The following is a 57671-nucleotide window of genomic DNA, read 5'->3' as shown; positions in this document are numbered from 1 at the left end:
TAATCCCCAAAGGGTTTAGACTATATGCTTTGTATGACTATTTTCATCATTTTTATAAGGATGATTCATTTGGATTGGTTTTTGGTAATGCATTATTTATTAATTCTGAGGCAATAAAATCTCCCATTGCTCCAAAATGGTGGTTGAGCTGATACTAGTAGTGGATCAGTGTTTAGCTTTCCGTACTTGCACAATAGAGTAGCAGATTCCTAGTGCAGTATGACAGAAATAACTGACCAGCTAAAACTACTCGCTCCCTTGCTCCCCTGCATTGAGAAAAATAGCCAGAAACTTCTATCCTACCTATCTGCTTGATCTGGCAAACTATGACCAACCCGCCCGATCCTTCTCCGTCTAATCCAGCCATCCAGTCAATCCACCCTAATCCTGAGCCAATCTCATCCCAGGCTTCTGATCAGGTGTCGGTAGTGTCCCCGACTCAATTCTCTGATCGACAGAATACTAACAGTAAAGCATTGGCTGATCCTTCCATTATCACCCTGAGTGCGATCGCGGTTTTGATTGTTGGCTTAGTTCTGGATAACAACTGGGTGATTCTCGCCGGGGTCATTGTCACGTTACTCCTCTCTGTATCGGTGATTTGGTCACCCTTACAACAATGGTTTCAGAAATCTCTCTCTCAAAAGCAGCGATCGCAACTGATTGCGGTTTGTGGTGTGATTGTGGCAATTGTTGGGATTGCGGCGTTAACCGGATTTACCAAAGCGTTTGATTCGGTGGGTTCGTTAGCGGAGTGGATTGGTGCGTTAGGGCAAATTCTAATTGCCATTCTCGCTGTCTATATTGCTTGGCGTCAGTATGTTATTTCTAAGGATCTCACCATTCAGCAAAATACAATTACCCAGCAACAAACCATTGATGCTTACTTTCAGGGAATTTGTGACCTGGCTTTAGACGATGAAGGATTGCTAGAAGATTGGCCCCAAGAACGGGCGTTTTGTGAAGGACGAACTGCTGCTATTCTTAAGAGCGTAGACGCCGCAGGTAAAGCAAAAGTTTTACGGTTTTTGTCGCAATCCCGATTACTCACACCCTTAAAACGCGATCGCCATTTGGGACGTCCTATTTTAGATGGTCATGGCGGGTATCAAGAAGATCGGGTTTATGGTGTACGAGTTATTGCTCTAAATGTTATGTTAGCCGGGGCGGATTTGGCAGGTACGGATCTACGCTGGGCGGAATTAAGTGAAGCCAATATGGTTCAAGCGGATCTGAGCAATTGTGACCTAGCCGGAGCAAATTTGTCTCGCACGATTCTCTATAAAGCGAATTTATTCAACTCTGATCTCAAGGGAGTATGGCTGTTTTATGGATCAGTGGAAACCGCCAGTCCCCGCAGTCGTACTGAACCGCCTGATTATCGCACTGGAATTCACACGGGTGCTGTGGTTGAGGGAGCAAATTTTACTGGGGTACAACGGTTAGGAGAGGAACAACGTCGATACTGCTGTTCCTGGTGCGGGGAACAGTCTCGCCGAACGATTCCAGGAGGGTGTGATGGGATTACTAATAAATTAGGGCGTTGAAACTATATCTATGATATGTAGTGTGCGATTCGTTTTAGGAATTATTCTTATACCTTCTGTTGAGTGTAGGTTAAGGTAAAAAAAACGATTGGCGATCGCGTGTATGAACAGCTTGGTTAGATTACTCTGGACTAGCTTCTGTTTCACCCCTCTCTTGATTCCGGCGGCTATAGCCCAAACGGAGATTCCATCACTTCCCAAAGCCGATGTCCTGAATATCACCCCTCCTTGGGGAAGTCTGCTTCAAGCGCAAACGCCAGATTCTCCCCCGTCTACCTCTCCAGATTTAACCAGTCTAACGATTAAACCTCGCTGGGGAATTGGGTACAGTACGTCCGGTGCGGGATACGACGGTTTTACCCGCTTGGATAGTTTTCTCCCGTTGCTACAAAATCCCGGTAGTACGTTGACATTTTTAGAGGGACGATTGCAGTTAGATAATAGTGCAAATCTCGGTGGAAATCTCTTATTGGGACACCGCTTTTATAATCAGTCCCTGAATCGTATTTTTGGCGGTTATGTGGGTTTTGATCATCGAGATACGGGAAATAGTACATTCAATCAACTCGGTGTGGGGTTAGAAACCTTGGGAGAGGTTTGGGATGTGCGCCTCAATGGTTATTTTCCTCTGGGTGATACTCGCGATTTAGTCGATGAAACAGCATTTGATACCGGATTTCAACTGACCGATCGTTTTTTTTCTGACCATTTTTTAGTGGTTCAGGGACAACGACAACGGGGACAAGTGCGCCACTTTGAAGCCGCCATGACGGGGTTTGATCTGGAAGTCGGTGCAAGATTGGCGCAATGGGGTGAAGAGGGAGGATTACGAGGGTATGGTGGACTTTATTATTATGACGCAACCGGAAGTGATTCTAGTCTGGGTTGGCGGATGCGATTGGAAGTACAACCCACGGATAGCTTAAATTTCGGTGTGGCGGTACAAGAAGATCAAATATTTGGTACAAATGTAATCGTTAGCGTAGGGGCAATTTTCGGGAAAACTCGTTCCTCAGGAGATGCTAGTATTTTATCCCGTTTAGGGGATGGCGTGGGACGTACTTCCAGTATCACGGTTGATAGTCAAACAGAATCGGATTTTTTCAGCGAAGAAATTACTACCGCCGCAACGAATCCCAAAACCGGTGAACCTTATGTATTTCAGCACGTTAATTTAGGTGCGAGTGGCGGAAATGGTACAGTTGAAACACCGTTTGGAACAGTCGATTCAGCGCTAGCCGCGACGCGATCTGATGGGAACGATATTGTTTATGTACAAGGGGGAACGAATCCCGGTATTCCGGCTTTTATAATTCCTGATCAGGTGCAGGTTTTGTCCACAGGACCGATTCAGCAACTGGATACAGTGGAATTTGATCGCGTACAACTTCCGTTATCCGATGCTGGCGTTTTTCCTCAGGTAACGGATACAGTAAGGTTGGGAAATAATACGGTGTTATCCGGATTTACAATAACTGGAGTAACTAATCCAGGAATTGTCGCTAGGGGTATTCAAAATGGGGAAGTGCGAGACAGTATAATTAGCAGTTCCCGTCAAGCTGGGGTGTTACTGGAAAATACTGGAGGTTTTATATCATTTACCAATAGTGCGATCGCGGGAAATGGCGTTCCTAGTTTAAGTGTTACATCGGTTAATGATGTTGCGATTACTTCTAGCACTCTCACTAGCATAAATTCCGCAACTCAAGGGATTTCTTTAGACACAGTTAGCGGGAATTTCGATATTAGTGATAGCACAATCACGATTGAAAATCCAGCCAGTAACGCTATCCTCGCCACGAATATTCAGGGAACCGCTACAATTGCAGCCAATCAAGGAAGTCAAATTACGACTGAAGGGAATCAAGCCGGAATTTCCCTAACTGAAAGTATCGGTGAGATTAATTTATCCGGTGTAACCGTGTCAAGTACAGAGGGTGCAGTTGTGGAAGTGAGTAATATTAATAATGGCGCGATCGCGAATACCACTCTCACCAGTACAAACTCCGCAACCGAAGGGATTTCTCTGGACACAGTTAGCGGTAATTTCAAGATTAGCGATAGTACAATTACAATTGAAAATCCCACCAGTAACGGTATCCTAGCCACAGCTATCGAGGGAACCGCCACAATTTCCGCCAATCCAGAAAGTCAAATTATTACTGAAGGGAATCAAGCCGGAATTTCCCTAACTGACAGTACAGGTGTGATTAATTTATCCGGTGTAACCGTGTCAAGTACAGAGGGTGCAGTTGTGGAAGTGAGTAATATTAATAATGGCGCGATCGCGAATACCACTCTCACCAGTAGCAATTCCGCCACAGACGGGATTTCTCTGAACACAGTTAGCGGAAATTTCCAGATCAGTGATAGTACAATCACGATTGAAAATCCAGCCAGTAACGGTATCCTCGCCACGAATATCCAAGGAACTGCTACAATTGCAGCCAATCCAGGAAGTCAAATTACGACTGAAGGAAATCAAGCCGGAATTTCCCTCACTGAAAGTACAGGTGAAATTAATTTATCCGGCGTAACCGTGTCAAGTACAGAGGGTGCAGTTGTGGAGGTAAGTAATATTAATAATGGCGCGATCGCGAACAGCACTCTCACCAGCACAAATTCGGCTACAGAAGGGATTTCTCTAGACACAGTTAACGGGAATTTCGAGATTAGCGATAGTACAATCACGATTGAAAATCCAGCCAGTAACGGTATCCTCGCCACGAATATCCAAGGAACTGCTACAATTGCAGCCAATCCAGGAAGTCAAATTACAACAACAACAGCTAACGCGGGAATCTTACTCGCTGAAAGTTTGGGAACAATCAATTTAACCGGATTAGAGGTAAATAGTACTAATGGTGCTGCTTTAGTCGGGACTACTATTAATAATGCCACAATTTTAGATAGCAATCTTGCTAGTACCAATTCATCAACAGAAGGTATCTCTCTTAACGGAATTAGTGGTACAGTTGATATTAGCAATAGCACGATCACGATTACTGATCCACTTGATAACGTTGATGGCATATTCGTTAGCAATGTTACAGGAAAAGTAAATATAGCCGCCAATGAGGGAAGCCAAATTACTCAGGCAAATCAAGGCATTGAACTCTCTGATTCTACAGGTGCGATCGCTATTTCTGGATTTGAGATTCGGAATACTGATGATAGCGGCATTTCTGGAACAGATCTCAGTAATGTTACCCTGACAAATAACCGCATTGAAGGGGCAACTAATCAAGGAATTTTCCTTGAAAATGTGAATGAAAAAGTCAATATTACTGACAATATTATTTCAGGGACAATTGATAATAATACTGTTTTACCCTTAACAGGTCAAGGTATTTTACTCAATAATGTTACAGGAAACATTGAAATTAGTACAAATACAATTTCTGGTACAATGGGTTTTAAGCCTGACCCTCAAATCCCTCCAAGTGGACAAGGTATTGTGATCAACAATGATACAGGTTCTGTGAATATAACGCTTTCAAACAATTCATTGTTTGATAATTACGAAGATGCCATCCTGATCGGCTTAGGTGTTCCTTTCGGCGATCCCATGGTCAATTTGACAATTGAGGGAAATACAATAGAAAATAATGGCGGCACTAATCCAACCCGAGGTGATGGTATTGGCATTGGTCTGGAAGGTAATACAATCATCGGAAATCTGACCATTTCCGGGAATACAATTAGGAATAATGGTGATGAAGGAATTGATATTCGCCTTGCATCATTAGATTTTTCATTGAGTCCGATTCCGATTCCAAATTCTACGGCGATAATTCAAGCAGCAATTATTGAAAATAATACAATTGAAGATAATGTTGAACAAGGCATTAATTTTGAATTATCTGACGACACACAAGTTTTGGCAAATATTTTATCAAATATACTCATGAATGTTTCTACTGATATCGTAGTTGAAAGCAATAATGATAGTAAAATTTGCGTGTATTTCAGCGAAAACAGCAATACTGCAACTACTAATTTAAATGGAATAACACCGAATAATTCTCCTTGTTTTTAAGTCAATGCTTAAGCCTTAGATTTGTTGGGTTTCGACTTCGCTCAACCCAACCTACAATTTATTTCATAGTCTATTGAGATAAATCATTGATGATTAATTACAGGTAACGTCAACAAAGCATGAGGAACAACTAAAACATCCAAATCCTTGCCTAAGTCAGCAGCCACTATTGCTAAAGCCTTATCCATTGTCGCCGCAGGCAACATTTTACACGCCTCCACAACCTCTGGATAATCACTGCCGACAATAATCACCGAATTCTGTTCTAACACCTTTGCCATGACAAACGCACGTTGTTGACCCGGCGGATACCCATGTTTACGTCCATCTTCCAGAATCTGTTGTACAGAAGGAATATCTCGCATCGCCGCCAAGAAACGCTGTTCTCCTACTCCTTCACCTACACCTTCTGGACATTGTGCGGGGATAATGAAATAACCCCCTGGACGCACAACGGGAGTTGGTGCAAAAAACAGATAACTCGCTGCACGACTGGCTTGATAGAGGTTAGCATCTTTGGGAAATCCAACCCCACCAATGACCACATCGTATTGCTGAGAAATAGAGACTTGATTAAAGGTTTTCGCTTGTTCGACCAGTTGTTTATGGGTTTCTATGGGTTCTCCTGCTAATACTGAGACAATCTGTTTTTGGTCATCAAGAACCACATTAATAATAAATCTCAATCCCGCCCGCATTGCTGCCTCTGTCACCGCCTGCTGAAACGGATTTCCCTCAAGTTTACCCAGACGACAGTTGGGATGATCAATAAACTCAGGACCATGACTATAGGCAATTAAGGGTTCTCCAGCCGCACCCACAGCAACCGTTTTACACCCACCCGAATAGCCAGCATATTGATGAGGTTCGACAATTCCAGTCGCGATGAGGATATCGGCATGGTATGCTATTTTGTTAACCGATAAAGGGATACCATTAATTACGCCTAAATCGACTAATTGATCTGGGTTTTGCGGTTCATGGTCAATCACCCGATACCGATCAACCACCCCTTGTCCTAACTTCGTCACCTTTTCCGCCATGGTGCTAGGGCGATGCATACCAATCCCGCACAATAGGGTAATATCTTGGTCACGTACTCCAGCTTTTTCTAACTGCTGTAATAGGGGTGGAATCAATACCTGATCAGGACTATCGCGAGTAATATCTGTAAACACAATACAAACGCGATCGCCTGGATGTGCTAATTTGTCTAAGGATGGGGAATTGATCGGGGTTGAGAGAGTTTTCGCGATCGCCCCCTCAACATCTGTTAGGGGTTGGACGGCTTCAGACTTCACTAATGTCCCCCGCATCCCTGGCGGTAAATCAAATTCTAGAAACGTTTTTCCGTAAGGGACTTGGTACATTTGTCATTTGTCATTTGTCATTTGTCATTTGTTATGAAAATTTGGTATCATCACTCAAATCGGTTCACTCAAAATTAAAAATAGAAGTCAAATCAAGAATAAATTCAGGAAGTACTGATTCCCCTGATAAAATAGGAGATATTGGTTGAGTGGAGAAATTCAACGTTTCCACCTCTCGATCAGGACGGTAAATTTCTGCTAAAGGCGTTTGGGGATCAAGTAACCAACCTAGCCGTAAACCATTGGCAAGATACTCCTCCATTTTGCGTTGCAGGGGGGGTAGGTTATCGGTTTCAGAACGCAACTCAATCACAAAGTCTGGACACAGGGGTGGAAATCGGCGTCTATCGTCCGGAGATAACGCTTCCCATCGTTCTCGAATCACCCAAGAAACATCAGGCGTTCGCGAAGCGTCTCCGTAGGAGAATCGTTTCGCACCATTAGGTAATTTAAAAATAGTCGAGGAATCAAACACATCACCGAGTCGAGTCTGGCGGTTCCAGATGACCAAATCAGCATTTAAATCCGAATTTCTAATCCCACTTTCTCCACCCGTTGGCGGCATAATAATCAAGTCTCCTTCAGCCGTTAGTTCCATCCGATGTTCTTCATTTGCTATGCACAACTGATAGAATTGCTCATCGGTTAGAGTTACCGTGGTGGGAACATGCAAGGTTATTGCTTCCATGGCTGATCGGGAAAAAGCGTAGATAGGGATAACCTAAGCAGGGCGGATTTCGTGACGTTATCGGTTGTTGCTAAACCTTATCGGTAAAACCCGCCCCGGCAAATCGGTTTTTCTGATATCTTACACCGAGAGTCGGTAAGCCTTGACGCTAGCCAAGAACTCAAGTTCTTGGCTAAAAGCACAAGTCGTCTAAAGACGACTGCAATTGTTATCCAGTCAACTCGATTCTGACTTTCGCTTGGGTTCCTTGGGTTTTAAGCCAAGGCGGTTGGTGAGACGGGTGCAAGATGTGAGTTTTTCTGGCTTTCAGGTTAAGTTGACATCAAAGCGGGGAATGTTACGATTCCACCTTTTCCTTTTTAAACCGTGGCTAATTCCGGTTCGGGACGCTTGCTATTGCGAATTCCGGTAATCGCCTTGGCGTAATCATCCTGCTTAAACACACCAGAACCAGAAACGATCGCGTTAGCCCCAGCTTCCAAAACTTGCCAGGTGTTGTCGGCTTTGAGTCCACCATCGACTTCAATCCAGGGATCGAGTCCGCGTTCATCGCAGATCTGACGCAACTTGCGAATTTTGGGAAGTACGCCAGTAATAAAGCTTTGACCGCCAAAACCAGGGTTGACACTCATAATCAACACCAAGTCGCAGACATCTAACACATAGTCAATCAACTCTAACGGGGTGGAGGGATTGAGAACCACACCCGCTTGCTTACCCAATTCTTGAATCTGAGTCAGGGTGCGGTGCAAATGGGGGGAAGCGTTATGTTCCGCATGAACCGAAATAATATCCGCCCCAGCTTCGGCAAAATCCTCAACATACTTTTCCGGTTCCACGATCATCAAGTGGACATCCAGAGGCTTTTGGGTAACCGGGCGCAACGCTTTGACAATTAGAGGACCGATTGTAATATTGGGGACAAACCGCCCATCCATCACATCAACGTGAATCCAGTCAGCACCAGCAGCATCCACTGCCTGCACTTGTTCCCCCAGTCGGCTAAAATCGGCTGATAAAATGGAGGGGGCAACGACGATGGGTTTTTGGGATTGCGTTTGGGTCATAACTGGTGATAGTCTCCTAAGTCCTCTGTTAGATTTTATCTTAACAAAGTCTTTAGCAATCCCCTAACAAAACGTGACCTAATTTTTCCTTTACAACTTGAGAGGTCATAAAATTCGCCATTGGTCAGGCGGAAATCGGTAGACCGGGCTTATTTGGCGTTGATAAAGCCGTATCTTGGAATCCCGCGATCGCACTCAAAACTCGGCAAGGAAGGTTGTGTAGAAACGTTATCATTAGTAGCAATACGAAGTGGCTAAACCCACCCCGACAAAACTATATTTCAAGTTAGGAGAACCTGCCTTGGCTATGCGGTCGCTGATCAAAAAACTGGGATGGATGATTGGAGGTGTAGGACTCTCTACCCTGACCACCCCAATCTTAGCGTCACCGATTTCGATTGGAGAAGCTGGAATTGATGCGTTGCGACTCCATGCTCCCCCCTACAACTTGAGAGGTCATAAAGTAGCCATTGGTCAGGTGGAAATCGGTAGACCGGGCTTATTTGGCGTTGATAAAGCTGTATCTTGGAATCCCGCGATCGCACTTGAGCGGGTTTTTTATCGTGATCGACCCGCGAAAGCGGATACGGATGTGGATACTCATGCAGCAATGGTGGCGGGTGTCATGGTGAGTAAGGATAAAACCTTACCCGGAGTCGCACCAGGAGCCAGACTCTACGCTTCGGCTGTCGGTTCCCCAATCCGCAGTGGACAGCCGGAAGAATGCCTGTCCTCCCAGCATGTTGCTCGGCAAAATAGTGGTGATGTGCGGGCAATTAACTTCAGTTTTGGTGAATCCCTGCAACGAGATGCCAGAGGATCACAAGCGGCGCTTGATGGCAATGCCCTGTTAACAAAATGTATTGATTGGTCAGCCCGGACTCATAATGTTCTCTACGTGATTGCAGGCAATCAAGGCAAAGGTGGCATTCCCATTCCCACGGATCACTATAACGGGATTACCACTGCCTATACCACCCAACGCCAAGGGCTATTTACCAAGGTAGACTTTGCCAACTTGAGTGATCTGCCAGAGGGAATTGGTCGGCGTTTAATTCAACGGGAAATTAACCAGGGAACTCGCCGTGCCATTAATTTAGTTGCACCAGGAAGTCGTATTTTAGTCTACGACCTGGATGGAAAAATTGTCGAAGTGAGTGGGACAAGTTTCGCCGCGCCGCATATTACCGCCTCAGTCGCCCTAATTCAAGAATTTGGCGATCGCCAACTCAACGCCAATCAACCCCAATGGACTACCGATTCCAGACGCCATGAAGTGATGAAAGCGGTGTTACTCAATTCGGCTGACAAAATCCAAGACGAGGGGGATGGGTTGCATCTAGGGATGAGTCGCACCCTATTGAGCAAAGATAATTACACCTGGGTAGAATCGGATGCTTATCTCAACACCAAAATTCCCCTGGATATGCAAATGGGAACCGGACATCTCAATGTTTTCCGCGCCTATCAACAATTTAGTCCCGGACAGTGGAGTTCAACGGGGGCTGTACCGCCTGTGGGTTGGGATTATAGTTCAGTTAAGGCTAAATCGTTTCAGGATTATGTCTTAGAAAAACCTTTAAAGGCAGATAGTTATGTGGCGCTGACACTGGCGTGGGATCGGTTAGTTGAGTTAAAGGATGAGAATGGAAATGAGGTGTATGATGTTGGCGAAAGTTTCCGCGATCGCGGTTTAAATAATCTCGACCTTTACCTGATACCTCTTGATGAAAATGATACCCGTAAAAGTGCCTGCGCTTCTGTAAGTGAAGTGGATAGTGTGGAACATATATTCTGTCCCGTTCCGGTTTCAGGTCGCTATAAAATCCGGGTTCAATATCGTCAACAGGAGAATGAAAACTCTCAACCTTACGCCTTAGCCTGGTGGACAGTACCAGACCGATAGAGTTTTGCCTATTGTGTAGGGGCGGGTTTCACTATTATCGTGTATTATCTCACCCAGATGTGAATAAACCCGCCCCGACCAAGGTTTAAATTGAGAAATAAACTGAATAGTCAGTGGAAAAAGTGGGGAGACTAAGCAAATTGAGCGGATTCCTATTGTTAATACCAAATCCGGGTTAGCTACCCCCGTTATAACTCAGTCCGCGCAGGCGGACTTTGTTTGTGTAGCAGCGATTTCAATCGCCTCCTCTTGCTGATTCGTTACCAAAACAGCAACCTGTGGAACACCTTTAACCCAAATCGGTCATCCTTAAACAGAACATGGGTCATTGAGGTATACTAATGAATCAAAAGACACTCCGTCGCACAGGGATTATCACCGCAGGTATCGTTTTAGCCGGATTCCTAGCAGGGTTAATCAGCCAAAAAATCAATGCCCAAAACGCCCCAAACCCTCAAAAGCCAGAGTTAACCGCACAGCAACCCAACCCGTCTGTGAATACCCAACTCGTTGAAGCCAATACCAAATTTGGATTTAAGTTATTTTCTGAGATTCTTCAGGAAGATAGCAATAAGAACGTTTTTATCTCGCCAACCAGCATCGCGATCGCCCTAGCCATGACCTACAATGGGGCGAGCGGTGAAACCCAAGCAGCTATGGCAAACGCGCTAGAACTTCAAGGGATGAGTCTGTCAGAGGTTAACCAGGCAAATGAAGCATTAAAAACTACCTTAGAAAACGCCGACTCTGATATTCAGCTTTCCATCGCTAACTCGCTTTGGGCAAAACAAGGCGTCTCATTTAAACCTGAATTCCTGCAACGCAATCAGCAATTCTACGATGCTCAAGTAACTGACCTAGACTTTGCTAACCCTGAAGCTAAACGTATCATCAATAACTGGGTCAAAGAAAAGACTAACGGCAAAATACCGCAAATTATTAGCGACATCCAACCCGATGATCTTCTATTTTTGATTAATGCCATCTATTTTAAAGGCAACTGGATGGAGCAATTTGACAAAGATAAAACGGAAGATCGTCCCTTTTATTTAGCCGATGGAACTCAGAAACAACACCCGATGATGTCTCAATCGGGAGAGTATCAATATTATGAAGATGACAGCGTACAAGCCATCAGCTTACCTTACGGTAAAGGACGCCTAAGTTTCTATGTCTTTCTTCCCCGTGAAACTGTGAGTCTAGATACCTTTGAGCAGCAACTCACTCCAGAAAACTGGCAACAATGGATGAATCGGTTCGGTAAACGGGATGGCTCAATCGTACTACCGCGCTTCAAATTGGAGTACGAAATTAAACTCAATGAAGCCTTAAAAGCCTTGGGGATGGACGTTGCTTTTGATCGTCGGGCTGATTTTTCTAATATGACAGAGGCAGATATTTTAATTAATCAAGTCAAGCATAAAACCTTTGTCGAAGTCAATGAAGAAGGAACAGAAGCGGCAGCAGCGACTTCTGTTGGCATAGTTCTCACCTCTGCTTCTTTTACCCAAACCCCCTTCGAGATGGTGGTTGACCGTCCCTTTTTCTGTGCGATTCGCGATAATCAAACGGGAACAATTTTATTCATGGGTTCCATTCGAGAACCCAAATAGAAACCAGAAATATCAAGTAATAATGTAGCTTGCTGAGTAAATCGTTGAACCCGTTTTAACGGGTTTAAGCTTTAAGCCAGAACTTTAGTTCTCGGCTCAAGGTTCGTTCCTAGGCTCAAAGCTCGTTCCATCCAGGTTAGAGTTGTTAGTTTTGGATAAATTAGAATAGGGAAATACTCGAAAGCGTAATCAGGACGAGGAAATAACAATGGGAACAGCAACTCTTATCCCAGACAAATTCTCACTGGACGACTTTATGGTCAATCCGCCTGAGAAAATGGAGTGGGTAAATGGTCAACTGGTGGAAAAAAACGGTATGACACTCAGACATGGTGAAATTCAACTGAAGCTAGGTCGTTACTGGGACGATTACAAAAACTCCAGTGGACAAGGTGGAAAAGTTTATACTGATGTGCCTTGTCGCACCAATAAGCAGGGACGTTCTCCTGATGTGGCATATCTGACCCCGGCACTGGTGGCACAGTTTGGCAATGTTGCTACGTTGCCTCAGAGTTTTCCCTTATGTGCTGAGATTGTTTCGCCAACGGATATAGCCGAGACGGTGTTGCTCAAAGCCCAGGAGTATTTAGAGTCGGGGGGTGAAGAAGTGTGGCTGGTGTTTCCGGAGAGTCGCTGGGTAATGGTGATGACAGCAAATCAGGGATTGATGTTTACATCGGGTCAACAGGTGAGGACACAGAACGTCTTACAGGGTTTTACCGTGTCTGTGGATGAGTTGTTGGCGTAAGCTGCATCCTTTCCCATCCCCCCATGTTTCTCTATACACTATAGAAGTAGGCAGTTTGCCAGCGTCACTCGTATCCTAGAAAAGGGTTCTTGCGTACTTAAAGGAGCATCAGTTATTATGGCGGACTTGGGAAATCTGTTTCAAAAAGCATTTTATCTGGGCGTTGGTTTAGCCTCGTATGCGAGTGAGAAAGCTGGAGGAACAATCGGGGAACTGCGAACTCAAGCTCAAAAGCTGGCAGATGAACTGGTTGCTCGTGGTGAAATGACCACTGAAGAAGCTCGCAAGATGGTTGATGATATGGTGCAACAAGCTCAACAGCAGCAGCAATCAGCTCAACCTCCGCAACCTGACAAGACGGGAACTGAACCCCGCCGGATTGAAATTATTTCTGACGACGAGGAGCAAACCGCTAGCGAAGAACAGAATATTGACGCTATGCGCCAACAGGTTCAGGCGATGCAAGAGGAACTACGTCGGCTCAAGCGTGAATAATAGAGCCATGTAGAGACGTAGCCTGCTACGTCTGGAAACAGGGAGAGAATCAGTCCCTACATTTAAATAAGTGAAAACGTGCAAATTTAACGTAATCGCGGAAGTCCTCACCCTCAACAATAGTAGGGTGAGGATGGACATCGGAAAATTGAGGCACGAAATTTCCAAATTACATGATTTAAACTCTATTTTTTAGTGTTATAATAACAGTAACCCTCCTAGGTCTACATGGTAATGCATGGGCTAAAGATGGTTGGGCTAGGTGTGATAGAGATGTAGTCCTTGCGCGTTAATGAACTCGACCACCGTTCGTGAAAGCGTCCAGAAAAGAATAGCGCAAGATGTCTAATGGCATTATCCGGTTAGAACTCTAACCATAAACCGCGAAAACCAAGCGGACTAACAAAATATCACTGTCTGCGGGAGGCGGACGGCTGCCTGTTGATGCTGAGTAAGACCATCACCGGATTTAGTTCCGGACTTTCTCGTTGCTGAAAGTACCCAACGTGGCATCGGCGGATGAAACGGGAAATCCCGAAGACGAATAAAACCGTCCTTGTTTTTAGAAGTTGGAAGCTCCAACTTCTAAAAACAAGTTGGGGTACTTCACTACACGACAGCTTAATCTAACTTGTTTGGATGGTGGTGTCAGCACAAAGGATTCGACTCAATCCCTCACAATTAGCTATGGTTGTACTATCTTAAACAAACACCCCCTTAGCCATGACCTTGACCTCTAGCTAAGGGAGCATTTGCCCAACTCGGAGTTTTTTCTATCCGTTCCCCTATGGATGAGTGGTCTAAAAGTTTTTTGGAATCCCTAGAATCATTGGTAGATGTCGTCGATGAGGTTGTCGTGGAAGTCGCGGACATCATCGAAGACTTTGCTGAAGAATGGCAAAATACCATTGGTGCCGAAATAGATAAATGCTTAGAGGATATCTTTGAACCCATTATTGAGATCTATTTAGAGTATGACGAGATAGATATGACGACGGATTCGGACATGGGCTTTACCTATCCCGGAGATCCGACGCCGGAACGACATCCGGCTTGTATCGGTTGTCGTCATTACCACGGTCAAGTCTATGGCGGAAATTTATTAGTCTGTGGAATGCATCCCTATGGTTGGGATGGTGACAATTGCCCAGACTGGGAATCAAATCCTTCTATCGATGATGACTTTAACCCATTTTAGCGATTCCGGCGATAGGTTCCCTACCTCTGACCCAATAACAAATCATCCTCTTCGCGGCTTATGACTTATCCCCCAACTCAGAACTCTGCTGTCTCAGATGTACCGACGATGAAATATGGTGAACGTGCCATTGCTGAAGGACAGCTAATCACGTTCCCTAACCCTCGGATTGGGCGTCGTTACCACATCGATATCACATTGCCAGAGTTTACCTGTAAATGCCCATTTTCTGGCTATCCCGACTTTGCTACCATCCATATCCGCTACATTCCCAATGAGCGGGTGGTAGAACTCAAAGCGATTAAACTGTATATCAATAGTTTCCGCGATCGCTATATTTCTCACGAAGAATCCGTTAATCAGATTTTGGATGACTTTGTAGACGCTTGTGATCCGTTAAAGGTAACGATAAAAGGCGATTTTTCCCCACGGGGAAATGTACACACCGTCATCGAAGTCCAACACCAGAAAGAAGAGACTCAGGAGAAGCAGAAGAAAAAGCAGAAGAAAAAGGGGAAGAATTAGATCCCTGGCGTCTTGAAGAAGTTGGGGATCTGAGTCTGAACAAAAGCATCAATTTTGATTTTCTGGATTTGTTGGTTCTCCAGATAACGCCGGTGACGCTGAAGGCGGGGGAACCAACTCTGGAGTCAGTGGCGAAGCGGGTGGAGAGGGTGAGGCGGGTGAGACATTGGATGGAGATACCGGAGATTCGGATGGCGTGCGGAATGCCCACCAAATCGCTAGGATAGCCGCGATCGCACTTAAGGCGGCTCCTATCTTGATTAAGGTGTATCGAGTCTGGGGTTGAGTCTGATCATCATTATGAATCATGAGTATATGATTTGAGTCTTATTACCCAAACTAAACCTACCGACTCAACCGATGAAACTATCTAAAGATCTACATTAAGTAGTCGGACCAAACTCAAGTTAAGGGTTGAGATTAGGAAAGAACAGTAAGGAGTTAAGCCTCCTTAACATTTCTTAGGACAGCGTACATAATTTATGTCCGGTACTTATCGAGAAATAGGAATTCCGGCGTCGTTTTTCAATTCCATGGTTTCTGCGGGCAATACTGGCGATTCACGATGCAAGGAATTTACCCGCTTAGGTGTCAAAGTTGACGCTAAAACTTGGGCGGTAACTTGAGAAACATCCTTTTGAACACAAGAGATGAGTCGTTCGCGCAGATCAGGCATAACCGCTAAGGCTCTCGTCCAATCGGGAATTTGAGCGCCTACTGGATCATTAAAATACTGCTCACCTGCGTGCGAAATAACCTGTTCAAAACATTCGATCGCAATCTCTTCTTGGTGGCGATCATAGAATAAATCGTTAAAGCGAGCATCGATAAAATACTTACGGGTGAAGCTTTGAGCTTCCCGGCGAAATTTGACGCGCAGCGCATGGATATGCTCCCACGTAATCACCACTTGTTCCGTTTCGGTTAAGGTTCGCAGGATGGAACGGAAAATATCGCGACACATTTTTTGCAACCCCGAATTCACATCTTCACCCAAGGGTTGATGTTTGTGGTCAAAAATACCTAAATCGACTTGAGCAATGCGTTTAGATGGCATACTGCGATAGACTTCGGCAAGTAAGCCAATTTCTAAACCCCAATTTGCCGGAATGCGGGTGTGTAGGGCTAAATCGCTAGTCAAGGCAAATTCACCAGCTAGAGGGTAACGATAAGCACTCAGGTAGCGTAAGTAGTCCTTTTCGCCGAACACCTCCTTTAAAACATTGAGTAATGGCGCAATAAACAAACGCACCACTCGTCCATGAAAACTCTGGGGATAATTGCCTAAACGGGTATAGTAAGCTTTATTAAAGGCAATGCCGAATTCCTTATCCAGCAGGGGATACAGCAGTTTGAGTGGATAGGAGTAGTCATAGGTAATAATATCAGCATCATGGAGTGCGATCGCATCAGCACTCAGAGACGCGACGCCTAAGCCTAACCAAACCGCTAACCCCTTACCCTTATACTTGAGTAAATCCAGCCCCCTCTCCCGCACATCGGCTAAAAGCTGAGTAACTCGTGGACCATTTTCCCAAATAATTAGGGTTTTTTGCGGTAGGGTTTGAAAAAATTGTAAGGTTTTGGCATAATCAGTCACCGTTGGCGCATTCACACAAACGATAACCGTCTTGACAAACTCGCAAGTAGCGAGATGATCGCGAATTTTAGTTAACGCGGGTCGTTTGAGTTCCTCGTAGAGTGCTGGAATTAAAACCGCCGTGGGAGATTCTTCACTTAAGCGGGTCAATCGGGTTAAAAGAGCATCCAGATTACAGCCAAAGTCATGAATCGTTGTGATTAATTCTTGCTTATAGTCCATCAGACTGATGACACCTCTGCACAACCGTTTGATTATTCAATTAATTTGAAAATTATGCTGTGATAATCTATACAAACTGGAAACAGGGAACAGGGTTCGTAGGTACGTAGTAGGCACTTTAGTGCCATAAAGGTACGTAGTAGGCACTTTAGTGCCTTCCTGGTTTATCTGATATCCTCCTGACAAACTATTTCCCAATGCTCCGTGTTGGAACATTATGTTGCCGTCAAGCCAACTAATCAACTCTTTTGAGTCACGTATCAAGCCCCTGCTGAAAGTCATCTATCCAGAGGCGGATATCGAGCAACTAGCGGAGTGCTTATTGCAGTTGCTGCGCCCCCACTGTTCCGATTCAGCAGAGGAAAATCCCGATAAGTGGGATGAACAGCAGATATTACTGACTACCTATGGCGACAGCATTTATCGTCCGAGGGATCAAAACCCCTTAGTGACACTGAAACAGTTTCTCGAACACCATCTTCAGGACACAATAACTGGCGTTCATATCTTACCCGTTTGTCCCTACAGTTCCGATGATGGATTTGCCATCATTGATTATCTGCAAGTTAATCCAGAATTGGGTTCCTGGGAAGATATTCAAACCATTGCCCAAACCTTTGATTTGATGCTGGATTTAGTCCTCAATCATGTTTCCAGTAAAAATGTCTGGTTTGAACAGTTTAAACAGGGACTTAAACCAGGATGTAATTATTTTCTTGACGTTGACCCAACGACTGATTTATCCCAAGTAGTGCGTCCCCGAAGTAGCCCTTTATTGGTCAAAGTGGATACCATAAACGGCGAAAAGCATGTATGGGCGACGTTTAGCGATGACCAAATTGATGTCAATTTTGCCAATCCGGATCTGTTGGTGGAGTATGTCAAAATTCTGTTATTTTATGTTGTCACTATTGGCGCTAACTATATTCGACTGGATGCCGTGGGATATTTGTGGAAACGCATCGGGTCATCCTGTATCCATTTACCCGAAACTCACGCCTTGATCCGGCTACTGCGAGAACTGTTACAACTCGTTGATCCAGGGGTGGTAATTATTACGGAAACCAATGTACCAAACCGAGAAAACTTGAGTTATTTGGGTAACGGAAATGAAGCGCATATTATTTACAATTTTAGTTTACCGCCACTGTTGCTTAATGCTTTACTTCAGGGAAAATCTGCTCATCTAAAAACCTGGATGATGAGTATGCCACCTGCACCAATGGGCTGTGCCTATTTAAATTTTACCGCATCTCATGATGGCATCGGTTTGCGTCCGGCAGAGGGATTGTTGTCGGATGATGAATATGAGACGTTACTTCAATGTATGACTCAATTTGGCGGAGAAATTAGCTATCGCCGCCAACCCGATGGGACAGAAACTCCTTATGAAATTAATATTGCTTTATTTGATGCCCTTAAAGGAACCGTAAAGGGGGAAGATCAATGGCAAATTCAGCGTTTTATCTGCTCACAAACGATTATGATGTCCTTAGAAGGAATTCCTGCCTTTTACATTCACAGTCTGCTAGGGACGGGTAGCGATCGCGCCCTGATGCAGCAGACGGGAAGAAAGCGCTCAATCAACCGCCACCGTTGGCATATCGAGGAACTAGAGCGGGAGTTAGAACAGGCAAACTCACCCCACGCGATCGTGTTTCGGGAACTGTCTCGATTGATTCAAATTCGTCGCCGTCAGCAGGCATTTCATCCCAATGCGACGCAGTATACACTACATCCCTCAAGTCAGGCACTATTAGTGTTTTGGCGACAGAGTATGAAGCGAAATCAAAGTATTTTCTCGATCCATAATTTGAGCGATAAGCCCCAAAGCTTACCGTTATTGGAATTAAATTTAATTGCCACGGATGAGTGGTATGACTTGATTAGTGGGCAAATTATTCCCGATATCCATGATACGTTTACGCTACAACCTTACCAATCAGCCTGGATTACAAATAAGTTTGGCAGAGATAGTTAATTGAGAATCAAAGGCATCAGTGAGGTACTCCAGATCCTCGACTTTTTTAACAAGTCAGGGATCGAGTTGGGAATACTTACCACACACCCTCATCATTTTGGTAGATAGAACCGAGGGTTAAATTTCATCCCGGCGATAGATATGATTTTGTCTGTAAATCGATAATCTTTGTACATTCCCAAAGAGAAGAGTTGAGGGCAAAGTATTGTTATGTCTCAAGTACATAGTGAAAGTACATGGATCGACAAACTGGCTAGAGTTGGATATACCGCCAAAGGAATTGTGTATGCAACTATTGGCTTATTAGCGGTACAAGCTGCATTAGGCAACGGTGGGAAAACCACAGATAGCAAAGGCGCTTTAGGCACAATTGCAGCCCAGCCCTTTGGTCAGTTCATGTTAGCGGTAGTCGCCTTGGGTCTGATTGGATACGTAGTTTGGCGTTTTGTCCAAGCGATTCAAGACCCCGACCATACAGGCAAAAGTAATGATGCTGATGATATTGTCAGACGTATTGGTTACGGAATTAGTGGTTTGATTTATGCAAGTTTAGCCTTCAGTGCGATTCAAATCATTGTGAGTGCGACTCAGAGTGCTAGCGATGGGAGTAAAAAGCAAACGTGGACAGCCCGCCTGCTTGCCCAACCCTTTGGTCAGTGGTTAGTGGGTATAATTGGGGCAATTATTATTGGTTATGGCTTTTACCAATTTTATAAAGCTTACAAAGCTAAATTCCGCAAAAAGCTGAAGTTGTACGAGATGAGTAATACTGAGGAAACATGGGCAACTCGTGCGGGCAGACTGGGTTTAGCGGCGCGGGGTGTAGTCTTTGTGATGATTGGTTTCTTTGCAATTCAGGCAGGTCGTCAGTATGATTCGAGTGAAGTCAGAGGACTGGATGGGGCGTTAGACACACTGTCTCGACAACCTTATGGACCTTGGTTACTGGGAATTGTGGCGATTGGTTTAATTGCCTACGGAATTCACATGTTTGTTCAGGCAGAATATCGGCGAATTCGGGCGTAAACTCTATCTTAATTTTGGATTTTGGAACTGATCGCTCAAAACATTTTCGGGTAAAAAATTTGCTATCTGCTATTGCTTGCTTGTTTAGATAACAATTGTCATGTACTTGATTGTCTTAGGCGCAGGACCGGAGGGGGCTAGCTTAATTGACTTAGCCCTTAAAGATGGTCATGAGGTCGCCCTGATTGAAGAGGATGCAGAACGAGCCAGAAAGGTTCTCAAAAGCCATGATATTAATGTATTTCAAGGGGATATTGCCAAGGGTAATCTCCTGGAAGAAGCCAGCGCGGATCGGGCTGATGCCCTGATCGCCGCAACGAGTGATGATTCAGCTAATCTGATGGCGATGTTTCTGGGAAAAGAGTACGAAATTAAGACGCTAATTAGCATGGTCAATCAATCCAATCATCAGTCTCTTTTTGAACGTTTGGGAGTACAGATTCTCATCAAGCCAGAAATGATTGTTGCTAAATCTCTCTATCGGATGATGGAAGATTCTGACAATGAATAAAAGTTAAAGCCTGGGGAAGTTTCCTACTGATTGGTCAGACCGAATAGGTTAAACCATTACAATTAAATCCCACTCGGCAAGTCAAAACTCGGTCTGGGCGGGTTGAGTTGCATTTAGGTACAGCCCTAAACGATAATAGTGAAACCAGCCCCTACAGACGCTTCAAAAGCATGTCTCTACATCCAAAAACTGGTTCCCTCATACGAAGCCATGTGTCAAAACTCAGACCTCATTTTTTTTAGTTATCGTGAATCGACATATTAAAACAATCCTACGTGACCTAGGTTTATTTCTTTATGTCCCAGGAGTCATGGCATTAGTGTCTATACCTATCGCCATTTTGTTGGGTGAATATTATGCGATATTGCCCTTCTTTTGGACAGCATTAGCGTCATTAGCGGCAGGACAAGGACTTTATCGTCTGTTTCGCCATGCACAAGCCTCACGCCTACCTCATGCGTTGGTGGCTGTTGCCCTCAGTTGGGGGCTAATTCCCTTTTTTGGTGCGGTTCCATTGGTCTTAATTGCGTCTCATTTAGCCAATGTTACTCTTCCTTCCATGACTATGCTGAATTTTCAGGAACCCTGGAATGCTTTATTTGAAGCGTTTTCGGGGTTTACGAGTACAGGACTAAGCATGGCGCTGCGATCGAGTGATTTGCCACGTAGCATCCAGTGGTGGCGTTCCTTTATGGAATGGATTGGTGGTGTGGGTGTGATTGTGTTGATGGTTTCAGTTTTAGAACCCAGTACCGATGCTTATCAACTTTACTATGCTGAAGGACGCCAGAAGCGAATTGGTTTAACGATTACAGAAACAGTACGTCAAATTTGGTGGATTTATCTCCTCTACACGGTGGTGAGTGTCGTCTGGTTGCGCTTAGTCGGAATGCCATGGTGGGATGCGCTAAATCATGGCATGACTGGGATTTCTACGGGGGGGTTTGCCATAACTGATAATAGTATTGGTTCCTATAGTCCCCAAATCCAGTTAGCTGTTATCCCGATTATGATCGCGGGGGCGATTAGTTTTCCCATTCACTATCAATTGCTTCGCCAGCGAAAGCTATCAGCATTATGGCAGGATACTCAACATCGGGCGCTGTGGATACTGCTAGCTGGGGGTATCGTGAGCCTGGTTCTCGAAGACTATTGGTTTAGAGGTCAAATTCGGTGGATTGATAGTATATTCCAGTGGGCTTCAGCCTTCGGAACTTGTGGTTTTAGTACGACAAACTTGCGATTGTGGAGTCCCACAACTAAACTCTTATTAACCTTTGGCATGATTTGCGGTGGGGCTTCCGGTTCTACAGTCGGTGGGTTAAAACTGACTCGGATCGTATCGTTGTTCAAAGGGATTCTGTGGCGCTTTCAACGCATTACCCTCAAACCTCATCAGATGATGCGCTATAAATTAGATGGCAAAGTCATTAAGGAAAATGAAGCGAATCGTCGGATTGAGTCGGCGGCTGTTCTGGCAATACTTTGGATAAGTTCAATCGCGATCGGTGTTGTAGTTTTACTCCATATCGTCACACCTCAATATAATTTAAGTGACATTATCTTTGAAGCCGCCTCTGCCCTAGGAAGTGTCGGTTTGTCTACAGGTATTACCCATCCTAATTTGCCGTGGCTAGGTAAGTTGACGTTGATTCTTTTTATGTGGATGGGACGCTTGGAGATTATTCCCGTACTGCTGTTGCTGTCTTGGCCCCTAGGTGGCGTAGGCAAAATGATTGGCAGGAAAATTCGTCGGATGTAATTAGAGGTTGTTGAAGAAGTCTTGTGGTGAGGGGAGGGAACAGGGAACGGGAAATGAGAGACAGTAGTGCCAACGTCTCTCTAGCTATTTTATTTGTTTTTTATCTATCGAGGCTTGAGTAATCGTAGAGGCAATTCACTAAGTGAATTGCCTCTACTTGGTATAAAAAATTACACAGATTAGTCAATTTTTTTCTTGACTTTTTCTTTTACATTCTCCACCGAATGTCGTACTTGAGCTTCGGTTTGTTTCGCTTGACCTTCTGCCTTATCTTCAGGATCGCCCGTAATTTCTCCTATGGCTTCTTGGGCTTTCCCTTCAATGTTTTTGGCTGTGGCTTTCATTCGATCTTCAGTACTCATAGTGATATATTTATTAACTTCTACACCATAAATTATATCGACTCCGGTATACTTATACTTCTAGCTGAAGACGTACACCTTTAGAAATAGGTATTATTATAGATAGCAATAGTTTAGGCTAGCTATTACAATAGTATAAACTTAACCTTAACTAACGGCATTATTTTTCCACCTCGCCCTAGCCCACTCAAAACTATTGAGGCAGTATATTAATAGTCATGACTCGTTCAGCGTGCCTAATTTTCAATCCTGTTGCTGGTCAAAGCGACCCCGATGAAGATTTAAATAAAATTGTTAATATTTTGGAGCCAGAAATTGAACTCGATGTTCAATGCACCACGCCAGAAAAGGATGCGGCTCAACTGACAAAAACTGCCGTTGAGCGAGGTGTGAAGACTATCATTGCCTCTGGAGGAGACGGGACGCTCTCGGCGGCGGCTGGCGCACTGGTGGAAACAGGTATTCCTTTGGGTATTATTCCCCGGGGAACGGCTAACGCTATTGCCTCAGCTTTGGGAATTCATGACACGATTAAAGCAGCGTGTCAAACTATATTAGACGGAAAAATAAAGAAAATTGATGTGGGTCGATGTAATGATAAGCCTATGGTACTGCTAGCCGGAATTGGCTTTGAAGCGAAAACTGTTGAAGAGGCAGATCGAGAATTAAAAAATAATTTTGGTATGCTCGCTTATGTCGTATCAGGACTACAAAAGCTCGGTGAGTTGGAACCTTTTGAGGCAACGATTGAAACCGACGAGAATACCGTTACCATTACAGCAACGGCAGTAACGATAGCTAATGCCGCACCGCCGACCTCAATTTTAGCTCAAGGACCAGCCGGTATTGTTTATGATGATGGACTTCTTGATTTAACCGTCGTCACTCCCAAAAATCAAACCAATGCAATTGCCGCCTCTTATGAACTTCTACAATCGGCGATTTTTGGGGAAAGTGCAGACCATGAGGATGTTAAGTATATCAGAACTCGCTACGTTAAAGTGACCGCGAAACCTGCCCAGAAAATTGTCTTGGATGGAGAAATTATTGGTGAAACTCCCATTAAGGTGGACTGTATTCCTGGAGGTTTAACGGTTTTCGTGCCAATGCAGCAAGACTAAAAAAGAAAAAAAAGAGACGTGCCATGGCACGTCTCTACAAGACAAGGCGGCGGTATTAAGCGTATCTTTCTTCATGTTTGACAATGACCCAAACCGCATGAATGGAACCCGGAAGCCAACCCAGTAAAGTTAACAAAATGTTAATTAAAAAGGCTGAACTAATTCCTGTGGTCATAAAAACACCCGCAGGTGGGAGCAGGATTCCCAAAACTATTCGGAGTAATTTCATAAGGATTAATAAATTAAGTTTGTCGGTTACTCTATAAAGATTAACGGCTAAACTCAGTTCTTAACCTCCATCTGGAGAATGATTTTTTCATAATTGTCGGGTGGCAAGGTGAATCAACTCCTGTGTCTTACCGGGGTGGGTTAGGTTGAACGACGTGAAACCCAACAGACTAAAGCCAGCTTGTGTGGAGTCTCATCCCTCGACCCAACCGACCTCAGTTTATCCAGCTAATCTAACAGGTGGCAAAATCTATCTCTGTAGAGATGACAATCAGACCCATAGCGATAGATACTAACAGTAGTATCGTTTTTTCAGATATTTGAACATTACAAGTGAGGAAAAATTTATGAAGGCATTCTTTTTTACCTTGTTAGCCACAGCCTTGAGTTTATTGGTTGTTGATCTAATTGTTCCAGGTGTTGACCTAGCCACGTTTATAGCGGCTTTATTAGGGGCTGCATCCATTGGCGTGGTGAACTCATTTATTAAGCCAATTCTGTCTGTGCTATCTCTCCCATTGAATATCGTGACACTCGGATTATTTTCTTTGGTGGTCAATGGATTGTGTTTTTGGTTAGCTGCTGTAGCTGTACCTGGATTTGCCGTTCAGGGCTTACCCGCGTTTATTTTTGGTCCGATTGTCCTATCTCTGGTTAATACCTTCTTGAGTAACTACTTTGCTCAACGAGAACCTGAACTTGAGATGGAGTAAGGACAATGCTGTATTGCTGGAAATCGCTAGGATTGTCAGAGTACCTCTTTGAGAGGATGATAGGTTAGCGCTATATTTAAGGGCAATACGGTTATGATAGGATAACTCATCCCCGCTTGATCTTAAGTTATCACTTGCTTTGAGTATAAATACCCAGAGGTTGACTCACGTCAACAAGCGTGAAAACTAGGATTCGGTTAAGCGAACTAGACACAACGTCTTCTTTTATCCTAAATTGGGGATGGGTGTTCACCCTTATTTATCAATAACGTATTTTAAATCGGTTTTGACGATAACCTGTGGAGGAAAGCTATGACAGTTGTAGAACGAGTACAGGAGATGTTTGATTACCTCTGGGGAGGCGTCAAGCGAATTTTCGGCGCTAACGATGATGAATATCCAGATACAGGTGTTCAACCCTTTGAAGGCGATCGCCCCAAGGAAGGGCGATAAATTACCAAGTACAGGTTTAATATAGCCATCCTGTTTGAGTTGTGAAATGCTAGATGCTCAGATCCCTGACTTCTTCAAGAAGTCGGGGATCTTGTCCTCATTCGGTTATCGGTGAGAGAGGGCGGGTTTTGTTGTTCCGTTAGTGGTGAGGAGGGCGGGTTTTGTTGTTCCGTTATCGGTAAATAGCGGAATTTAGTCCCTAAACCCGCCCCTACAATTGTGCAAAACCCAGCCCCTACCGTGTCTAAAGGGAAACCAGACAATGGATTTAATCCCTAACTTTAGTTACTGAACTGACGCTCTAGATAGTCTCCCCAAAATTTCACTTTTCAAGACATCCTGCTGTTGATTGCTTTGAACAATCACGGCGACTTGATTATTAAATATCTCCATATATCGGCGATCGCGTTCATTAAAACTCGTCTTAAAATAATCAGGAACATCAAGACAATCAGCAGGGTGATCCTCCGGGAAATTCCCCCGTTTGCGCTTGTTGAGTAACTGCGTCACCCCCAATAATTCCCCATCGCGACTTAAAACAGGCATACAGAGTAAACTATAGGTGCGATATCCGGTTGCTAAATCCATTTGTTTGGCGTGTAATGCGCCATCATGGTCATACAAGTCATAGGGAATCATCATTAGCTTACCAGATGCTGCCACTTGACCCGCAAACCCCATACCAATTTCACAGCGAATTTCGCCAACACCAGCAAGTTCAGTCCATAAGTCACCGTGTTGACGGTTAACTAACCACAGGATACTGCGATCAGCATTGGTCAACCTTTGCGCCGCATCCATGACTTTTTGCAGAATTTCCTGAGATGTCCAATTCCCTTGACTAATCGAACTAATCGCTAACCATAACGCATCGATCGCTTGTCGCCCCTGAATGATCCGCATTTCTCGATAAAAGGATTGTACGCCTTCCAGAATCGGTAGAATTGAGGGGACAGATTGAGCCAGTTGCTTTTCATCGGCTTTGCTAAACCCTTTAGGGTCAATACGTTCAGATAATGGTGCGCCGCGATCGCTAGTAGGTTTGAGTTTATTAATTAATTCAATCAGTGCTACCACAGTCTGCTGCGAATTGACGATAGGATAGACTAAATAACTGTGAATCAGATAATCCTTAAACTGAGGAGTAGCGGTTTGAATTAACGTCGAGAGGCGGGGATGCTCCTGACTAATTCGATGTCGTATTGGTTTAGAGATAGAGGCTAACTCGCTTCCATCAGTAGCAAGCTGAACTTCTCTTAATTTTCCCGTTTCATGATCAACAATTAATGACCAAAACGCTTGGTTTTCGCTATTCAAGACAAAAATCGTAGTCTGTTCAGTATCCAGGGTCTTGGTCACGGATTTTGCAATAAAACTTAGCATGTTATGTATCACTTCATCGCTATGGTTGCCCACGGCTTGATTAAGCATCACCAGGGTATTGTGAACCCCTTCTTTAGGTTGAATTTGGGTAAATTGCTTTAAAGTTTCATGAGTCTTTGCATATTGCAAAATTACACCCACTCGCTCATTAAACACTTGCATGGACTGACAGTCATGCTCATCAAAACTGGCTTGAAATTGTTCGGGTGGTTGGGGCCAATCTTCATGTTTATAGAACGGAAAATTTCCGGGTTTACGTTTATTAACCAATTGGGTCACGCCAATTAATTCACCATCGGCGTTAAATACAGGCATACAGAGCAAACTACAGGTGCGATAACCTGTGGTGTGGTCAAATTTTCGAGAATTGGTTGCATCAGGATGATCGTAGAGGTCAAAGGGAATATTCAGGGGTTGACCTGTTTTAGCCACCTTACCCACAAATCCCACACCGACAGGAACTCGCATTTGGGTTAAGGAACCATCAGCTTGGAGAATTTTTGTCCATAAATCCTGGCGATCGCGATCCAAAAGCCATAAGGTACTGCGGTCAGCATTCATCAGTTTCTTCGCCGCATCCATGACTCGTGGGAGGATTTCTTGAATATCTAAACTACTCTTATCTAGGGAACGAGTGGCTTCTGCTAAAGCAGCGGTTGCTCGCAGTTTCTTTGTGGCACGATAACAGGATTGACAGCTTTCCAGAATTCGGCGAATTGCCGGAACAAATTCTGCTAGTTGCTTTTGATCCCGTTGACTAAAGCCGTGGCGATTGATTAACCAATTTCCTTGATTATTTGAGTTTTTGGGTCGCTTTAATTTATTGAGTAATTGAATGACAGCAATAACTTGCTGATTTTCTTTAATAATTGGCAATGCCAAGACATTATAAGTATAATAGTTATATTTTTCGTCATAAGCCTTCACCAATTCGGAGCGAGAATCTTGATAAACATTCGAGCGAATATTAATAGATTTTCGCGTTTTTGCCACTTGACCTGCAATTCCTTCCCCTAATCGTACCTGAATATCCAGAAATTCACTCCCTTCATTTTCAGCCACGACTGACCAAAGTTCAGTTTTGTCTTCATTGAGCAAAAAGATAGTCGCGCGATCGGCGCTGAGTAAATCACCAATGCGTAAGGTTACGTCTCGCAACACCTCATACAACGCCTGCACCGAATCTCTACCATCAGCAACACAAGCGAGTTGAGAGACTAACAGTTTCCGCTCCAGTTCAGCCAGAGTTTTCTGAAATTGCGAATATTGAGGTTCAGGTTCTAATGCCGCTAGATGTTTTTTTACCCAACTGGGGTTAAAAACTGACCGATAAATGCGATTGTGAACCTTTAAAATACTTCCTTGTTTGACCACTAATCCCGACAAGCGCAGTTCCATTTCTTCAGGACTATCATTATCAATAATTTCTCCGTATCGATTCGGGGAATTGCCGAAGTTTGATATCCCATGAATGGCAGAGGAATGAGACGAAGATAGAATTTTTTGGTAAAGTTTTAACAGGGAACGACTGCGTTGTTCATTTCGGAGTAAGCGATCGCGAATGGTGCGTAAATGTTCGGGTTCATCGTGGCTTTCCCAGTTTTCCAAAATGCGCGATCGCACCAGTTGCTCAACCCAGTTGGATTCTTGTCCTAGCGGTGGTGCATCCTCCGCTTCGACGATTAGCTTACAGAGTTTTTGGGTTAAAAAGGGCTGTCCCTGTGTCCAACTGAGTACCGCTTTTGTCAGTTCCTGGGAATTGGCAGATTTGACGGTTAACCCTTTAGTAATGGGTTCGGCTTCGTCTAAGCGAAACCCCGTAAGTTCAATGGCTTTTCCACAGTTGAAGGGAAGACTATAGGCTTGGGAACGAATTAAATCTGTTGGCGACGCCACACCTAAAATCGCAAACGTGAGGCGGTTATATTCCGGTTGATCGGCGCGATTATTGTGACAAGCGCGAATTAAACCAAAAAAGTCATTCACGGAAAAAGGCAAACGTAGAACACTGTCTACTTCATCGACAAAAATAATTATTTTTTTGCCAAGAAGTGACTCATGTCTGAGCAGGACATCTTTAATAAATCGCACCAATCCCTGTGTACTGGACAGAGTTTCATAGTTGCTCCACCAGCTATCAAAGTCGCCAATTTTCTCCAATAGATGAAAACTATCAGCTAGGGTATAGGTAATACTGCCATAAAATTCACTCGGCGTAATATCGGGACTAATAATTTCAGTTAAATCAATCGCAGCACAGGCAATTCCTTCTGACTGGAGTCGCGTCATGGTTTGCACACGCAAGCTAGACTTCCCCATCTGTCGAGAATTCAGGACATAACAAAAAAGTCCTGCTTTTAATGCCGTATAGAGAGCGCGATCGGCTTGTCGCCAGACGTAGGTGGGAGAATCAGCCGGGAGACTGCCACCAACTTTATATTCATACATGATAGGAGTTAAAGATAGCGAACCGTTGTGCTGTTGAGAGTAGAGTCCCTAGTACTCGCCCACAGTTCAAAGGTTCAAACTTTTCCCCATTGAGCTACTCTCTATTGTAATAGACTCTTAAATTAACAGTCTGTAAATGGTCGAGTAAGCTGTCACGCATTTAAATTGGGAATCCGTAGCGAGCAAGATGCTCGCACACCAATGATTTCGTCATTATTGACATTAAGGTTTAAATGCCAAACAGCTTAATTTGAATGGCGCTAACTTAAGGCTGGTGGGTTTCGACTTTGCTCAACCCACCCTACGGTATACAGTTATCTATCCCCTGCTCCAAAAACATCGTCGTCGATGAACAAACATAATAATGCACCAACAATAGCGATAACCCCTAACCAAGGGGATTGACTTGAGAGGGTGAGAATCAAGATAATAAGTTCGAGAAGGGTGTGGAAGCTTTTGAGGTTGTCCATGAGGTTGTTTGAATGGGCTACACCCTGATCAAAGCTTGCGGCTAATGGAGTTCAGGCGGGGAAAAGTTTTGAGCTGAGGTGAGTTATCACTGAGTTTTAATGGATTACTGACTTGTAGTTGAGTTGTACTGGAGTTGGGCTAAGTCTCTAGGAAAAACGGTTATAGTTTGAATATTCAGCAAAGTGGTAAGATTGGTGAAACTGACAAACAATCAAAGTTTTATCAATATTTAGCTTGCCCCTTTTTAGCTCAAGGGCTTTTCGACTGCCTACTGCTCACTCCCTACATCCTTCTTGATCATGTCTCGCTCACTTAGGGTTCATCCAGATTATGTTTCAACGGTAAAATCAGCCGTTAAGCGAAACGGCTATCCTCGCCAGAAAGACTTAGCTGAGGAGTTAATGATATCACTCTCAACCCTGGGGGCTTATCTCAATGGTCGAGCTGTAGATATCCTGAATTTTCAAGAAATTAGCGAACGATTGGGGCAGGATTGGAAAGTGATCGCGCTTTTTCCAGATACTCTTGATCATACCACCTCAGTCAACGGTGAGGAAGACGCAACCAGGGTAATCACAGACGACTTTGAGGACGAGTCACCCTTGATTTATGTCAAACGTCCTCCGATTGAAGAATCTTGCTATGAAACGCTAAAAAGTCCCGGTGCTTTGGTGAGGATAAAAGCCCCCAGTCTGATGGGGAAAACCTTACTCATGGCTAAAGTGCTGGATAGGCTTGCTCAAGATAGCTACCGAACGGCGTATTTAAATCTTCACTTAGCCAATCGCACGGATTTGACCAATGTAGATGAATTTTTTAAGTGGTTTTGTATCAGTGTTGGTCAAAGCTTAGGAATACCGAATCGGTTAGCGGAGTATTGGGATGAAGAGTTTTCCACGTCTAAAGTGGATTGCACCGAATATTTTGAGAAATATCTGTTGCCTCAAGCTGGTTCTCCAGTAGTTTTATGCTTAGATGAAGTAGACCGAGTGTTTCCTTACCGTGAAGTCGCCTCGGAATTTTTAGGATTACTCAGGGCATGGCACGAACGAGGCAAAGTGGAAAAGGTTTGGCAGCGGCTGCGGTTAGTAGTTGTCCATTCCACAGAAGTTTATATTCCCCTCAATATTAATGAATCTCCGTTTAATGTGGGACTGCCCCTTGAATTGCCGGAATTTACCCTATCCCAAGTCCAGGAATTAGCCCGACAACATGGACAGACTTGGAGTCAATCTTTAGTTGAGCAACTGATGGCAATGGTAGGAGGACATCCTTATTTAGTTGAGCAAGCTTTCTCCTACTATCAACTCAAGGGTAAGGGTTCGTTAGAATCACTACTGCAAACTGCCCCCACGGATGCGGGAATCTATGCCAATCACCTACGACATCTTTGGCGCATCCTGCAACAACATCCCGATTTAGCTAAAGCACTGCTGAAAGTGGTTGAAGCTGACTTTCCTGTGCGTCTGGAATCGCTGCAAGCTTATAAGTTATACAGCATGGGGTTGGTGAAAAAACAGGGAAATGAGGTGAGGTTAAGTTGTGATTTATATCGACAGTATTTTAGAGAGCATCTTGGAGAATTGTGATGAATACCAGCACCTATCAGGTTGGGGGATGTTTACCCCTTGATGCGAAGAGTTATGTCAAGCGTTCTGCCGATGAGGAACTCTACAAGCTATTGCAGGCTGGGGAATTTTGCTATGTGTTGAATTCTCGGCAGATGGGGAAATCTTCTCTGAAAGTGCAAACGATGAAACGGCTGCAAAAAGATGGGTTAGCCTGTGCATCGGTTGATATTACCGAGTTAGGAACCCAGCAGGTTACGCCAGAGAAGTGGTACGGCGGCTTAACTAAAACGCTGGTGAGTCGATTGGGGTTAGAGGGGAAGTTCTCATTTCGGACTTGGCGCGATGAACATAAGGATATTCCCCCAGTCCAGTTTTTTCGAGAGTTTATCGAAGAGGTATTGCTGACACAAATTACCGAACCGATTGTTATTTTTATTGATGAAATTGATAGTGTTCTGCAATTGGGGTTTAAGGATGACTTTTTTGCCCTCATTCGAGCCTGTTTCAACAATCGTGCCGAAAATAAAGCCTATAACCGCCTCAGTTTTGTGTTATTGGGAGTCGCCACACCAGGGGATTTGATTGAAGATAAAAACCGAACTCCGTTTAATATTGGACGGGCGATTGAGTTACATGGGTTTCAATGGCATGAAGTTGAGCCATTAGTTAAGGGGTTGGAGGGATGGGTTAGTCATCCAGAGGCGGTTATTCAAGAGATATTAAATTGGACAGGAGGACAGCCGTTTTTAACTCAAAAGCTTTGTCAGTTGGTTTGTAATTCTGGTCATGCTATTCCCGTTGGTGCTGAGAGGATGGGGATTGAGGAATTAGTGCGAGTCCATATTACTTCAGACTGGGAAAAGAACGATGAACCCGAACATCTGAAGACAATACGGAATCGCATTCTCTCGAATGAGCAGCGAGCGGCTTATTTGTTGGAATTGTATCAGCAGGTGTGGCAGCAGGGGGAAGTGATTGCGAATAACAGTTTTGAGGAGGGGAAGTTACAGTTATCGGGGTTGGTGGTGAAGCACAGAGAGGGAACGTCTCCAGTGCTTCAGGTTTACAATCGCATCTATTATGAAGTCTTTAATCAAGACTGGATTGAGCAAGAGTTAGCCGCATTACGACCTTATTCTGAAGCATTTAGAGCTTGGGTGGCGTCGGGATGCTTAGATGAATCGCGGTTGTTGCGAGGGAAGGCGTTGCAGGATGCTCAAGCTTGGGGGAAGGAGAAGAATTTAAGTTATTGGGATCAACAGTTTTTAGCCGCAAGTGAGAAGAAGGGAATAGAGGAGCAGATTGCAGCAGAGAAGAAAGAAGCGGAGTTAGAGAGGGAGAGGAAAGATAGGGAAGCAGCAGATAAAAGAAATCAGGTACTTACTGAGGCGAATCGGAAGGCAAAACGGCGGATTCAGATTGGCGTTGTCGTGTTAATTGTCTCGGTGTTGGGGGCGGTAATTTCAGGAATAATCGCCGGAAATAAGGTTATTGAAGCCAATTCTAAGGTTGAAAAGGCAAACTCTCAGGTAGCCGAAGCGAACCAAAGAGCAACAGAAGCTCAGAAACGAGAAGAACAAGCGATAAAAAATGAGAAACTGATGCAGAAAAGTGCTGAAGATGCAGCACAGAAAGTGGAAGCCTCACAGACAGCTTTAGCCGAAGCGAACGAAAACCTGGAAGGTTCCCGTCAAAAGTTCCAACAGTTAGAGAAACGAGCTCAACAAGCCGCTCAAGAAAGTCTACAGGCTCAAAAAAAGCTAGGAGAAGCTCAGAATCGGGTTAAAGCAGCCAAACAGAATATTCAACAGTTAAATCAAGCTGGAAAGCAGAAAGCAGAGGAACTGAGGATAGCACAAAAGGAGCAAAGGGAAGCAAACAATAATTTAGCGATTGTCAAAAAAAAATATGAACAAAGTCAAGCCTCCTTAGACAAGGTTGAAACAGAAATTGAGACGGTATCCCTATTATCCAAACTAGCGGCAGAATTGCACAACAATGGACTCTCTGATGATGCTCAAGAAGCTTGGAGTCAAGCGAGTCAAGCGACTAACGAAGTCTTGGAAAAAGAGGAAACTCGGGAGCTAAAGCAAGCCATGCTGCAAGCCTCTATTTCTTTAGCTTCTTTGCAACTGAGTAAAAAATATCAGGAATTGGATCAGTCTAAAAAAGCGCGAGAATATCGGATTAAAGCTCAACGAGCGATTGAACAAAGTCAGAAGTTATTACCGTCAACAATTACTAGAGAGAGCCTTGCACAATGGTCAATTCGTGTCCATGTCCAGCGAGTGCAGGGCAGTTGGTATCAGGAAAAGGGAGAAAGGCAAAAGGCAATAGAGGCGTATCGGCAAGCCTTTAACTGGCTGGAGGTGGCTTGGAAACAATTACCAAATGTTGATATAGACACTGAGATTCCTATCCCGCAGTATCTTCCGCAGAAACAACCGATTCTTTCTGCTAATGCTATTGAAAACTTACACAGTGAATTCATGGCATTGCTGGAAAAAGCAGGTCAAGATAATTTCCAGATAAAAGAATCGCTTAAACGCCACTTTCTAGCACAAATCAACTTTTTAATGGAATCAGGAAACTGGAAAGAGGCTGATCAAAAAAGCTTTGATTTAATTATTTTTGCTAGCCCGACTGAAGAAGAGTTTAATTTCTTAGATAATCTCTCTTGTCGAGATTTGAATACTATAGATAGGCTTTGGAGAAAACGATCAAATGAGAAGTTTGGCTTCAGTGTGCAAAAGTCTATTTTAGATCAATTTGCATCGCAGCCTGGTCATTATCGTTTAAATGAGATCGACTGGGCTGGGTATTATGAAAAGATAGAATGGAGGAGGGAAGGCAGTCCTATTAAATATGAGGAAGGTGTATTTAATCCCAATGAAGCCGTGGAAGGACATCTCCCGGCGACGGGAAGTTATTATTGGGGTGTAGGACTCGCGGGGGAGCAAGGAGCCGTTTATTATCTCTCGCGGCGACTTGTAGAATGTAACACGTTCCCCCCTGTCCCCTCTCCCTCAGATTCACTTGACCAATTTCTCCCTCCACGTAACACACTCCCTCCTCCCTCAGATTCAATTGGTACTCCCCCTTCAATTGGCACACTCTTCCGTCCCTCAGATTCAATTGGCACACTCTTCCGTCCCTCAGATTCAATAGTTGCTCAAACTGCTAACCCCGGTCTAGGGAGTTCTTTTAGAGAGTGGTGTCTCCAACAAACCAGTTTGTCAACTCCTTTAAGAAAAACAGTTGAAGTACTGTTAGAAAAAGCAGGCACAAGTAATTGTTCTCAAGCTGATGAAATTCTATCGAGTCTGACTGAGCTTCACCTCGCATCTAACCAAATAAAAGATGTCAGTCCTCTCTCTGGACTTACCAATCTAAGGTCACTTGACCTCAGCGTTAACATAATAAAAGATGTCAGTCCTCTCTCTGGACTTACCAATCTGACTGAGCTGTTTCTCAATGATAACCAAATAAAAGATGTCAGTTCTCTCTCTAAACTTATCAATCTAGAGTCACTTTTACTCAGTGGCAATCCCATCCCACAGCAAATTTGTCCTGTCATTCCTCCAGATGTTTGCTCTTTTTGAAACTAACAGCTAAACGCTTGGCAAGGTCAACAATATCGTCTTTCCGAGCAATTTGGTCGAGCCAGTCTTGGGGAATTGCTTCGACACCATAATATAGTCCTGCTAATCCTCCGGTAACTGCTGCTGTGGTATCCGTATCACTGCCTAAATTAACGGCTTTTAACACAGATTGGGAATAGGATGTACTGGTTGAAAAACACCACAATGCTGCTTCCAAGGTATGAACAACATAGCTTCCCGATTGAATTGCCTCCATAGGCAACTGGGCAATTTCTCCATTGAAGACTCTGGCAAAGTTATCCAGTTCTGAGGTGTAGGGGGGTTGATTGTAGAGTTTTTGAATCCGTTTAATTCCTTTAAAATAAGCCGTTGCTGGATCATCCCCCTCTAGTAATCGAATCGCTATACTAATATAAATCCCACATGCCATCTGAGAACGGAGATGGGCATGAGTAATACTAGAAACCTGATGAACTCTCTGAATTAAATCTGGAAACTCTAGGAATTTATAATAAAAAGCCATGGGTAAAATTCGCATCAATGACCCATTGCCATTACTCCGTTCATCCCTACCCCCTGAGTCCAAGGGTGAAACATGATCCCAACGCAGGCGACGCAGGGCGGCTGCTGTGGTCATGCCAATATCGAATACAATACCGTGAGGCGTCCAATAGTCTTGATCATGCCAACGACAAAAGGATTCGGCGATCGCGTCGAGGGAAAATCCCTGACAGAGGCTTTCGGCTAAACAGAAGGTGAGAGAACTGTCATCAGACCAAGTTCCTGGGGGCTGATTATAGGTTCCATAGCCCTGCATCGTCGTAACAGGCGATCGCAGGCGTTCCTCCCTAGTGGTAAATTCCACAGGTACACCCAACGCATCGCCCACACAGACTCCCAGGAGTCCGGCGAGGACTTGAGATTGGCGGGTTTCCATGAACAATTTCTCCCCACTTGAGACAGCAAAAAAAGGTGGGCATAGCCCACCCGAAAACGATGACAAATAACAAATGATCCTTTACCAGCTTAACGGGTATTGTGCGACTCAAAATTGAACGCTTCCGAATCCAACGATTCGCGATCGCCAACCATGGATCGAATCCCCTCAATCGTAGCCGGAATCGCACGGGGGTCCATAAACATTACCTTGCTACTATCGCTACTGCCAATCTCTTTACCCATGTCCAGATAATTCTGTGCCAGTAAGAACTGTAGGGCATCACGGGCAACGGGATCACTCTTGAGTGTCTTCGCCACAATTTGCAGCGCCTCAGAGGTAGCTTGCGCCTTGAGAACGGACTGCTGGCGTTCGGCTTGGGCTTTGAGGACAATCGCCTTTTGTTGCGCCTCTGCGTCTAAAATCGCCGCCTTTTGTCGCGCTTCTGCATCTAGCACCTGGGCTTCCGCGTTCCCTCTGGCACTATTCACTGCTGATTCCCGTTCCCCTTCGGAAGTGAGAATTGCCGCCCGTTTGCGCCGTTCGGCTGACATCTGCAACTCCATCGAGTCTTGTACCGCCTTGGACGGCACAATATCCCGCAATTCCACCCGTGTCACTTTCACGCCCCAAGGATCAGTGGCAATATCCAATTCCCGCAGCAAGGTTTCATTCACTTCAGAACGCGCCGTAAAGGTTTGATCCAGTTCCAGTTTGCCCATTTCTGAACGAATCTGAGTCAGCACTAAATTCACCATGGCTGCTTGCAGATCTTCTACCTTGTAGTAAGCTTTTTCCATATCCATGATCCGCCAATAGACCACGGCGTCCACGCTGATGGAAACATTATCGCAAGTGATGCATTTTTGGGGAGGAATGTCAAGAACTTTTTCCCGAATCGTTTCCTTGAATACGACGCGATCCAGAACCGGAACCATAATATTCAAGCCAGGTTCCAGCTTTTTGCCACTGTATTTCCCCAATCGCTCAACCAAAGCTTCATTCCCTTGATTGACAATCTTAATGGAGCTAGCAATTCCGGAACCGCCAAGCACCAAAATAATGAGCCAAGCGAATGGATTCATGGTATTACCTCCTAGAATTTTGATAATATGCCACCCGTCAAGAGTAGCCAGAGTATTTCAAACGAAAAATTTAGTGTAAGAGAGTCTGGGGAACCACAATGAGTGTGTTCCCTTGACGGCGGACAACATAAACATTTTGATTAGGTGCGATCGCCGCCGTTTCATCATCACAACGCGCTTGCCAGGAATTGCCTTCATAGAGGATGCGTCCCGTTTCTCCGGGAGGAATTTCGGTCAGGGTTCGAGCTTCCACGGCATCGAGACGTCTAGCTATTTTGGCGGCTGGGAGAATGCGACGAGATGCGATAACCAGCGCCGTCGATAGCACCAACCATAGCACCACTTGTACCGGAAACAGGGGAATAATTAACGCCACCATCGCCACGACTAAAGCACTAATTCCCATGGTAAAGGCAACAAACGCCGTCGGCACGAATAGCTCCACCAGACAAAGCATTGATCCTGCCAGGAGCCAGAGTAGGGAAGGATTGAGTGACATATAAAAATCCAGTGTATCCTGGGTTGAAAGGATTTTGTTCTTCTAGTTTAGTTTGCCACTGTGCCATTCTTGGGAAGCAATGTAGAGACGTGCCATGGCACGTCTGGGAGGTGGGGAAGCAACAGCTTGTGAAAATTGGTCAATAACAACGGACAAACTATAGACACAGCGCCGTGTTTTGATTATGCTTATTAATTCGAGGGGAATGACACAGAATTCAATTCTGAATTGGCAAGCTTGGTATTGAAATACTCCAGTTGCCCATTCATTCCCAAATTATTTTTTAAGATTTATGAGTACTGATCAGCCGCAAACTAATCGTTATCTGTGGGCAGTAGGTGCAACGGCTGCGTCGATCCCGGTGGGGGAAATGGTTGCCGAACGGTATCAAGTCGTCGCGCCCCAAATTTGGCTGGATCTGCACCCAGAGGAGTTACCCCAGGCTCCCGATCGCATAAGTGGAATGTTTCTCCCCTATCTACGCCTATATCCCCATCGTTTGCACGTTCCAGAGGTTTATGGGGTTTGTTCCGGGGTAGACTCTCAATCGACTACGCCGATTATTTTGCTGGAAAATGTCCCAATTGACAACAACGGCGAACTCTATCCGGCGATTACTTCACAATGGTCAAAAGCCTCCCCTGTACGTCAGATCTATTGGTTATGGCAAATTTTAGAGTTATGGCAACCGTTAGTTGAATTAGGCGTAGCCGCCACCCTGGTTGATCCCGAACAGATGCGAGTCGAAGGCTGGCGGGTGCGACTGCGGGAACTGGTTAGGAATGAAACGACGGATTCTGATCCCGCACCTGTCCCCCTGTCAGTCAGAGGTAAAAAAACCGACTCATCAACCAGTGCGTCTGGAGGTACAACAACCCTACCCCACTCCCGAACTCAGGCAAGTCTGCAACAGCTAGGAAAATGTTGGGAATCTTGGTGTCGCACAGCATCCGTGGCGGTAGCGGATCAACTGCGAGATATCGCCCAGCAAATGCAAACGCCTAACCCCTCCTTTGAGGCAATTGCCGTTCAGCTTAATCAGCTTCTGTTGGCTCAATCTTCGCGACAACCCCTACGTTTAGAAGTAGCTGGACTCACGGATATCGGTCCCTTACATGACCACAATGAGGATAGCTGCTATCCCCTGCAATCGGATTTGACCGCCGAACCTGATCCCCTGATTTCCCATCTCTCCCTCGTCTGTGATGGGATTGGCGGACATGAAGGCGGCGAAGTCGCTAGCCATATCGCCATGCAGTCGGTGAAAATTCAGGTGCGGGCGTTACTAGCTGAGTTACTCGAAGATCCGGAACTGATGAGTCCGGATTTAGTGGCACAACAACTATCGGCAATTGTTCGAGTTGTCAATAATCTTATTGCCTCCAAGAACGACCAACAAGAACGAGAATCCCGGCGGCGTATGGGTACAACTTTAACCCTAGCCCTACAATTGCCGCAAACGGTGATTCAATCGGATAGCGAAGGCAATAGTCACGAACTCTACATTGCCAGTGTCGGGGATAGTCGTGCCTACTGGATCACTCCCGACTACTGCCAACAGCTTACTGTCGATGATGATGTGGCAACGCGGGAAGTCAGGATGGGTCGAAGTTTTTACCGTCATGCCTTACAGCGCCCAGATTCTGGCGCATTGACCCAAGCCGTAGGAACCAAGGATGCAGAGTCTCTTTATCCCCATGTACGCCGCTTGATTTTAGAGGAAGATGGTTTATTGTTGCTCTGTTCCGATGGGGTAAGTGATAACAATTTGATCGAGTCTGTTTATGCGGATTTTGCCAAAGATGTGTTCAGTGGCAAGCTATCTCTAGAAGCAGCAGTACAGTTTCTGGTTGATCAGGCAAATCAACGGAATGGTTATGATAATGCTTCCGTTGTTCTCACCTATTGTGGTGTTTCTCCACAATATCCAGTGGTGTTGAATCTGGAAGGATTACAACTGGAAAATAATGCCCAGACTATCGAGTTAGAGACTCAATTGCCAACCACAGAGGAACCTGTTGGTGAGGAAGACGAGGAAATGTCCGAACCTATAGATGTTGAAGTCGCATCCTCTAGTCAGGATTGGTTCAAGATCATCATCGGAGTTTTTGGGATACTGTTGATTATCCTCTCGGCGGGCGCTGCTGTGTTTATTGCCCAGTGGCTACTCAATCCCCAAGCATTCAAACAAATGCGCGATCGCTTTTCGCCTCCTCAACCGATAGAACAGCCTGAGTCTATCCCTGATTCACCACCTGAATTAGAGGATTAAGATACAGGGTGTAGCGACAATGGTGCGTTACGCTACGCTAACGCACTCTACAGATAGATCCTATGCATTAGTCTATGAACAATGAACGGTAAACAATCAACACAAATAACTTTTTCTAACATCTCGTTACCAAAATGGTTACGGGGACATATTAAAGAGTGAGGGATTTTAGAATCGAAGGTAAAGCTAAAACTCCTCATGCCAAATATCGTGGGACTTAGAAAGTTCCACGGTTTTTTATGACGGCTTGCTGAAATGGTACGTTATGGTTCCTATGAAAAATGACAAATGACGAATGACAAATGACTTCATTAATTTGCCCTCTCCCACAACCGTTGAATTTCAGTTAACACTTGCTTATCCGGGGGTGGAATCACGTTTCCAGGGGGATTTATCTCAGCACCTGGAATAGTCTGAGACCAAGGACTATTGGCAACGGTTTGTAAATCAACGGTATTATTAACGGGACGGAAACCGTACTGCACAAACACTTCCTGTTGGGGCGCTTGAGTCAGAAACTCTAAAAATTGTTGGGCAGCTTTTGCCTTACCTTCATTCACATTACGTCGTACAATGGCTGCGGTAGATACCGTTTCAATTGTCGGATCAAGGTAATAAATTTGGTAGGGTTTGCCTTGATTCGCGGCTGATTGCTGCCAACGATAAAGGGCAATACTTTCATACACGGTCGCCACATCTGCATCATTAGGACCCCGACTGATAAATTCTTGTAGTAATATGTCAGTTGAACGGGGCGGCTGATAGACGGAACGCTTAATTAAACTAAATAAAGAATTAATTTCAGGATTGTTTAATGCAGCGCTGCTGAGTAGACGTCCGCCTAATTTAGACTGCGCCCATAGTCCTAACGTTACCTGACCACTATTAGAACGGGTAGGATCTGTAATCACAAAATCAAAACTCCCCCAATCGTTATTCCCGCCAATTTCTTCCCAGTTTCCTGCTTGCATGGCTTGTTCAACCCGTTGCCATTGGAAACGCCCGTTGGGAAACAGAATAGTGCCACGTTGAGTCCAAGCCACACCCACAAGGATCGTTTTGGCAATAGGTTGAGGCGTATTGTAGAAAGGTTCACCATTCTGTTGCGCCTGAATGCGATCGCGTAATTCCTGTACAATCTCGCTACTGGCGGGAATGAGTACCGTAGGCTGGAAGTCGTTCTGGTTATCAATATAGTTATTTACCATATCCTGGGAACCTTGAAACTTGAGTTCTAAGTCAATTCCCGGATTTTCTTCTTCAAACTTGGCTTCTAGACTTTGCAGGGGTTCAGCCAGTTCAGTTCCACTAACCACCACAACAGTCTGGTTGAATCCAGGTAAAGGGGCATAAGTTAAACCTAAAGATACCAGGATAATGCCAATGGAGGTTAACAGCCGGGTTGGGTTTTGAGATTGACGAGTTTTGGTTGCCATTGTTCTGGTGTACTTGGATTATTTTGTTACCAATAGATCGAAACTCTCTTCTAAACTATGAAGTTCTTCACTCAAGGAACGGAGTTCTCTGGCTTGTTCGGAGTCATTTAAATCGGCAGTTCTTAGCTTATTTTGGAGTTGCTGTAACACCCCAGCTGCATCAGCAATCATAGTCGAAAGGCTGGTAACTTGTGCTTGACGCGCATCTTGTCCCTGACGCGCTAACTGGAGATTACGCTGCAAGCTTTCTGTAAGTTTATTAAGTTGGTCTTTAGCAACACCACTCGCTTGGGTTTGTTTGTGATTGACCTGTTCGAGTTGCTGTTGTAAATCACTGACGGATAGTAGGGAATCAGCCCCCTGAAAGCGTTGAGTCAACTGGTCAACTTTAGCAGGTAATTCAGAGGCGCGATCGCACGCATACTGAACGGCGGCGAGTAACTCGACTTCTAAGCCATCGCTTAAGAGTTTAGTGGCTTCTGATCGCAATATCTCTGCTTTCCCTGCTAACGTCTGGGCTTGCTGTTTGACCAATTGCAGTTCCCGCGCCAGTTCCGGGTTCTCTAGATTCAACGTTTCCGGTTCTTTCGATTTGAGTGCGATCGCGCCGCCTGTGGCAATAACGGCGGCAAAGGGTAACATGACCACACTGGATAAGTTAGCCAGACGAACGCCGACAACAAGAACAATTCCGCCAGCGAGTACAGCTAAAGGGTAGTTAAGTGGATTTGCCAGTTTCATAAGGTTTGAGTTTTGAGTATGTAGGGGCGGGTTTAGGGACTAATGTTGATTCTTTTCCCTAGCTTGGCTACAAAACCCGCCCTTTACTTACTTGACGAATGACCAATGAAATAATACCAATGACCCATTAGAATTCAACCTGTAAATCATCCATAACCGTCGCAATCGTTTCGGGATCTCCTTTACGGTAATAGCCTGCATTCAGGTCAGCAATTGCCTTCAGCGCCTCCGGATCAAAATCACCTTCCTTACCATAACCAATGGTAAAAAATGCAATTCGCTGATCACTATTAAACCCACTTTGTTGCAATTCTTGTTCTAGTTGATTCAGATTAATCTGAGACCCCGAATCTTCCCCATCGGTGAGAATTAGCACCGCATTAATCGCATCCGGGCGAGGATTGTCTTGTAACCAGTTACGGGCATAAAGTGCCGCATCATAGAGTTTAGTCCCTCCATAAGCTTGAAGACCACTAATAAACTCCAAACCACGATTCCGTCCGGCATCGGTTCCCTCGACCAACACAGGTTGGCTGATTTCATCATTAAAATCAATCAGGGCAATCTTATCTTTAGATCCGAGGCTGTTAATGTAGTTCTGCAGTGTATTCTGTACAGCAGGTAATTTATTTCCTTGCATCGAACCCGATGTATCCACTACCACAACCACCTGGGAGGGTTTCTTTGCCACCTCTTGCCAGGAGGTTAACATTGCCTCAACAACTTCGGGTTGCGGGGGACGATAGGAATCATATTTCGCTTGGGGATTCACACCAAACTCTGGAATAAACTTCGGTCCTAAAGCGACGCCTGGGGTTCCCGGACGCAAACCCAGTTCCGTGGCAATTTGTTGGGCTTCAGGCGATTGTAAATAAGTAACAACCTTCTCGGCGGCGGCTTTTTCTTCCTCACTCACCCAAGGCGCATTGGGGATAATCGCCCGCATATTTGAGGTAAAGGTGGCGTTGGGATAAACGGCTTGGTAACGGGGTTGATTCGGTTGGGGGTTCGCATTTGCCGCAATCACTGAAGACTCATAAACTGAACCCACAGATGCCCAAAACGGTCCATTTTGCACCATGGCTTCCGCTAGAGAATCAGTGGAAACGCCATACCGAGTAATTTTGCTTTGGATTTGCTGAACTTGGGATTCATAGTTCTTAACATCTTCCGCCGTTAAATTTTCGGGACGCTTCCCCGAAACCGCCGCATATTGGGCGACTAAGGTTTGTAAGCCAGAATTAGAACGGGTGGGTGCGGTATGGACGTAGTGAACGGCTAAGGGGGGACTGGCAGGGTCAATATCTTGATGGGTTTCAGCCGTGACTAGGGCTTTGAACGGATTAGCTGTGTTCTTCAATCCTGTTGCAACATCCTCCTGTGCCATAAAGACCATCGGACTATTTGCCAGCAGGGGGGAGTCGGGAATCTCTGGAATGTAGTTTTGTCCGGGAAATAGCTGATTCATCCGGTAGATTAACTGACTTTGATAAATCTCGCCATCAACGGAAATCAAGGTGGGCAATTCCGCAGACTCGGCTTCCAGAGTGCCATTTTTGAGTTGTTCGGCTTGAGAAACCAAGCTAGTAACAATATCGCCACTCCCCATCGATTCACAAGTTAGGCGGATGGCGGTGCCATTATCAAGTTGGGGCTGTTGTTGATTGAAGTTTTCCGCCGCTTGGTTGCAGAAGTCTCCCAAGGCGCTACCTGCTAGGAATTTAATGGTGAGACCACTGAAATTGTCTGGATTCGTGTTACTCCCGTTACAAGCGCTGAGGAGTAGAAGGCTGAGGACAGCCGTAAGGCGAGTGATTAATGGGCGAGGTTGCAGATGCATAGAAGCCTCTACATCAATGACTAGGTATTATAACTCTAGTGTAGGCGATCGCGTCTCTTTGAAGATTAAAATAGAGAGTCCGTAGTCAGGGCTTTAGCCCTAGATCGTTAAGAGAAAGTTATCAAAAATTTCATTGCCCTGGTGAGGAGGAAGTCACAGCTACATAAACAAAGTCCGCCTGCGCGGACTAAATTATACAGAGGATAGTCAAACCAGATTGAGTATCCTCAATCAGGGCGGGTTTTGTTGTTCAGTTATTAATAAAAAGTTAGCTGGAATGGCTAAACCCGCCCCTACAATTAACAGGCTTTGCCCGATTTGGTATTGGACAGTACCAGGTAATTGCCCTTTAGCTCAAGAGTATATAGGATAAAATTGTCACAATGAGCGCCAGCCTTCTGGAAGATTACTTTAGTTCAGGGCATAATGAGCGTGACTCCATTATTTGGGTCATGACACCTTTGAATGTGTGCTTTTATCCATAACGTTAGAAATTGCTCTAAAATCGATCTTGACAAATGGCAAAACTAAGGTGAAACAGTGCCGACTCTTAAAGCCTCTCAATGGGGACTCGCTAAAATCAAGCAAGCCAGAAACGAAAAGGGGTGGAGTTGGAGTCTTGACGATGACGACACCTGCTTGCTTGAGGCTAGTCGAATACTGGAACCGGATAAACCGTGGTATACTGGGGGACCTTATGCCACTGGACTCTCCCAAGGAACATGGAAGCGGTTTTTAGCCGGAAGACAACCCATTAGCGCTCATGCCTTTAAAGCATATTGTCACGTTTTAGGACTCAACTGGGAAGAAATTGTCGATCAAGGCAAGACGACACCCTCCAATAGTCGTAGCCGTCAAGATTGGGGAGAAACCATTGACATCTCCATCTTTTACGGTCGCACGTCGGAACTCAAACAGCTAGACCAATGGATTGTCAAAGAACGCTGTCGTATCGTAGCACTCCTGGGAATGGGGGGAATCGGTAAAACCGCCCTGGCAGCGAAGGTAGCTGAACAGGTACAATCGTCCTTTGAATATGTGATCTGGCGATCGCTACGTCATGCTTCACCCTTGGGTGATCTCCTCACTGAGATCATCGACTTTTTATCGGAGGGTAAGGAACGAGAGTCACCAGATACCACTAACGGTCAAATTTCGCAACTGATGGACTACTGCCAACGCCATCGCTGTTTGTTGCTCCTCGATGATGTGGAAACTATCATGAGTAGTGGCAGGTTAGCCGGACATTATCGAGACGGGTATCAAGACTATGGGGAACTGATTCGGCGCATGGCTGAAGAACGCCATCAAAGTTGCTTACTGCTGATTAGTCGGGAAAAACCGATAGAAATTGCCTCATTAGCGGGTACAAAACTCCCGGTTCGAGAACTCAAACTCAAAGGCTTAAGTGCGGAGGATGCTAAACGCATTTTAGAAACGAAAGGATTTTCTTCCTTAAAGTCAAGTGCTGATGCCCTGATTCAGCTTTATCGCGGCAATCCGTTAGCCCTAAAAATCATGGCGACAACTATCCAAGAAATATTTGACGGAAATATTTCGGAATTTTTAGAGCAAAGTACATTAATTATTGGTGATATTCTACCGAATGTTTTTAATCAACAATTCCAACGTTTATCTCCTTTAGAACAGGAAATCATTTATTGGTTGGCACTGGAAAATCAGCCGCTTTCAATTTCGGAATTAAAAGAGGCAATGAAGTTTTCGGTGACATCCTTATCGAAACTCCTGGCAGCGTTGGAATCCCTCAAACGCCGATCTCTGTTGGAGAAAGAACCCAATGCCGAAGCTAATGAAGCGATTTTTACCATTCAGCCGGCTTTGTTGAAGTATGCCACCAATCAATTTATTGACCAGGTGTGTCAGCAAATTGCAACTGTTTGTCAAACCAAATCCGTAAGTCAACTGGGGCTACTCAGGAGTCATGCCCTAGTCAAAGAACAGGTATCCGATGATCTGAAGACGCTACAAATTCGCCTAATTCTTACTCGCGTCAGGGATCGATTGTATGTGTTAAAAGACACAGAGCGCCTAGATGATCAACTTAAAGCGATTCTTTCTATACTAGAAGGAACATCTGACCAAATGGTGGGATATGCACGACTTAACACGATCAACTTACTGGATGCGATTGAAGGCAGATTGTAAGCAGACCCTAGAGGTTTGGTATAAGTGGCGAAGCAAAAAGAGATAAGTGATACTGCGACGTAGCCAAGATTACTGTTTCTAACCCCCCTCATGATATACCCCAACCTGTTGCTTCAAAACCGTTATCGAGTCCTGCGAACACTCGGTAAAGGTGGGTTTAGTCAAACCTTTGAAGTCGATGATCAGGGAATTGCCAAAGTCCTGAAAGTTCTGAATCTGGATCGGTTTTACAGCTATGACGCTAAAGAAAAAGCTGTATCCTTGTTCCAGCGTGAAGCTATGGTCTTGAGTCGGCTTCAACATCCTGGTATTCCCAGAGTTAAGTCAGATGGCTATTTTGTCTGGTCGCAGGGGACAGACGTCTCCCTGCACTGCTTAATCATGGAGAAAATTGAGGGGATCACGTTGAAGCAGTGGCGATCCGGTCGCAAAAAACCTGTTCTCAGTCAAGACCAAGCGATCGCGTGGTTGAAACAATTGGTGGATATTTTAGAACAACTGCACCAACAAGAGCTAATCCATCGAGATATCAAACCCTCCAATATTATCCTGCGACCCAATGGACAACTGGCATTAATTGACTTTGGGGCGGTGCGCGAGATCACCGAAACCTACTTACAACGGCAAAAACAAGATGAAACAGGCACCGTGATTATCTCCAGTGGATATACACCACCGGAACAAATGGAGGGTAAAGCCGTAGCGCAATCAGATTTCTTTGCCCTAGGTCGCACCTTTGTCTATTTATTCACAGGCAAATCTCCCAACGATTTTGAGTCTCACCCCCGGACGGGTAAGTTGCAATGGCGAGAGAGTGCGTCGCAAGTTAGCAAAGAATTAGCCGATTTAATAGATTATCTCATGGCGACGTTTCCTGGTCAGCGACCGCAGACCCCAGCCATGATTCGCCGTTGTATTGAAGACATTATTGCGCCCAAGCCTGAGTTACCGCCACCAGCACCGATTCTGATCAAGACGCGATCGCCAAGTCAGTCCAAAGCCAAAGGACTGATGTCTCTAATTACTCAGTTATTGCCCATTTCCACCTCACCCAATCCCTGGGAAAAGGTGAAACTGCGTCGGACTCTTTCTGGACATACAGATGAGATTCGTGCCATTGCTATCAGTCCAGACGGTAAGACGTTAGTCAGTGGCAGTTATGACAAAAGCATTAAACTGTGGGCATTACGCCTCGGCAAACCTTTGCATAACTTAACTGGACATAGCCACCGTGTAACCTGTGTGGCAATTAGTCCAAATGGTCAGATTTTAGCCAGTGGCAGTTTTGATAAAACGATTAAACTGTGGTCACTTAGCACCGGAAAATTGATTAATACCTTAGTCAGTCGTGCGGATCGGGTGCGAGATATTGTATTTAGTCCCAATGGTCAGATATTAATTAGTAGCGGGGATTGGGAAATTAAACTTTGGGCAGTACGGACAGGCAAATTGCTGCGTATTTTAGCCGGAAATTCAGATTCAGCCCGACATATTGCCTTTAATCCGAATGGTCATAGTTGTGCCGTGGGCAGTTTAAATGGCACTCTAGAACTGTGGAATCCTCATAATGGTAAACCGTTAATGACGTTTACCAATCAGTCTACAAACATTACCTGTCTAGAATTTAGCCCAGATGGTCTGATGCTTGCCAGTGGTAGCAGTCGAGCAATCACCCTCTGGAATCCCCAAACCGGTAAATCAATACGGACGTTTGCACCAGAGTCTCCAGGTGTGACGGCTTTGGCATTTAGTCCCGATAGTCAAGTTCTCGCCAGTGGAAGTGGTGCGCTAATTGAACTATGGGATGTTCAAAATGGTCAACGATTAACCAAGTTGTCAGGGCATTCTCAACCCGTTCGTTCTTTAGCCTTTAGTCCCCATGGGGATATTCTTGTCAGTGCAGGGAGCGATCGCAAAATTAAGCTTTGGCAGTCAGTTTAACATTCTGTCCGGGCGATCGTTGTGTAGCTATAGGGTCAGGATTAAAGTGTCAAGGGCTGGAAAAATGTAAACTAGATAGACTGAAGTGGATGGAGGATGAAAAATTTTTCCAACGGCAGCCCAGGCATCGAAGTGTTACTTAGTTTGTTATGCTTTAACCAAGATGTACCAGCCTATTTTCCTTGTTCGCATTGATGAACGGACAGGCAATCTGTTTATTCTGGCTGGGGACGATATAGAAATATTAATTGACCCTGATGGTGAGTTAATTTATGACAATGCAACCTAATTTTCAGACAATGAGCAAAAAGGAATTACGCTCCTATTTGCTGGCTCATCGAGATGACGATAGGGCTTTCTATGCTTATGCAGATAGAGTCTATGACTCGGTAGCAACAGTAGAAGCAGCCATTTTTGAGTGGTTAAAGCGTCAGAATCCTCACCAGGACATTATCAAGGTTCCGGACAAGCGTTTAAAGTTTCTAATCACAGACAAGGACGAAAAACTCAAGAGTATAAAAGTCCATATAATGAATTCTTCGATAGCTAATTACAAAACCCTATTGGAAATAAAAATCAAAGATATTGCTAGTGATAGCAAGAAAGATGATTTTGATTGTTTCGTAGTTTTTGTTAGTGAAAATTGTAAAACTGCACTGAATTTAGAAAGAGACCTAACCGAATTACAGTCCAACAGTGTTACTAAATCTTCACGAGTCGTTGGATATGTTGACTCAGATGGAAAATTTAAGGAAATTTAAAACCTAGATTGCACATAAAATTGCTACTATCAGTTCAATTTATAGTTTGAATTATGGATATAAATATAGAGGCTGTTAAAAAGGCAATCAACATTGCTGATTTTAACCATACGGAGTTGCTGGAAATTGCCCTGACGCATCCTTCATATATCTATGAAGACCGCAACTTAAATTCGCAGCAAAAACACAAGCAGGAGTGTGATTACAGAAGACAGGCAATTCTGGGCGATGCAATTCTTAATGCTGTTGTAGTTGATTATTTACATGAAAATGACTCTACTCTAAATCAAGGTAAAATTACTGAATTAAAAAGTAACCTGGTGCGCCGGAAAAAAGCTTGTGAATTTGCATACAAGTTAAACTTAAGGAATATCTGTAGACTTGGAGGAAGTGAAAAAGATAAAGAGATAAGCAAACAAGTTGATCTATTTGGTGAGATGTTCGAGGCATTAGTAGGCGCGATATATCTGAATTTTGATCGCAACTTCTCTCCTGCCCGTGATTGGTTAGTTAATCACTTTATCAAACAGTCTGTGGATGAGCTGAAAGAACTTGGAGCAACCGACAAAGAATCATCCGAAGATAGTTCACAGACAGCTAGTACCGTAAACGCTGACGAAGCCACTTTATGGCAAAAGAAAGCAGAAGCTGATGCGCTAATAGCTAACAATGAGAAATTACAAGAACTTCTTACGTGGGTAAATAAAAAATCTCTTCAAACTGAACCTCATTACCAACCCGTAAAAGTCCGAGCATTTTACCTGGCTCTCATTTGGTTGCTTGGTCTTACATTTGCCCGTAAACTTGACCCTAATTGTTCACCTGGTAAAGCTCGTCGATTTTTCTCTTGCTTTAATCGTGCCTGTGACGTTGTTCTTGATATTGCCTTTTTTGATAACGCTAATACTGATCCAGCAAATGTTATTGTTTCTGTCTTTGCCCTTGACTTTGAGCCGGAATTGAAGCAAGCATTACAACAAATTCAAGCTGAACTGCGTGATATTGATAAAGAGAAAGATCGTTTTGAAGATTGGCGGCAAAATAATGGTCAAGACTGGGTGGATAAAATAAGAAAGATTTTAGGTCACGATTTACAGTTGAACGACGATCAACGGGATTTACTGAAGCAATATTATAATGCCAATAGATGTCTGGTGGAGGAGCTGAATAGCAATTCTAATGTAACTCGTCCGGTCAGAGAGGAAATTGAAAATACCTTGTTTTTACCAAAAGATGAGTAAAATAATACACAATGGCTATATCAATTGCTGTAGTCTCAATATTTGCCTGTCTTTAACCAACCAAATACCTGAGCAACAGTTAAATTTAATTCCAAATTGTTCAGTTGTATTTCACTGGTTTCACGAAAATCGAGATCCCTCAGCCGAAACCGTGGTGCAGATTGCTGAGGCACTTCATAGTCTCAATCCTGATGCAGCAGCAGAATTTATCCGATTGTACGTGGGTGATTTCCTCAAAAGTGATGAGGAAAGTTGAAGGGAAGTAAGCGATCGCCCCTTCTGTCTACCCTCTCCAAAGCCTGTCAAGTCAAGCGATAGCGTCGGTGAATCGCACCCAGGATTCAATACACCAGTTGAATTTAATCGGGTCTACTAAGACTACATCGAGTTTAGCAAGATGTAGTTATCCTATCCCAGAATTGGTGCGTTACGGCGCTAACTAATTTAATCCTCACAATTGACACTAAATCAACGCCTAACGCACCCTACTGGCGTGGCACAGCTAAAATAGTGGAATAGATTTATCGTTAAATCGGGCGCACGTCGGTGCGCCCCTACAATTCTAATCCACCAATTAAGGTGTGCCACGCCACTACGCTAACGCACTGCTGTTATTGCAGCAGATTGCAGGTAAATATAGATTTAATCCCCCAAGCGATCGCGGAAATAATTCAATTAACGTCTGGATTACATTAAAGCTGCAATCAAGTTTCTTAATCGGCGGTTCTCCAGTCGTTGCTACCTGACCCACGGCGGATTCTGGCACGTCCACCGCTACCAGAATTGTACCGCTGAGGCGGACATGATATAAGTTAGCCGACATGATTTGGTAAAAAATAACCTTCGTCAAACCATAAAGCCGCTTTAAGCAAGTTTGTATTTAATGGTTTGTTGGTCTAGATATTGACGTACCCCTTCACTCATCTGTAGCAGGTTGGGTTCGACTTTTTTGCTGAGGAAATCCTCAACCGCTGATGCAACCTTGTGTTTTAACAACGGTGGAACGCCCTGAATCCGCTTAGGATCAATTCTTATTTCGCCACGACTTTCAATTAACGTCTGACCATGATCATTCAAAAAGCGATTCTTGCCAGCGCAGTGAACAGCTTCAGTAAAGGCGTGAGTCTTGATACTCCATACCAGAGTAAAATCTGACTCATTCCAGGTGTTATATTCTGTCCACTTCAGCATATCTTTGCTCAACAGTGTTCTCACCGGGGCTGGAATATCACCACCACCGTGCCACTCGTTGACGGCGTGAATACATGCATTGTCTTGATGACGGGACTTCACCTCGATGCTCCGAACATTAGTCATATAGGGGATTAACTCCATTAACCTATCACGGTAGGTCGCAAAAACAATGGAACGAGAAAAGGGAATCTGGATATCAGTAGAGAGAATCATATATAGCTTTGTGGGTTAATTCTTCATAAATTGTAAGAGTCAGTGGCTAGAGCTAACCTCTCCTATAGGACTTATTTCCATGCGTCAGTCCAAAAACATCTCTGGGGTAATCGCGCAACTCACTGGGGGATGAAACTCGATGTGATTTAGCCAAGTGTGGCAATTCGAGGTTGGCTACCCCTAATCCTATTATTAAGACTTCATGAGGTCTTTATGAAGCTTTGATGAAGCTTGTGTGAAACCCTGGATAACTCTTGACACTCCCATCTAAAAATTTGTAGTCGTTAAGAGAGGAGGTTTAATTGTTCCTCGCATCACAACCCAGTCGCCAGTCAAAATGAGAGTGGAGAGACAGGCATAAGTCTTATCAGTCCCAGGAACACAAACCATCACTCAATCGAATCTACCCTGGTGAGTTATTATGCTTTTGGTTTTATTGATAACCTTAACAATCACCTTCGCAGCAGTTTGTGTGGTTGTTAACACGACAGAAGAAATCATCCAACTTGCCGCCGTGTTTATCGCCATGATTTGCCTGTTGGTTAGCCTGGTGCTTGCCCCTGTTTGGCTTAAGGTGTTAATTGTACTCGCACCAATGGTGATCAAAAAACTCGCGATCGCGGGTATCAGCTTCACACATTTATAAATCTGATGCCTTAGGCATAAGCCTGTTGGCAGAGAGGTTAAGTAGGTGGACACAATTAACGTGAACGGTGAAAAACTCGCGCAAGCGAGAAGTAAGCTACGTCCTTTGTCTGTAAGGGTTTGAGGCTTGTTGACAAAACAAGCGGTGGGCGTGCTTTTTTCTTTTGTCCGACTACTTACTATCTTTCAATCAGCAACTCCTCGGTATGCCTAAGTTTGAAGAGATTAGTCTAAGAGCTTATATATCTTCACTAAAAAAATAAATCATGGAAACTTTAAGATATATTTAAGACTCCAAAATATTTAATACTTTGCTTTAAAAATAGGATTATAAGATATTTCTGGAAACTTAACGATTATGGATAGATTCACAGCAAAATAAAATCACCATAAGGCTCAAAGATAATGTTAAGATTGAGCCACCAGGCTTTCTTGCTTTAGTCTCACGATTAAAACTCGTTTCCTTAAAATGGCTTTGGTGATTTTCGGCTAGTGACTTGGGAATAATAAACTCAAGCGGGCTGCTAATCCATTTAGTTTAATAGTTTGACAGATGCAATTTAAGAAATTAGCGCTGATCTTCATGACAGTTACCCTACTCGTAAGCTGTGTGCTGAGTATACTATCCGTGCGTTCGGAAAGTACAGATGCCAATCGTTCAGACCAAATCGCCAACAAAACCTCACCCCCTGTCATTCCACCCCCTCTGGAAACAGCGCTTGAGGAATTGCGTGTGATCCAAATCAAAATTGAAGGTGATATTCATCCCAAAGAATATGGTGAAGATATCAGTGATCTGACACCTATCGTCGAAAATGCCTACGGGGATGCTGAGATTCTAGCCACTGTTAAATCAGCGTTAGCCGGACACCAATTAGCGGTTCAATTCTGGGAGTGCGATCGCGTTTTTGGCTATGACGAACTTTTCCAATGCCGAGATAAAGTTCTCCAAGCCGTCTTCCAAAAATATCCTGATATCGCCGCCCAAGCCCAGGGAATCGTGGCTAGCGAAAATATCACTTACATTAGTGCAGAACTGGATGAAAATTCTGTGTTAGAGGCAATTTGGGAAAAGACAGGTATGGATACGAAAACGGCACTGCAAATGAGTAACCCAACGTCCTTGACTGCAGATAGTCACACTCAAAACTAATAAGCTGTCAGGCATTTAAATTTAAGTAGTCGGACACAATTAACGTTGAGTATGAGGACTAGAAAACAGGGAACAGTAAAGAATATCCTAACCAGCCTTGGTACTTCTATACTTCCCCAAAGCCAGGATTGCATTTTGCCCCCCAAACCCAAAACTCCAACATAATACCTGGCGAACCTTGTGCCGACGTGCTTGGGTCACCAAATCTAAATCAAACGCGGGTTTGCCCAATCCTACACAAGGCGGTAATATCTGATGCTTGAGTGCCATCAAACAAAACGCGACACCGATCGCGCCCGATGCACCTAAGGTATGACCCGTGGCTCCCTTGGTTGAACTTACCGCTACTCTATGGGTAAACAAATCATCCATTAACTGGGCTTCATTCTCGTCGTTTAATCGAGTCCCTGTGCCATGAGCGTGAATATAGTCAATCTCAGTGGAGGAAAGATGACTTCGAGCTAAACATTGCTGAATTGCGGTTATCGCACTCTTGCCACTTGACTTTGGCGTAGTAATATGGTATCCATCACAACTTAATCCCATGCCTAAGATTTGCCCATAAATTGGCACACCGCGACTTAAGGCTAATTCCGCTGACTCCAACACCAAAACCGCTGCCCCTTCACCCAACACTAAACCCTCTCGTCGTTGGTCAAAGGGATAAGCCCCTATTTTTGCCAAAGCCCCCATTTTGTCAAATCCTGCCAAGGTTAACCGGGTAATCGGGGCTTCCACTGCACCGACAACAACCCGTTGACATTGACCGATTTGGATCAGTTCAACCCCCCGTGCGATCGCCCAAATTCCCGTTGCACAAGCTGCCATGGGTGCCAACACAGGTGCCATCGAGCCAATTTGACGAGCCGTTGCGATCGCGGCTTGGTGTGGCAATGTTTCTAACCAAGTCTCTTGCTTCAGCCGGGAGGAATGGTGACTAGAGAATAGCTCCCCTACGCCACCACTTCCCTGCTCAAGAGCGGCTCTGATCAACTCTTCCCAAGACGCCTGACAGCCACGACTAGAGCCAACCACCACACCACAATTCGGCATCGGTGTCCGAAGATTGGCATCAGCCAGAGCATCGGCGACGACGACCTGAGTCAACGTCGTTAATGAACTTGGCACGGAATTGATTAGCGCCAAGGGTCGAACAGGTAGTTCTGGAAAGGGTTGATAAGAGCGAATCCCTGACTCACCATTAAGCAGTCGTTGCCAACTCTGTTCTAAACCCCCTAATGCTGAGATTAGACCAATTCCTGTAACAACAACCGAATGCAAACCCAAATTTTGACCTTTCAATTCCTGCGATTATTGAACCGAGGCTCTAGAAGGGCGGGTTTAGTGAAGTTATTGGTTGTCTCCAAAACGTTATCTGTAAAACCCGCCCCTACACATCTGCACCTCAGCTCCTTCAGTTCCCCTTGCCAAGATGCACTAGGGAGATTCTTCTGCTTCAGACTCAGGTCGTTTCAGATTTTCCAGTCCCTGGGTGACTTCGGCTGACTCGATGCGATCGCCCACTTGGATAGTATCTACCACATCCATGCCATTTTTAACATAGCCGAACACCGCATAACTTCCATCTAGAAAAGACAGATCCGATAGTGCGATATAAAACTGGGATGAGGCTGAATCTGGCATCGATGAGCGTGCCATCGCCACAGCACCACGAGTATGCTGCAACTCCGGAGGAGCAGAAATTCCAGCTTGCTCCAACGTTTTGCTATAGATGGGAGCCTCGGCATCCTTTGGCTTTATTTCTAAAGGAATATAACGAGGCTGCCCTGTTTTCGGGTCAGTAAAACTCCCGGTTCCCAGACGCTCTACCGGAACATTGGGGTCTTTCCCTTGGGGATCACCTCCCTGAACCACAAAGGGTTGGGGTTCACGCACGACTCGGTGAAATACTAAGCCGTCATAAAAACCCCGCTCGACCAGATCGACAAAATTCCCGGCTGTAATTGGGGCATTTGTGCCATCGACCTCAATGGTAATCGGAGAATCTTTAACCGTTAAAACAACGGTCGCTTTTCCCTCTAATTGGGGTAAGCTGCTAATTTGAGGATTAGTGACTTGAGCTACCGACGTTTCTGTTGTGGCTGCTGTTGAGGAATCTGTCGTGTTTTGGGATGCCACCTTGGACGAACTACAAGCTCCGAGACTTAAGCCAACAATCACTACCACAACCAGGAACCAGCGCCGGACGATTACTTGCATATTTATTAACCTACCTTCTTGTAGCTTACGCTACTTAATCATTCTGCCTTCTGCCTTAGAGTCTTCTGCCCTCTGCCTTTTCTCTACCAAAAAGGAAATAGTTAACCGGGATGTCCGATTACATGCCTTCTAGGGGGACAGCGAGGAAACGAGCCAGTTCTGCACCTTGGTTTTCCAGTTCCGATAGGGACAAAGGCTGTCCTACACGAGTGAGTGGAACCTCCCGGCGATCTTTGACGCGCAGGTAGAGAGTGCGGCTGGGATTAAGCCCTTCTTTGATCTCAACTTTAATCGATTGCACATCTTGAAGGCGACAGCTAAACTCGACCTGGCGGTTTTTGCCTGGAAAGCCCCAACGGAAAACTTTAACCATTCCGCTTTCCTTGTTGAACTCATTGTATCCACCGCCAACATCCCAGAGGATCACTAGCCAGAGGTAGAGGGCAAAGAGCAAGCCAGCAATCCCGTAAAAGCTCATAGCGATGCCTTGAGGGATAAACTGTAAACCTCTGGTATCACCCACAGGCAAGAGATCCCGTTGAAAATAACTGGAAAGTCCGGCTAAAAGAAATCCTGTACCACCGATTGAGGCGACTACCGCCCACCAGTAGTTGCTCAATCGCCGAGAGCCTAAAACAGATTGACGCAGTATTTTGTTCTCTTGTTGGGTTGGGGTGGCTGTCATACTATCCTGTTCCTTCACTCTCTACAATACGCTCCGCCTATTACTATGGTTATCCAAAACTTTAACTTTTTGAACTTAAGTAGGAACGGAGACCATAAACTCCCGCCACGCCTAAAAGCTCCAGGTTGTGTGCCGCGTTGTGGTCAGCATGGGCAAGGTAGCCACAATGAACACACCTAAACCTGTCACCTTTTCGGTTTCGTCTATCCCATCTGTTGCAGCTCGAGCAGAACTGCGAGGTTTTGAAGGGGTCTTTCACCACTAGCTGAATCCCCTCCTCCTCACACTTCCTTTCCAACAACTGCACCAAAGTTCTATACAGCCAATGGGACAGCCGCCTGTTAAACAGGCGAGAGAACGTCCCTCGTTTTCCCTGTTTAACCTTCTTCAAGTCCTCTATACTGAGAACTTTTATCGAAGACCAATCAACTTGCTTCAGGGCATGACCCAACCGAGATTTTATTTCGGCGTGGGTATGCTTTTGACGCTTTTTAAACCCCTGAATCCGTTGATAAATACTTTATTGTTCAAGGGTTCACCCCCCCAAGAGCCGCTTCGGTTATTTTATGTCATCTTAGCTTGACCCAATAGAAAATAATAGCAAATAAAGTCACGTACATTGGAGAATTATTTACAATGCCATTTTTGGTTCCGTCCTGGATAGGGTCACAGACTTGGGCTGAAAGCCAACAGGTAGCCGCTCATAAGTCTTAAGCCAACCGATGACCCCTCGTGCTGCTCAAGGGCAATTCTGAGTCAGATGTATCAATTTGTAAATTTTTCAGTGTCTACTATTATGGTATTCAAGCACTGAATCCCCTACTCTCCCTAGCGAAAATCGAGGATTCGTGTAAAAATATGATAGTTTAAGAAAAATTAAGTCCACGCCAGTTAAATTATAAGCTGGTAGCGCTAGGGTGCTTGACACACCCTGTATTCAGGCAAAGTTAGTCAAATCGGCTGACTTTCTCACAGTTAATTAAGGTACGCCGGGACTCGGCGAAACCCAAGCCGTGAAGGTTTGAAACGCCCAACCCTGAATTAACAGGGGTTAGGAGATAACACGATGCCCTTATGGCTTTGAGTCGTGTGCCTGGGAACCCGTTCAGCGGGATATATGGAACGAAATTTCCATAGAATCTCCCTTCTTCTAGAAGGGAGAGTGTCAAAAATTCCCAGTCTATCGCTGTGGAACTGTCAAGGGAAAAATCCTTGTAAACCCTTAATGTAAGAGGATTTGAAACGATGACCATAGCTGTCGGACGCGCTCCCAGCCAAAGAGGATGGTTTGACGCACTCGATGACTGGCTAAAGCGCGATCGCTTTGTATTCATCGGTTGGTCAGGTCTACTCCTGCTCCCCTGCGCCTACTTGGCGGTTGGAGCTTGGCTAACCGGTACAACTTTTGTTACCTCGTGGTATACCCACGGTTTAGCCTCTTCCTACTTGGAAGGCTGTAACTTCCTGACTGTGGCGGTTTCCACCCCCGCCGATACCTTCGGTCATTCCCTACTACTACTGTGGGGACCTGAAGCCCAAGGCGACTTCACCCGTTGGTGTCAAATCGGTGGGCTTTGGACATTTACCGCCCTGCACGGTGCATTTGGCTTAATTGGCTTTATGCTGCGGCAATTTGAAATTTCCCGCGTCGTGGGCATTCGTCCCTACAATGCCATTGCCTTCAGTGGACCGATCGCGGTATTTGTCAGCGTATTCTTGATGTATCCCTTGGGGCAATCCTCTTGGTTCTTTGCTCCGAGTTTTGGCGTCGCCGGTATCTTCCGCTTCTTGCTGTTCTTCCAAGGGTTCCACAACTGGACACTGAACCCCTTCCACATGATGGGAGTGGCAGGTATCTTAGGTGGAGCGCTGCTGTGTGCCATTCACGGTGCAACGGTAGAAAACACCTTGTTTGAAGACGGTGAAGGGTCAAACACCTTCCGGGCGTTTAACCCCACCCAAGCCGAAGAAACCTATTCGATGGTGACGGCG

General features: G+C 44.8%; 47 protein-coding genes. 27 read left to right on the top strand and 20 right to left on the bottom strand.

Annotated features, from left to right (window positions below; translation table 11 throughout):
- Positions 1-326: 326 nt before the first annotated feature.
- The gene (locus RID53_RS02815) at positions 327-1547 is read left to right on the top strand and encodes a pentapeptide repeat-containing protein (RefSeq protein ID WP_446386673.1); all 1221 of its coding nucleotides are present in this window, start codon (positions 327-329) and stop codon (positions 1545-1547) included.
- Between the two features lie 103 nt (positions 1548-1650).
- On the top strand, positions 1651-5586 hold the full coding sequence (locus tag RID53_RS02810) for a right-handed parallel beta-helix repeat-containing protein (protein WP_446386672.1): 3936 nt from the start codon (positions 1651-1653) through the stop codon (positions 5584-5586).
- An 83-nt stretch (positions 5587-5669) separates the two neighbouring features.
- Here RID53_RS02810 and larA read toward each other — a convergent pair whose 3' ends face one another.
- The 3 genes from larA to rpe form a co-directional block, all read right to left on the bottom strand.
- Positions 5670-6956 (bottom strand): nickel-dependent lactate racemase, encoded by a 1287-nt coding sequence (larA, locus tag RID53_RS02805; RefSeq protein ID WP_446386671.1) that lies wholly within the window; start codon positions 6954-6956, stop codon positions 5670-5672.
- A gap of 64 nt (positions 6957-7020) precedes the next feature.
- Positions 7021-7644, bottom strand: a complete 624-nt coding sequence (locus tag RID53_RS02800; RefSeq protein WP_446386670.1) for a Uma2 family endonuclease — start codon at positions 7642-7644, stop codon at positions 7021-7023.
- 359 nt (positions 7645-8003) lie between these two features.
- Positions 8004-8711 carry a ribulose-phosphate 3-epimerase gene (gene rpe, locus RID53_RS02795; RefSeq protein ID WP_446386669.1) on the bottom strand — a complete coding sequence of 236 codons (708 nt, stop codon included), beginning with the start codon at positions 8709-8711 and terminating at the stop codon, positions 8004-8006.
- 337 nt (positions 8712-9048) lie between these two features.
- Here rpe and RID53_RS02790 point away from each other — a divergent pair, with 337 nt between their 5' ends.
- The 6 genes from RID53_RS02790 to queF all read left to right on the top strand — a co-directional run bounded on the left by RID53_RS02790 (position 9049) and on the right by queF (position 15196).
- Positions 9049-10617, top strand: a complete 1569-nt coding sequence (locus tag RID53_RS02790; protein WP_446386675.1) for a S8 family serine peptidase — start codon at positions 9049-9051, stop codon at positions 10615-10617.
- 341 nt (positions 10618-10958) lie between these two features.
- On the top strand, positions 10959-12230 hold the full coding sequence (locus RID53_RS02785; protein ID WP_446386668.1) for a serpin family protein: 1272 nt from the start codon (positions 10959-10961) through the stop codon (positions 12228-12230).
- 208 nt (positions 12231-12438) lie between these two features.
- Positions 12439-12978 (top strand): Uma2 family endonuclease, encoded by a 540-nt coding sequence (locus RID53_RS02780; protein ID WP_446386667.1) that lies wholly within the window; start codon positions 12439-12441, stop codon positions 12976-12978.
- A gap of 117 nt (positions 12979-13095) precedes the next feature.
- Entirely contained in the window at positions 13096-13473 is a 378-nt protein-coding gene (locus RID53_RS02775) for a phasin family protein (RefSeq protein ID WP_446386666.1), read from the top strand.
- 787 nt (positions 13474-14260) lie between these two features.
- Entirely contained in the window at positions 14261-14671 is a 411-nt protein-coding gene (locus RID53_RS02770; RefSeq protein WP_006100404.1) for a hypothetical protein, read from the top strand.
- A gap of 60 nt (positions 14672-14731) precedes the next feature.
- A complete protein-coding gene (queF, locus tag RID53_RS02765; RefSeq protein WP_446386665.1) occupies positions 14732-15196 on the top strand; it encodes a preQ(1) synthase in 465 nt (154 codons plus the stop codon).
- Between the two features lie 48 nt (positions 15197-15244).
- On the opposite strand, the gene RID53_RS02760 is transcribed toward queF, so the two are convergent.
- On the bottom strand, positions 15245-15505 hold the full coding sequence (locus RID53_RS02760; protein WP_446386664.1) for a hypothetical protein: 261 nt from the start codon (positions 15503-15505) through the stop codon (positions 15245-15247).
- 184 nt (positions 15506-15689) lie between these two features.
- Positions 15690-17018 (bottom strand): glucosyl-3-phosphoglycerate synthase, encoded by a 1329-nt coding sequence (locus RID53_RS02755; RefSeq protein WP_446386663.1) that lies wholly within the window; start codon positions 17016-17018, stop codon positions 15690-15692.
- Between the two features lie 217 nt (positions 17019-17235).
- Between RID53_RS02755 and RID53_RS02750 the strand changes: the two genes are divergently transcribed.
- The 4 genes from RID53_RS02750 to RID53_RS02735 all read left to right on the top strand — a co-directional run bounded on the left by RID53_RS02750 (position 17236) and on the right by RID53_RS02735 (position 22298).
- Positions 17236-18999 (top strand): alpha-amylase family glycosyl hydrolase, encoded by a 1764-nt coding sequence (locus tag RID53_RS02750; protein WP_446386662.1) that lies wholly within the window; start codon positions 17236-17238, stop codon positions 18997-18999.
- A 210-nt stretch (positions 19000-19209) separates the two neighbouring features.
- Positions 19210-20025, top strand: coding sequence for a DUF1206 domain-containing protein (locus tag RID53_RS02745; RefSeq protein ID WP_446386661.1), 816 nt, complete (start codon positions 19210-19212; stop codon positions 20023-20025).
- Positions 20026-20125: 100 nt separating this feature from the next.
- The gene (locus RID53_RS02740) at positions 20126-20536 is read left to right on the top strand and encodes a potassium channel family protein (RefSeq protein WP_446386660.1); all 411 of its coding nucleotides are present in this window, start codon (positions 20126-20128) and stop codon (positions 20534-20536) included.
- Between the two features lie 310 nt (positions 20537-20846).
- Complete coding sequence (locus RID53_RS02735) at positions 20847-22298, top strand: TrkH family potassium uptake protein (RefSeq protein ID WP_446386659.1); 1452 nt, start codon at positions 20847-20849, stop codon at positions 22296-22298.
- 179 nt (positions 22299-22477) lie between these two features.
- Here RID53_RS02735 and RID53_RS02730 read toward each other — a convergent pair whose 3' ends face one another.
- Entirely contained in the window at positions 22478-22660 is a 183-nt protein-coding gene (locus RID53_RS02730; protein WP_446386658.1) for a CsbD family protein, read from the bottom strand.
- Between the two features lie 218 nt (positions 22661-22878).
- On the opposite strand from RID53_RS02730, the gene RID53_RS02725 reads away from it, so the two are divergent.
- Positions 22879-23781, top strand: coding sequence for a YegS/Rv2252/BmrU family lipid kinase (locus RID53_RS02725; RefSeq protein ID WP_446386657.1), 903 nt, complete (start codon positions 22879-22881; stop codon positions 23779-23781).
- Positions 23782-23836: 55 nt separating this feature from the next.
- Here the strand turns inward: RID53_RS02725 and RID53_RS02720 are convergent, their stop codons facing one another.
- Positions 23837-24010 (bottom strand): YqaE/Pmp3 family membrane protein, encoded by a 174-nt coding sequence (locus RID53_RS02720; protein WP_446366054.1) that lies wholly within the window; start codon positions 24008-24010, stop codon positions 23837-23839.
- Between the two features lie 346 nt (positions 24011-24356).
- Here RID53_RS02720 and RID53_RS02715 point away from each other — a divergent pair, with 346 nt between their 5' ends.
- Complete coding sequence (locus tag RID53_RS02715) at positions 24357-24722, top strand: phage holin family protein (RefSeq protein ID WP_446386656.1); 366 nt, start codon at positions 24357-24359, stop codon at positions 24720-24722.
- A gap of 312 nt (positions 24723-25034) precedes the next feature.
- On the top strand, positions 25035-25175 hold the full coding sequence (locus RID53_RS02710; protein WP_446386655.1) for a hypothetical protein: 141 nt from the start codon (positions 25035-25037) through the stop codon (positions 25173-25175).
- Positions 25176-25460: 285 nt separating this feature from the next.
- Here the strand turns inward: RID53_RS02710 and RID53_RS02705 are convergent, their stop codons facing one another.
- Positions 25461-29006 carry a GAF domain-containing protein gene (locus RID53_RS02705; protein WP_446386654.1) on the bottom strand — a complete coding sequence of 1182 codons (3546 nt, stop codon included), beginning with the start codon at positions 29004-29006 and terminating at the stop codon, positions 25461-25463.
- A 770-nt stretch (positions 29007-29776) separates the two neighbouring features.
- Here RID53_RS02705 and RID53_RS02700 point away from each other — a divergent pair.
- A complete protein-coding gene (locus RID53_RS02700; RefSeq protein ID WP_446386653.1) occupies positions 29777-31066 on the top strand; it encodes an AAA-like domain-containing protein in 1290 nt (429 codons plus the stop codon).
- The gene (locus tag RID53_RS02695; RefSeq protein WP_446386652.1) at positions 31066-34650 is read left to right on the top strand and encodes an AAA-like domain-containing protein; all 3585 of its coding nucleotides are present in this window, start codon (positions 31066-31068) and stop codon (positions 34648-34650) included. Before RID53_RS02700 ends, RID53_RS02695 begins: the two co-directional genes overlap by 1 nt.
- Here RID53_RS02695 and RID53_RS02690 read toward each other — a convergent pair.
- The 3 genes from RID53_RS02690 to RID53_RS02680 all read right to left on the bottom strand — a co-directional run bounded on the left by RID53_RS02690 (position 34622) and on the right by RID53_RS02680 (position 37171).
- Positions 34622-35587, bottom strand: coding sequence for an ADP-ribosylglycohydrolase family protein (locus RID53_RS02690; protein WP_446386651.1), 966 nt, complete (start codon positions 35585-35587; stop codon positions 34622-34624). The genes RID53_RS02695 and RID53_RS02690 overlap by 29 nt on opposite strands.
- A gap of 89 nt (positions 35588-35676) precedes the next feature.
- Positions 35677-36672 (bottom strand): SPFH domain-containing protein, encoded by a 996-nt coding sequence (locus RID53_RS02685; RefSeq protein WP_446386650.1) that lies wholly within the window; start codon positions 36670-36672, stop codon positions 35677-35679.
- A 70-nt stretch (positions 36673-36742) separates the two neighbouring features.
- Positions 36743-37171 (bottom strand): NfeD family protein, encoded by a 429-nt coding sequence (locus RID53_RS02680; RefSeq protein ID WP_446386649.1) that lies wholly within the window; start codon positions 37169-37171, stop codon positions 36743-36745.
- Between the two features lie 292 nt (positions 37172-37463).
- On the opposite strand from RID53_RS02680, the gene RID53_RS02675 reads away from it, so the two are divergent.
- A complete protein-coding gene (locus tag RID53_RS02675; RefSeq protein ID WP_446386648.1) occupies positions 37464-39443 on the top strand; it encodes a PP2C family protein-serine/threonine phosphatase in 1980 nt (659 codons plus the stop codon).
- 311 nt (positions 39444-39754) lie between these two features.
- Here the strand turns inward: RID53_RS02675 and RID53_RS02670 are convergent, their stop codons facing one another.
- The 3 genes from RID53_RS02670 to RID53_RS02660 all read right to left on the bottom strand — a co-directional run bounded on the left by RID53_RS02670 (position 39755) and on the right by RID53_RS02660 (position 43460).
- Positions 39755-40879, bottom strand: coding sequence for a substrate-binding domain-containing protein (locus tag RID53_RS02670; protein WP_446386647.1), 1125 nt, complete (start codon positions 40877-40879; stop codon positions 39755-39757).
- Positions 40880-40897: 18 nt separating this feature from the next.
- A complete protein-coding gene (locus RID53_RS02665) occupies positions 40898-41620 on the bottom strand; it encodes a hypothetical protein (protein ID WP_006100657.1) in 723 nt (240 codons plus the stop codon).
- A 127-nt stretch (positions 41621-41747) separates the two neighbouring features.
- Positions 41748-43460 carry an extracellular solute-binding protein gene (locus tag RID53_RS02660; RefSeq protein WP_446386646.1) on the bottom strand — a complete coding sequence of 571 codons (1713 nt, stop codon included), beginning with the start codon at positions 43458-43460 and terminating at the stop codon, positions 41748-41750.
- 540 nt (positions 43461-44000) lie between these two features.
- Here RID53_RS02660 and RID53_RS02655 point away from each other — a divergent pair.
- From RID53_RS02655 to RID53_RS02630, 6 genes are all read left to right on the top strand, one after another.
- Positions 44001-45626: an NB-ARC domain-containing protein gene (locus RID53_RS02655; RefSeq protein ID WP_446386645.1), complete on the top strand. Its 1626-nt coding sequence runs from the start codon at positions 44001-44003 to the stop codon at positions 45624-45626.
- A 90-nt stretch (positions 45627-45716) separates the two neighbouring features.
- Positions 45717-47567: a protein kinase domain-containing protein gene (locus RID53_RS02650; protein WP_446386644.1), complete on the top strand. Its 1851-nt coding sequence runs from the start codon at positions 45717-45719 to the stop codon at positions 47565-47567.
- Positions 47568-47670: 103 nt separating this feature from the next.
- On the top strand, positions 47671-47856 hold the full coding sequence (locus tag RID53_RS02645) for a DUF6888 family protein (protein ID WP_390435281.1): 186 nt from the start codon (positions 47671-47673) through the stop codon (positions 47854-47856).
- Positions 47840-48328, top strand: a complete 489-nt coding sequence (locus RID53_RS02640; protein ID WP_446386643.1) for a DUF6887 family protein — start codon at positions 47840-47842, stop codon at positions 48326-48328. The genes RID53_RS02645 and RID53_RS02640 overlap by 17 nt, the downstream gene beginning before the upstream one ends.
- Positions 48329-48381: 53 nt before the next feature.
- Positions 48382-49569, top strand: a complete 1188-nt coding sequence (locus RID53_RS02635) for a ribonuclease III domain-containing protein (protein WP_446386642.1) — start codon at positions 48382-48384, stop codon at positions 49567-49569.
- Positions 49562-49825: a hypothetical protein gene (locus tag RID53_RS02630; RefSeq protein ID WP_446386641.1), complete on the top strand. Its 264-nt coding sequence runs from the start codon at positions 49562-49564 to the stop codon at positions 49823-49825. Before RID53_RS02635 ends, RID53_RS02630 begins: the two co-directional genes overlap by 8 nt.
- A 336-nt stretch (positions 49826-50161) precedes the next feature.
- On the opposite strand, the gene RID53_RS02625 is transcribed toward RID53_RS02630, so the two are convergent.
- Positions 50162-50392 (bottom strand): hypothetical protein, encoded by a 231-nt coding sequence (locus RID53_RS02625; RefSeq protein ID WP_446386640.1) that lies wholly within the window; start codon positions 50390-50392, stop codon positions 50162-50164.
- 41 nt (positions 50393-50433) lie between these two features.
- Positions 50434-50976, bottom strand: a complete 543-nt coding sequence (locus RID53_RS02620) for a hypothetical protein (RefSeq protein WP_446386639.1) — start codon at positions 50974-50976, stop codon at positions 50434-50436.
- 472 nt (positions 50977-51448) lie between these two features.
- Here RID53_RS02620 and RID53_RS02615 point away from each other — a divergent pair, with 472 nt between their 5' ends.
- The gene (locus RID53_RS02615) at positions 51449-51622 is read left to right on the top strand and encodes a hypothetical protein (protein ID WP_446386638.1); all 174 of its coding nucleotides are present in this window, start codon (positions 51449-51451) and stop codon (positions 51620-51622) included.
- A 552-nt stretch (positions 51623-52174) separates the two neighbouring features.
- Positions 52175-52774 (top strand): hypothetical protein, encoded by a 600-nt coding sequence (locus tag RID53_RS02610; protein ID WP_446386637.1) that lies wholly within the window; start codon positions 52175-52177, stop codon positions 52772-52774.
- Between the two features lie 87 nt (positions 52775-52861).
- Here RID53_RS02610 and RID53_RS02605 read toward each other — a convergent pair whose 3' ends face one another.
- The 4 genes from RID53_RS02605 to RID53_RS02590 all read right to left on the bottom strand — a co-directional run bounded on the left by RID53_RS02605 (position 52862) and on the right by RID53_RS02590 (position 56070).
- Positions 52862-54076, bottom strand: coding sequence for a beta-ketoacyl-ACP synthase (locus RID53_RS02605; RefSeq protein WP_446386636.1), 1215 nt, complete (start codon positions 54074-54076; stop codon positions 52862-52864).
- Between the two features lie 135 nt (positions 54077-54211).
- Positions 54212-54994: a peptidylprolyl isomerase gene (locus RID53_RS02600; RefSeq protein WP_446386635.1), complete on the bottom strand. Its 783-nt coding sequence runs from the start codon at positions 54992-54994 to the stop codon at positions 54212-54214.
- Positions 54995-55112: 118 nt separating this feature from the next.
- Complete coding sequence (locus RID53_RS02595) at positions 55113-55679, bottom strand: photosystem I assembly protein Ycf4 (RefSeq protein ID WP_446386634.1); 567 nt, start codon at positions 55677-55679, stop codon at positions 55113-55115.
- Between the two features lie 61 nt (positions 55680-55740).
- A complete protein-coding gene (locus RID53_RS02590; protein WP_446386674.1) occupies positions 55741-56070 on the bottom strand; it encodes a zinc ribbon domain-containing protein in 330 nt (109 codons plus the stop codon).
- Between the two features lie 854 nt (positions 56071-56924).
- On the opposite strand from RID53_RS02590, the gene RID53_RS02585 reads away from it, so the two are divergent.
- A partial coding sequence (locus tag RID53_RS02585) for a photosystem II D2 protein (photosystem q(a) protein) (protein WP_446386633.1) occupies positions 56925-57671 on the top strand: 747 nt, incomplete at its 3' end.

Source organism: Coleofasciculus sp. B1-GNL1-01 (genome assembly GCF_040220235.1).
GTDB lineage: Bacteria > Cyanobacteriota > Cyanobacteriia > Cyanobacteriales > Coleofasciculaceae > Coleofasciculus.
This window is presented reverse-complemented; position numbering and strand designations above follow the sequence as displayed.

What these genes read in the sequence shown, in the direction of transcription:
- rpe (WP_446386669.1), bottom strand. Translation starts at nt 8,711, where the DNA reads ATGACCCAAACGCAATCCCAAAAACCCATCGTCGTTGCCCCCTCCATT.
- RID53_RS02690 (WP_446386651.1), bottom strand. Translation starts at nt 35,587, where the DNA reads ATGGAAACCCGCCAATCTCAAGTCCTCGCCGGACTCCTGGGAGTCTGT.
- RID53_RS02720 (WP_446366054.1), bottom strand. Translation starts at nt 24,010, where the DNA reads ATGAAATTACTCCGAATAGTTTTGGGAATCCTGCTCCCACCTGCGGGT.
- RID53_RS02600 (WP_446386635.1), bottom strand. Translation starts at nt 54,994, where the DNA reads ATGCAAGTAATCGTCCGGCGCTGGTTCCTGGTTGTGGTAGTGATTGTT.
- RID53_RS02800 (WP_446386670.1), bottom strand. Translation starts at nt 7,644, where the DNA reads ATGGAAGCAATAACCTTGCATGTTCCCACCACGGTAACTCTAACCGAT.
- RID53_RS02790 (WP_446386675.1), top strand. Translation starts at nt 9,049, where the DNA reads ATGATTGGAGGTGTAGGACTCTCTACCCTGACCACCCCAATCTTAGCG.
- larA (WP_446386671.1), bottom strand. Translation starts at nt 6,956, where the DNA reads ATGTACCAAGTCCCTTACGGAAAAACGTTTCTAGAATTTGATTTACCG.
- RID53_RS02705 (WP_446386654.1), bottom strand. Translation starts at nt 29,006, where the DNA reads ATGTATGAATATAAAGTTGGTGGCAGTCTCCCGGCTGATTCTCCCACC.
- RID53_RS02665 (WP_006100657.1), bottom strand. Translation starts at nt 41,620, where the DNA reads ATGAAACTGGCAAATCCACTTAACTACCCTTTAGCTGTACTCGCTGGC.
- RID53_RS02715 (WP_446386656.1), top strand. Translation starts at nt 24,357, where the DNA reads ATGAAGGCATTCTTTTTTACCTTGTTAGCCACAGCCTTGAGTTTATTG.
- RID53_RS02630 (WP_446386641.1), top strand. Translation starts at nt 49,562, where the DNA reads ATGAGTAAAATAATACACAATGGCTATATCAATTGCTGTAGTCTCAAT.
- RID53_RS02610 (WP_446386637.1), top strand. Translation starts at nt 52,175, where the DNA reads ATGCAATTTAAGAAATTAGCGCTGATCTTCATGACAGTTACCCTACTC.
- RID53_RS02635 (WP_446386642.1), top strand. Translation starts at nt 48,382, where the DNA reads ATGGATATAAATATAGAGGCTGTTAAAAAGGCAATCAACATTGCTGAT.
- RID53_RS02755 (WP_446386663.1), bottom strand. Translation starts at nt 17,018, where the DNA reads ATGGACTATAAGCAAGAATTAATCACAACGATTCATGACTTTGGCTGT.
- RID53_RS02770 (WP_006100404.1), top strand. Translation starts at nt 14,261, where the DNA reads ATGGATGAGTGGTCTAAAAGTTTTTTGGAATCCCTAGAATCATTGGTA.
- RID53_RS02680 (WP_446386649.1), bottom strand. Translation starts at nt 37,171, where the DNA reads ATGTCACTCAATCCTTCCCTACTCTGGCTCCTGGCAGGATCAATGCTT.
- RID53_RS02750 (WP_446386662.1), top strand. Translation starts at nt 17,236, where the DNA reads ATGTTGCCGTCAAGCCAACTAATCAACTCTTTTGAGTCACGTATCAAG.
- RID53_RS02810 (WP_446386672.1), top strand. Translation starts at nt 1,651, where the DNA reads ATGAACAGCTTGGTTAGATTACTCTGGACTAGCTTCTGTTTCACCCCT.
- RID53_RS02595 (WP_446386634.1), bottom strand. Translation starts at nt 55,679, where the DNA reads ATGACAGCCACCCCAACCCAACAAGAGAACAAAATACTGCGTCAATCT.
- RID53_RS02650 (WP_446386644.1), top strand. Translation starts at nt 45,717, where the DNA reads ATGATATACCCCAACCTGTTGCTTCAAAACCGTTATCGAGTCCTGCGA.
- RID53_RS02640 (WP_446386643.1), top strand. Translation starts at nt 47,840, where the DNA reads ATGACAATGCAACCTAATTTTCAGACAATGAGCAAAAAGGAATTACGC.
- RID53_RS02620 (WP_446386639.1), bottom strand. Translation starts at nt 50,976, where the DNA reads ATGATTCTCTCTACTGATATCCAGATTCCCTTTTCTCGTTCCATTGTT.
- RID53_RS02735 (WP_446386659.1), top strand. Translation starts at nt 20,847, where the DNA reads ATGGCATTAGTGTCTATACCTATCGCCATTTTGTTGGGTGAATATTAT.
- RID53_RS02730 (WP_446386658.1), bottom strand. Translation starts at nt 22,660, where the DNA reads ATGAGTACTGAAGATCGAATGAAAGCCACAGCCAAAAACATTGAAGGG.
- RID53_RS02685 (WP_446386650.1), bottom strand. Translation starts at nt 36,672, where the DNA reads ATGAATCCATTCGCTTGGCTCATTATTTTGGTGCTTGGCGGTTCCGGA.
- queF (WP_446386665.1), top strand. Translation starts at nt 14,732, where the DNA reads ATGACTTATCCCCCAACTCAGAACTCTGCTGTCTCAGATGTACCGACG.
- RID53_RS02675 (WP_446386648.1), top strand. Translation starts at nt 37,464, where the DNA reads ATGAGTACTGATCAGCCGCAAACTAATCGTTATCTGTGGGCAGTAGGT.
- RID53_RS02625 (WP_446386640.1), bottom strand. Translation starts at nt 50,392, where the DNA reads ATGTCGGCTAACTTATATCATGTCCGCCTCAGCGGTACAATTCTGGTA.
- RID53_RS02725 (WP_446386657.1), top strand. Translation starts at nt 22,879, where the DNA reads ATGACTCGTTCAGCGTGCCTAATTTTCAATCCTGTTGCTGGTCAAAGC.
- RID53_RS02745 (WP_446386661.1), top strand. Translation starts at nt 19,210, where the DNA reads ATGTCTCAAGTACATAGTGAAAGTACATGGATCGACAAACTGGCTAGA.
- RID53_RS02815 (WP_446386673.1), top strand. Translation starts at nt 327, where the DNA reads ATGACCAACCCGCCCGATCCTTCTCCGTCTAATCCAGCCATCCAGTCA.
- RID53_RS02700 (WP_446386653.1), top strand. Translation starts at nt 29,777, where the DNA reads ATGTCTCGCTCACTTAGGGTTCATCCAGATTATGTTTCAACGGTAAAA.
- RID53_RS02760 (WP_446386664.1), bottom strand. Translation starts at nt 15,505, where the DNA reads ATGATTCATAATGATGATCAGACTCAACCCCAGACTCGATACACCTTA.
- RID53_RS02780 (WP_446386667.1), top strand. Translation starts at nt 12,439, where the DNA reads ATGGGAACAGCAACTCTTATCCCAGACAAATTCTCACTGGACGACTTT.
- RID53_RS02660 (WP_446386646.1), bottom strand. Translation starts at nt 43,460, where the DNA reads ATGCATCTGCAACCTCGCCCATTAATCACTCGCCTTACGGCTGTCCTC.
- RID53_RS02670 (WP_446386647.1), bottom strand. Translation starts at nt 40,879, where the DNA reads ATGGCAACCAAAACTCGTCAATCTCAAAACCCAACCCGGCTGTTAACC.
- RID53_RS02775 (WP_446386666.1), top strand. Translation starts at nt 13,096, where the DNA reads ATGGCGGACTTGGGAAATCTGTTTCAAAAAGCATTTTATCTGGGCGTT.
- RID53_RS02695 (WP_446386652.1), top strand. Translation starts at nt 31,066, where the DNA reads ATGAATACCAGCACCTATCAGGTTGGGGGATGTTTACCCCTTGATGCG.
- RID53_RS02785 (WP_446386668.1), top strand. Translation starts at nt 10,959, where the DNA reads ATGAATCAAAAGACACTCCGTCGCACAGGGATTATCACCGCAGGTATC.
- RID53_RS02740 (WP_446386660.1), top strand. Translation starts at nt 20,126, where the DNA reads ATGTACTTGATTGTCTTAGGCGCAGGACCGGAGGGGGCTAGCTTAATT.
- RID53_RS02710 (WP_446386655.1), top strand. Translation starts at nt 25,035, where the DNA reads ATGACAGTTGTAGAACGAGTACAGGAGATGTTTGATTACCTCTGGGGA.